The sequence below is a fragment of the Acinetobacter sp. AOR18_HL genome (assembly GCF_027855145.1).
GTDB lineage: Bacteria > Pseudomonadota > Gammaproteobacteria > Pseudomonadales > Moraxellaceae > Acinetobacter > Acinetobacter pittii.
The window spans coordinates 173,014-230,684 of sequence record NZ_JAKTIG010000005.1 but is presented as its reverse complement, the minus strand read 5'-3'; the positions used below and the strand labels follow the sequence as shown (position 1 = coordinate 230,684).

Below are 57,671 nucleotides of genomic sequence, written 5' to 3'. Positions count from 1 at the left end.
TAACCCATGCACAACCGACAAACCTGCAACCATTGGCAAGCCAACAACCAGTAAAGATTTGCCTGTTCGCTTGGCAATGTTGAATGCAATTGGAATGAGTAGAACGAAACCTACTTCGAAAAATACGGGAAGACCAACAATAAGGGCAATAAACATCATGGCCCAGTGAATATTTTTCTCACCAAACCACTTAATTAAAGTAATTGCTATTCGCTCTGCGCCACCAGACTCGGCCATCATTTTACCGAGCATTGTTCCTAGTGCGATTACAATCGCAAGGTGACCTAAGGTTTTACCTGTACCAGCTTCATAAGACTTAACAATATCACCCATTGGCATGCCAACAGCCAAGGCTAAACCGAGTGAAACAATAATAAGAACTAAAAATGGATAAATTCTAAACTTCGCGATCATGACCACTAAAGCAATAATCGCGATTACAGTGTAGATCAGTAACATGCCACCCTGAACCGTCTCCATGGGACACTTCTCCTTGGAATAATTATTTAGGCACACTGCCTAAACAAGGGTCTTCAACCACAGTAATTCCTACTGTTAAGACATTAAATTTTTATATTTAGGTGTGACCAGCACAAACTGGTCACATCAATACAGCCTTTAAAGCACATAAAATGCACTTCATTTTTTATAAATATCGACTACATCTACAGTGCTCTCAACTGACTCGCAATTTGTGCCAAGCGAGTAATTTCAGCCCAGTCTTGGGCAGCTACAGTAGCTTTAGGTGTTAACCATGAACCACCTACACAAACCACGTTAGGTTGTTTTAAGAAATCTGGCGCTGACTCTGCCGTAATTCCACCAGTCGGACAAAAGCGCAAGTTTGGAAATGGACCATAAAATGCTTTTAGCATCTCAACGCCACCTGCCTGTTGAGCTGGGAAGAACTTCACAATGTCATAACCCAATTCAATCGCTTGAATCAGGTCACTTGGTGTCATCACACCCGGCAATAGAGGTAAGCCAGCATCTTGCGCAGCCAAATGTAGGTCTTTAGTCAAACCAGGAGATACCCCAAATTGAGCACCTGCTTTTTTAGCTTGAGCACAGTGTTCTGGCTTGGTAATCGTACCTACACCCACCACAATGTCATCAGCTAATTGGCTAGCACGCTCAATAGCAGCAAGACCAGCAGCGGTACGCAATGTAATCTCAAGAACTTTCACGCCACCTGCATGTAAAGCACGTGATACATCCTCACCTTGCTCAGCAGAATCAAATGCCAATACAGGGATAACTGGGCCTAATTTGACGATATCTTCAATTTTAATCATTATTTTTCAGTTCCTTTGATTCAAATCTGCTCTGGTGAATTTTCACCAACCAATGCACCAAATACAGATGCTCCATGTTCAGCTGGCGCAGCAGCAGCACGGAAAACACCAAATAATTCACGGCCAAAGCCAACTTCGTTTTCTGCCTGATGTTCTGGCTGAGCAACAGGACGCGACTGCCAAGTCTGTTCATCTATTTCAACATCGAGTACGCCAGCCTCAGCATCAATGATTAACATATCGCCTGTTTGCACTTTAGCAATCGGCCCATTTAGTAAGGCCTCTGGAGATAAATGAATCACCGCAGGAACTTTACCTGAAGCACCAGACATACGGCCATCAGTGACTAAAGCAACGTGGAAACCTTGATCTTGTAAAACACCCAACACAGGAGTTAAACGATGCAATTCAGGCATACCGTTAGCACGCGCACCTTGGAAACGAACAACTGCAATAAAGTCTCGATGTAATTCACCACGATCAAATGCAGCTTGCACTGCTTCTTGAGAATCAAACACAATTGCTGGAGCTTTAACTTTACGGTGTTCTTGCGCAACAGCAGAAATCTTGATCACACCACGGCCAAGGCGACCTTGCATTAAACGCAAGCCACCATCTGGTTGAAACGGCGCATCAATGCTACGTAAAACTTTGTCATCAAGACTTTGAACCACACTGTCAACCCAAGTGAGCTTACCATCAATCAATTTCGGCTCTTTGGTGTAGTGCTGTAAACCTTTACCAGCCACAGTCGTTACATCGTTATGCAACAGACCAGCTTCAAGTAAGTTACGAATGAGGAAAGCGACCCCACCCGCAGCTTGGAAATGGTTTACATCAGCCTTACCATTTGGATAGATTTTTGCGAGTAATGGAACAACAGCCGATAACTCATCGAAGTCATCCCAGTCAATCAAGATACCAGCAGCGCGAGCAATCGCAATCAAATGCAAAGTATGGTTGGTTGAACCACCGGTAGCGAGTAACGCCACGATGCCATTGATAATGGCTTTTTCATCAATCACATGACCAATCGGCGTGTAGTTTCCACGCTCAACTGTTAAATCAAGTACACGAATCGCCGCTTCTGCGGTGAGTGCATCACGTAATGGTGTATGAGGATGAACAAATGCGGCACTTGGCAAATGTAAGCCCATTACTTCCATCAGCATTTGATTACTGTTGGCTGTACCATAAAAAGTACAGGTCCCTTGACCATGATAAGCAGCTGACTCAGCTTCTAGCAAAGCATCTCGGCCAACCTGACCCGTTGCAAATTGCTGACGAATTTTAGCTTTCTCATCGTTAGATAGACCACTGGTCATTGGGCCAGCTGGCACAAAAATAGTAGGTAAATAGCCAAACTGCAAAGCACCAATGAGCAAGCCCGGCACGATCTTGTCACAAACACCAAGACATAAAGCTGCGTCAAACATGTTATGAGACAATGCAATCGCTGTACTCATCGCAATGGTTTCACGAGAAAACAATGACAGTTCCATGCCAGCATTACCTTGGGTAATACCGTCACACATCGCAGGAACACCACCTGCAAACTGCGCTACTCCCCCATTTTCGCGAGCGGCATTTTTAATTAAATCTGGAAATGTTTTATATGGTGCGTGAGCCGACAGCATTTCGTTATATGAAGATACGATGCCAATATTTGGTTCACGGCCTACTTTAATAATTAATTTTTCATTATCGTCCATACTGGCAAAACCATGAGCCAGATTGGCACATGAAAGTGCTCCACGAGCAGGAAATTTGCCTTGTGCATGTTCAATACGTTGTAAATATGCAGAACGAGTTTTTTGACTACGTGCGATTACACGCTCGGTCACTTTTGCCAATATTGGATTCGGCAAGTCCATGCTGGACGCTCCTGTACAACCGGATAAGCCGGAACATAAAAATAGACCAAATGATATATTTCATCATCATTTGATAAGGGGAAGGAACAATATTATTAAGGCAAAAAGCGACATGCAAGCCCTAGTAAATTTTACGGTGATACCGGAGCATGGGTATTAAATACAAATTATGTTTAAGTTTTAAACAAGAAGCTGTTTTTATTTTTGGCTATATTTATTGGTATATTAGCCTCTAACAACTATGAGAAAATTCTCATAATATCAAAGCAATAAAATATTCTTATAAATGTATTTATACCGACTTTTTTATACTAAGTTTTATATTAAAAATGTTTATGATTTATATATTTTAACCTATATATAAACGATTAAAATTTAATTTCATTTACGTATATTATTTGTAATACTCCCCTATAGTTTGATTAAAATAACACCACTCCTTTTTTTTTAAAAAATTTATACCAAATATTTGAAAAATACATTAAATAGAAATTTACCTTTCATAAATATATACAAAAAACTCGTTTCTACACGTATAAAAAAACAAGGAATACAGTGGTTAAGCTTTATACTGGATAAATGTTAGTTACAAATAATTTGATGGTCGATAGTGCTTAAGTCTAATGGGCTAAAGTCTATCTTGGACAGAAAAACAACACATGTTAAAACATGACAACCCGTTCAATCTGTATCGAAAAATAATACATCTTGAACAGGAAGTTAGGAAAACTATTTTAAATCAGGACTTGGGTATTTCAACGTGGCTACATCAGTATTAGTTATCAATTGCGGCTCTTCATCTATTAAATACGCACTGGTTTCAGAGCGTCGTGAAGATCGTATTTACGGTTTAGCAGAAAACTTGGGGGCAGCTGATGCTCGTATTAAGGGAATTACAGTAGGTGGTGAACCACTTGAACTTTCAATCCCTTATGCTGACCATGCCAAAGCTTTAGAAACTTTACTTGCACGTCTTGCCAACTACAAACCGCAAGCAATCGGACATCGTGTTGTACACGGGGGTAGTTTAACCAAAGCAGAATTACTCACTCCTGAAATTATTGAACGTATTCGTGCTGCGACACCTTTAGCCCCACTTCATAACCCAGCACATTTAATTGGTATTGACGCAACCGTACGTCTATTTCCTGAATTACCTCAAGTTGCCGTATTCGACACTGCATTCCATCAAACCATGCCACCGCATGCATACCGTTATGCAATTCCTAAGTTTTTATATACTGACCACAACGTCCGCCGTTATGGCTTCCATGGTACAAGCCACGCCTATGTGTCTGACAAAGCGAGTGAGCTGGCAGGTAACCTGAAAAAAGGTGGATGGTTAACAGCGCATCTAGGAAATGGCAGTTCAACTTGCGCAGTGTGGAATGGACAAAGTGTTGATACCTCCATGGGTCTTACTCCACTTGAAGGTGTAGTGATGGGAACACGTAGTGGTGACGTTGATCCAAGCTTACATAGCTTCCTTGCGAAAAATCTCGGTTGGGACTTGGCTAAAATTGATAAAGTTTTAAATAACGAAAGTGGCTTACTAGGTTTATCTCAACTGTCTAACGACATGCGTACAGTGATTGAAGCTGCTGAAAATGGTAATGAAGATGCTTGCCTTGCAATTGAAGTGTTTAGCTATCGCCTTGCAAAATCACTTGCTGCATTAAGCTGTGGTTTACCGACTCTGGACGGCTTAATCTTCACAGGTGGTATTGGCGAGAACTCAGCCTATATTCGTGAAAAAACCTTAGCTTATTTACCTCATTTTGGTTTGCAGCTTGATAAAGATCAAAACAACAACCTAAAACGTGGCACTGAAGGGCGAATCGACAACGGAAATGGTCCACAAATTTGGGTCATTCCTACAGACGAAGAAGGCCGTATTGCCAAAGAAACTCGTCAAGTTGTTGAAGCGGCAGAAAATACAGCATCTGTAGCAAGCCTTGCTTAATTAGAGCTTAGCGAAAACTCGATATTCGTTTATTTATAGGTTTATATGAATACAATTTTATTGATTCCTACAGGCGAAGGGGTTGGCTTAACCTCTGCCTGCTTAGGCATGATTTACGCACTTGATTGCAACGGAATTAAAGCAGGCTTTTTAAAACCATTTTCTCAAGAAGACCAAGAGCATCTTGACCGAACCACTTCATTATTTGGTCATTTATTTCAAAGTAAAACTGTTCAATCTATTTCGCATGAAAAATTAACTCAGCTTATTGCCGCTGGGGAAGTAGATGAATTACTTGAAGAAGCGGTTAGCCTTCATCGTAGTGTTGCAGCAGACCATGATGTCATTATTGTGGAAGGCTTATTACCTAACGGACAAGATCACTTCGCCAGTGAACTTAACGCAAGTCTTGCACAAGCGCTTGATGCAGAAGTCGTGCTGGTCAGTACAGCAGATATTCAAAACCCGAAAAAAGCAGCAGAAAAGGTAGATGCTCATTTACGCCAGTTTGGTGGAGCAACATCAAATCGTACTGCTGGTGTACTCTTTATGCGTACCCGTGGATTAACCGAAGAAACAGCACAAATTCCTGTTGCGTTTGATCCATCGTTACGTCCCACTGAAGAAATCGCAAAATTTACGACTGAACTGCAAAAATATAATCGTTATTTTGGTTCTAGTGATTTACCGATTATTGGGCTGGTTCCATTTAGCAACACGTTAAGCGTACCAAGAACACTTGATATTGCAAATGTCATTGATGGGCAATGGGTACATCAAGGTGAAGCTAAAACACGTCGTATTTTGCATTCGAGTTTAATTGCTTCAAGCATTGAATATGAATTGAATAAGTTCATTGCAGGCGAATTAATTATTAGCGCATCTGAGCGTACCGACGTTTTACTTGCAAGTAGTTTGGCAACCAGCAATGGTATTCCTCTTGCAGGTTTAGTTCTTACCGAAAGAGAAGCGCCAGCACCAGAGCTTTTAGACTTTTGTCAAAGTGCAATTAAACAAGGGTTACCGATTTTACATACCCGTTTAAACACACTTGAAACTGCTCAGCGTTTATCTAATTTTGGCAATGAAATTCCAACAGACGATACCGAACGAGCTGAGCAAGTGACTCGATTTGTTTCAAGTCATATTGATGTTGAATGGCTTAAGCAGCATAGCAATAATGCCGCTACCCCTCGCCTGTCGCCATCGGCTTTCCGTCATGAACTGGTGCAAAAATCAATTGCAGCTAAAAAACGGATTGTGCTACCTGAAGGTGATGAACCACGCACCATTCAAGCTGCGGCAATTTGTCAGGCACGTGGTATTGCTGACTGTATTTTGTTAGCTAAACCAGATGCTGTGCACGATGTTGCCAAAGCACGTGGTATTGAATTACCTGCTGAATTGGCAATTGTTGACCCTGATAGTATTCGTGATCAATACGTTGCACCAATGGTTGAGCTACGTAAAGGCAAACTCAACGAGCTGCAAGCGAAAGAACAGCTTCAAGATACTGTTGTGCTTGGTACCATGATGTTAGCCTTAGATCAAGTCGATGGCTTAGTTTCAGGTGCAGTACACACCACAGCAAATACGGTCCGCCCAGCATTCCAGCTCATCAAGACAGCCCCTGATTATTCACTGGTTTCATCAATATTCTTTATGCTTTTACCAGATGAAGTTTATGTATATGGCGACTGTGCGATTAATCCAGACCCGACAGCAGAACAACTTGCTGAAATTGCAATTCAGTCTGCTGACTCTGCAAAAGCTTTTGGAATTGATCCGCGTATTGCCATGATCAGCTACTCAACTGGTACTTCTGGAACAGGTGCTGATGTTGAAAAAGTACAGCAAGCAACTCAAATTGCTCAGCAACGTCGTCCTGATTTACTGATTGATGGTCCACTTCAATACGATGCAGCTTCAGTTGAAAGTGTGGGTCGTCAAAAAGCACCAGACTCACGCGTTGCTGGCCGTGCGAATGTATTTATCTTCCCAGATTTAAATACGGGTAATACGACATATAAAGCAGTACAGCGTGCTGCAAATGTTGTGAGCGTTGGACCAATGCTGCAAGGCCTCAACAAACCAGTCAATGACTTGTCTCGTGGAGCATTGGTAGATGACATCGTCTTTACCATTGCATTAACGGCAATTCAGGCAGAACAGCAAGCCGCTGCCAAATAATTAATATAATTAACCTTTACTACCTCTCGCCATTTGATATTCGCTCAAATGGCTTTTTTATTTTAGTCATTCAAAAATAAATAATTTTCTGATTTGTCTCTTTTAAATCACATCAATATGTTCTTATGCGACTTTCGGTCAAAAGATCAACCAATCTCCCACAACACTGTCTTTTTGTCATATAATTTAGCCCGCTAGCTAACAGCCCGCTCAAGAGATTTTCTGGTATGACAACGATTATCAAACAAGATGACTTGATTACATCGATCAAGGACGCCCTACAGTTTATTTCGTACTATCACCCGCAAGACTTTATCCAAGCGATGAGCCGTGCTTATGATCGCGAAGAAAACAAAGCCGCAAAGGATGCAATTGCACAGATTCTAATTAACTCTCGCATGTGTGCGGAAGGTCATCGTCCAATTTGCCAAGATACTGGTATTGTTAACGTTTTCCTTGAAGTGGGCTTAGATGTTAAATTTGATTTAACGATGAGCTTAGACGATGCAGTAAATGAAGGTGTTCGCCAAGGTTACCTTGAAAACAGCAACGTTCTTCGTGCTTCTGTACTTGCTGACCCTGCATTTGGTCGTAAAAATACAAAAGATAATACCCCTGCTGTAATTCACTACAAACTCGTTCCGGGTAACAAAGTAGATATTACTGTTGCTGCTAAAGGTGGCGGTTCAGAAAACAAATCTAAACTTGCGATGCTTAACCCATCTGACTCAATTGTTGACTGGGTACTTAAAACTGTTCCAACTATGGGTGCAGGCTGGTGTCCTCCTGGCATGCTCGGTATTGGTATTGGTGGTACTGCTGAAAAAGCCATGATGCTTGCTAAAGAAGCGCTCATGGAAGAAATCAACATGGACGAATTACTTCGTCGTGGACCAGAGAACAAAATCGAAGAACTTCGTATCGAAATCTTTGAAAAAGTAAATGCACTTGGTATTGGTGCACAAGGTCTTGGCGGTTTAACGACTGTTCTTGATATTAAGATTAAAGATTACCCATGTCACGCTGCTGGTAAACCAGTAGGTATGATTCCTAACTGTGCTGCTACTCGTCATGCTCACTTCCAGCTTGATGGTACAGGTGTAGCTCATATTCAAGCACCAAAACTTGAAGACTACCCATCTGTAACTTGGGACTCTTCACAGTCTAAACGTGTAAACCTTGATACCATTACTCAAGAAGAAATGGATTCTTGGAAACCAGGTGACACATTACTTCTTAGCGGAACAATGTACACAGGTCGTGATGCTGCGCACAAACGTATGGTTGAAATGATCGACAATGGTGAAGAATTACCAGTTGATCTTAAAGGTAAGTTTATTTACTACGTTGGCCCTGTTGATCCAGTGGGTGATGAAGTCGTTGGTCCTGCTGGTCCTACAACTGCAACACGTATGGATAAATTCACACGTAAAGTATTAGAGCATACTGGTCTATTCGGTATGATCGGTAAAGCTGACCGTGGTCCTACAGCAATTGAAGCAATCAAAGACAACAAAGCAACTTACTTAATGGCAGTTGGTGGTGCGGCTTACCTCGTATCTAAAGCTGTTCGCGAAGCTGAAGTTGTTGCGTTTGCAGACTTAGGTATGGAAGCCATCTACAAATTCGTAGTTGAAGATATGCCTGTTTCTGTTGCAGTTGATGTAAACGGTACTTCAATTCACGCAGTAGCTCCAAAAATCTGGCAAGCGAAAATTGGAAAAATTCCAGTAGTCGATGCAGCAGCTGGCTAATCAAGAAAAGCACCGAATTCGGTGCTTTTTTTATGCATTCTTTTTTTATTTTAAAATCTGAAAAGAATTGTAACAATTACTTCGTCAATCTGTGCTATTAATGAAAGCACCCTCTCGCCAAATATTGAATATAGGTCATTTCATGACTATTCGCCCTATTCTTAAAAATCTCTCAATCAGCCTCTGCCTAAGCTGTATTACCACAAGCTTATTTGCCTCTCCTGCCAAATTAAGTTCAGTTAAAGAACTCATGCAAATGAGCCAAATTGATTACCTGCTTAAAGAATCAATTAATGAATTAACACCTTATTATGATCAACAGGCAGCACAGATCGTTAGTAATATCACGGGTATCAAAACTTTAGGTCCAAAAGAAAAAGAGGCCGCGAAGAAGTTAGGTTTACTCCTAAAAGATTCGAGCAATCAGCTCATTAGCAATCCAAAAACCGCCCAAGCCTTACAGGATATTTATCTTAAGACTTATACTGAAGAGGAAATTCAGGCTAATCTGAAATTTTTAAAAACCCCAGAAGGCCAATCAATTACACGCAAGAACGTGCAAATTATGGGGCAAATTTCAGAATATATGATGGAGTTGGGTCAACAGACCTTTAATGACCCTAAAGCAAGGGATCATATGCAAGAAGAGATGCTTAAAATTCTTGCCCCACTCATGAAAGATAAAGAAAAGTCTTAACTTTTCTTTATCTTTTGCAGCTCATTACCAAGTTAAAGGATTCCATAATTTAAATGGCTTAATCAGATGTACATCTGATTTTTCATCATATTTAGCAGGTTTTAATTCCTGTGGTTTATGTCGAATCTTTCCTGAAGTATCTTCAGCAACAAAGTTGTAGCTAGAAGATTTAAGCTCGGTAAATGCTATCTCTCTACGTCCAATATTGTCTTGCATTAACATAAATGGACCAGTATGTTCACTTCGGTCCATTTTATTTTCTTCATCATATTTCAAATAATAAGACGTTCCCGCCTCAACAGTGATATCAATATATTTTGGTTCTTGAAAATGGATACCAAGTAAAGGGCGACTTGCTGAAAGACGATACGTTCCTGCTGGTAATTCAATCCAGTAATAATGATTATGTAATAGACTCGGAATGCGCTTACCATTCACAAAGAGATTAATCGCTGCAATTTCCTGACGATTCCATTTTGTGTCCGGTCGATATAGATAAACTACAGCAGCCTGTTCATTTTGTGGTTTAATTGGAGCAAAAGTCTGACCCAATTTTTGGTTGACCCACCCTCCCACAGTAAAACCGCCTAAATGATATTGATCTAATAAACCAGGTTCTTTTTCAACATCAACTTTAGGTAGAGTCGCAGTCAATTCACTCGGATTTTTTTCTAAATGAGATGAACTTTGACAGCCCACAAATAGTCCTGCACAGCACAAAGATACGATTAAATAACGCATGGCATCCCTCAAAGCGTTTTGTTTTTGATTTATTTTTTACACCGCAAAACTATGCGTATTTTGTATTTTTAAGATTAACACTACCCATATAAATTGAAAACAAAAAAAGCATGAATCACTAACGCGATTCATGCTTTTTAGATGAATGAAATCTATGCAGACTTCGAATCAATAACCTTTAAATCTGCCTTAGCAACACTTTCATGCGTTGCAGCTTCTTTAGGTTGGCGTTCAGCCTGATAAACAGGTTCTGCTTCACCATTAATGACTGCTTCATTAATAATGACTGTTCCAACATCTGTACGACTTGGTAAATCATACATAGTTTCAAGCAGTACGTTTTCCATAATAGAACGTAGACCACGCGCACCCGTATTACGTTCAAGCGCTTTTTTAGCAACAGCACGTAATGCAGAATCTTCAAAGATCAGATCAACATTTTCCATAGTGAAAAGATATTGATACTGGCGTGTTAATGCATTTTTTGGCTCAGTCAAAATTTGCATTAAAGCTTCTTCGTCTAGCTCTTCAAGTGTCGCAATCACTGGTAAACGACCAATGAATTCTGGAATTAAACCAAATTTCACTAAGTCAGTTGGCTCAACCTGACGGAACAATTCAGCAAGCTTTTTGGTTTCATCTTTGTTTTTAACGTCAGCTGTAAAACCAATACCGCCTTTCTCTTGACGCTGTTGTACAATTTTTTCCAAGCCAGAAAATGCACCACCACAAATAAATAAGATATTTGAGGTGTCAATTTGGATAAATTCTTGCTGTGGATGCTTACGACCACCTTGAGGAGGAATCGAAGCAACTGTACCTTCAATCATTTTTAATAATGCTTGTTGTACACCTTCACCAGACACATCACGCGTAATTGATGGATTTTCAGATTTACGAGTAATCTTATCAATCTCGTCGATATAGATAATGCCCTTCTGAGCCTTTTCTACATCGTAGTCTGCCTTTTGCAAAAGCTTTTGCACAATATTTTCAACATCTTCACCCACATAACCCGCTTCGGTTAATGTTGTTGCATCTGCCATCGCAAATGGAACATCTAAAAGGCGAGCTAATGTTTGCGCAAGTAAAGTTTTACCTGAACCAGTTGGTCCAATCAGTAGAATGTTACTTTTAGCAATTTCTACTTCTTTAGACACATGGCCATTATGGCCCACTTTCAAGCGTTTATAATGGTTATAAACCGCAACAGAGAGTGTCTTTTTGGCAAGATCTTGACCAATAACATATTGATCAAGCGCAGCACGTATTTCATGTGGTTTTGGCAATGCCTTGCTCGCCCAGTCACCTGCTTCAACCTGTTGGCTGGTTTGTACAAGGTCTAAGCAGACATCCACACATTCATTACAAATATATGCGTCCTCACCTGCAATCAGTTTCCCGACTTCAGACTGCGTTTTACCGCAAAATGAACAATGTTTTTGTCCTTGAGGATGTTCGGACATATTCACTCCACAAATAGAATCTTAAATATTAGGGCAAGATGCACTGCATAAATAACTAAATGGAGATCTTTTTCAACATCTCAAGTTATTTATATAAGAAGGTCCTTATGGACGCTTACTTAACACCTGATCAACCAGACCATATTCTTTAGCAGCTTGGGCTGTCATAAAGTTATCACGATCAGTATCACGAGCAACGGTTTCATAGTCTTGACCACTGTGCTCTGCCATTAAGCGGTTCAAACGTTCTTTAATAAAGAGAATTTCACGCGCATGGATTTCAATATCCGATGCTTGACCACGGAAACCACCCAATGGTTGATGAATCATGACACGGGCATTTTCTAAACAATAGCGTTTGCCTTTAGCGCCCGCATTTAACAAGAATGCACCCATTGAAGCAGCTTGCCCCATACAATATGTCACGACATCAGGCTTAATAAACTGCATTGTGTCATAAATGGCCATGCCCGCTGTCACAGATCCACCTGGAGAGTTGATATAAAGGTGGATATCTTTATCAGGATTTTCAGCTTCTAAAAACAACATTTGGGCAACAATCAGATTTGCCATGTTATCTTCAACTTCACCTGTCAAAAAAATGACGCGCTCACGTAAAAGTCGTGAATAAATATCAAAAGAACGTTCGCCGCGAGAAGATTGTTCAACCACAACAGGAACTAAAGCATTTTCAATTGTTGGAACATACATACGTTATTTATTCCTAAATTTTTTGTGACTTAACCTATGGCAACAATATGCGGGATAATTTCTCAAATTGCAAAAGGTTCGCACTGAAATATTATATTATTTATACCTAAGTACTTAATGCCGCACTCTAATTGACCACATAAAGAAAAACAAAAAAGGCGCCTCAGGCGCCTTTTTCTGACTTCTTAAAAGATTAGCCCATACGGCGAGCTTGTTGTTCTTTCAATAAGTCATCATAAGATACAGCTTTATCAGTCACTTTAGCACCAGCTAAGATGTGATCAACAACTTGATCTTCTAATACAACTGCTTCGATTTGAGCACGTTGTTGAGCATCATTTTTGAAGTATTCAATCACTTCAGTTGGATCTTCGTAAGAAGAAGCCATGTCGTCAATGTAAGCATCAACGCGAGCTTGGTCAACTTCAAGTTTAGCATCAGCTAAAACTTTGCTTACCAATACGCCAAGCTTAACAGAACGCTCTGCTTGTTCTTTGAACAATTCGTCAGGAAGCATGCTCTTGTCAAAAGATTGCGCGCCTGCACCACCAAATTGTTGAGTGAACTGTTGAACCATTTGTTGACGTTGGCGGTCAATTTCTTGCGCAACCATTGCAGTTGGAACTTCAACTTCGTTCGCAGCAACAAGTGCATCAAAAGCAGCTTGTTTAACTTGGTTACGTAAACCATTGCGAACTTCACGTTCCATATTCTTACGAACGTCAGCTTTTAATTTCTCAACGCCTTCTTCTTCAGTTACACCGAAGATTTTCAAGAATTCAGCATCAATTTCTGGAAGTTTTGATTTTTCAACTTGCTTCACAGTGATTTTGAACTGAGCTGCTTTACCAGCCAAGTTTTCAGCTTGGTAGTCTTCTGGGAAAGTAACATCAATTACTTTCTCTTCACCAGCTTTCATACCAATGATGCCGTCTTCAAAGCCAGGAATCATACGACCTGAACCTAACACAAGTTTAAAGTCTTCAGCAGAACCGCCTTCAAACTTCTCACCATCGATAGTGCCTTCAAAGTCAAAAGTCACTTGCATGTCTTTTTTCGCCATACCCTTGGTTACAGCCCAAGTTTGACGTTGTTTTTGCAAGTTTTCGATCATAGCGTCAACGTCAGCGTCTTTAATTTCAGCTGATTTACGTTCAACTTCTAAGCCGTCAAATGCTTTTACTTCAACTTCTGGATAAACTTCTACAGTTGCTTCAAAAACTAAAGCGTCTTCTTTATGTTCAACTTTCTCAATGTTCGGCATACCTACCGCATTGATTTTTTCTTGTTGAATTGCTTCAAAAACGCTATCACGAATGATGTCATTTACAACTTCTTGATAAATGCTTGCACCGTATTCGCGACGAACAACGTTTTCAGGTACTTTACCTGGACGGAAGCCGTTGATCTTCACAGTTTTGGCAGTGCGCTTCAAACGAGCTTCAAATTGCTCGTTAATACGGCTCGTCGGTACAGACACATTTAAACGACGGGCAACGCCCGAAACCGCTTCAGTCGTTACTTGCATGGCTTCCTCGATAAAAATTAGTTAGTAGGAACAGTTTTTAAAAAAGTGCTGTATTATATGACAACTTTCAAGATATACAAAATTAACCGATCACTTCATGTAAGTGAAGGACATTATTCTAGTAAATTTCACAGTAATTTTATGATTCTTTAAATATTTTTCATAAGTACTTAAGTAAAACTAATTTTTTAGTTATTCTTTATAAATCTAAAATTACAATTAAACTTTGAATTTAATCGCTTTAATAAACAATTACTAATAATCAGTAGATTAGCCATATAAAAGTACAATTTACCATTCAATTATTCATTTTCTCTTCATAATTCAATTGGCAAATCCAATTAACACAAACTGTACATATAAATAAGAATTATTATTATTCGCATAACCTTTTAGTTTTAGAGTCTTGAAGTTATGTCTTTGATTAGAACACGTAAAAAAATTGTTTCTTCTGCAATAGCTTCATCGCTATCAATGATTGCAACAACAGCCATGGCGCAAGAAGCAGTTTCCCAATTACCAACAATTCATACTAAAGCGACTCAAGAAGAATCTTTAAAAGTAGATCAGTCTGCAAACTCTAAATTCGTAGCTCCTCTCAAAGACACACCAAAATCAGTCTCTATTCTTTCTCAAAAATTAATTAAAGATACAAACTCTAATACCCTACTCGAAGCATTACGCTATGAACCTGGTATTACATTAGGTGCTGGTGAAGGCGGCACACCGTTTACAGATATGCCTTACATTCGTGGTTATAGCGGTCAATCTTCTATCTATGTCGATGGCGTTCGTAATACGACTTCCCAAAACCGCGACATGTTTGCCATTGAACAAGTTGAAGTTATTAAAGGCTCTTCTTCTGCCCTTGGTGGTGGCGGTAGCGTAGGTGGAAGCATTAACTTAATCCCTAAAGTAGCTCATGAAGGTGACGTTTACCAAGGTAGCGTTCAAGGTGGTACTGACAACTATCGTCATATACAACTTGATGCCAACAAAGACTTTGGCAACGGAGTTGCTGGTCGTGTTGTTATTATGGGTCACGAAAATGAAAAAGCTGGTCAAAGTAACGGTGCAGAATATGCCCGTGCCGGTATTGCCTCAAGTCTTGCATTTGGTTTAGATACGGCAACTCGTGGAACACTAAGCTACTACTATTTACGTAGTAACGATGAACCTGATGCAGGTATTCCGTTTAACAATGCAAACCCAACGAAACCTCCTGTTGGAGTTATTGTAACTCCTGGTGACGGCAAGCCTGTTGATGTAAAAGCTGGAACCTACTATGGCTGGAAAGCGCGTGATTTCGACAAACGCGAAAACCACATTGGTACGTTTAAGCTAGAACATGATTTTAATGAAAATCTTACCTTGTCTAATATAGCAACCTACAACAAATCCAAATCTGATTATGTTTATACGAATGCTGATGACTCTAAGGGTAATATTTACAGAGGCACAATCGCTCGCCGTGCGTTAAGCCGTATCTTAGATAGCGATGCTTATAGCGATCAGCTTTCTTTAAGAGGTAAATTCAACACAGGTAGCCTAAAGCATTCTTTTAATGTTGGTACCGAGTGGAGCTTCCAAGAAACTGATCAGGGTGTACATACTTTTACTAATGCTGCTGGTGAAACCACATCGACCATTTTAGACAGCAATATTCAAAACTGTACTTCAGCTGCTGCTGTGGCAAATGGCTGGTGTACGAGTTTAAATAATCCTGGAAATGGTGCCTTCACAGATAAGCGTGGATCTATCACAGCACAATCGACCACTCGTAGTCATAATGTAGGCGTGTATGCTTTAGATAGTATCGAATTTAATCCACAATGGTTACTTAACTTAGGTGTTCGTTGGGATAAATTTGAAACTGAGAAAAAATATAATAAGGACGTAAGTGGACGTACTCCTCATAAAGCTGGTGATAAATTAGAAAGCGATACAGATTACTTCTCTTACCAAGCTGGTTTAGTTTTTAAACCAACAGAAGATGGTAGTATTTATTTAAGCTATGCTACGTCAGCAAACCCAGTAGGTGTGCTCGCTGAAGGTGATACAGGTTCAGATTCTATTAGCGACTCAGGTGCTGCAAGTGCGAGTGCAAATGATCTAAAACCAGAAGAAGCTCGTACTTTTGAGTTAGGAACTAAATGGGACCTGTTTAATAACCGTGCTAATTTAACAGCAGCAGTTTTCCGTACTGAAAAGCAAAATACACGTATCCAAATTGATCCGAACACGACAGCCAATGCTGGTAAAAGTAAAGTTGATGGATTCGAAATTAGTTTGAACGGGAAAATTACCGACAAATGGGATGTTTCTACAGGCTATAGCTATTTAGATAGTGAAATTACTGAAGCTGCATATAATGCGGTTGCTCAAGAAGGTAAACCATTACCATTTGTAGCGAAAAACAGTGCTACCTTATGGTCTACTTACAGAGTAATGCCTCAATTGACTTTAGGCGCTGGTGTTGAATATCGTGATCAAGTTTTTGTGAACACAACTGCACCTAAATATTTGCCAACTTATACCATTTACAATGCTATGGCTAAATACGACGTGAACAAGAATGTAAACTTACAGCTTAATATTAATAATATTTCTGATAAGCGTTATTTCACTAGTGCACATGCAGCTCACTACGCATTTGAAGGCAATGGTCGTAATGCTGTCTTAGCGATTAACTTTAAGTACTAAGGTTAAATTCCATAATTTATTTATGGAATTAATTAAAGTTCATATAAAATAGCCTCGTCATGAGGCTATTTTTACAAATGAAGTATTTATATTAAAAGGTGTTTGCTGTGATTCATCATATCCCGAATGTTTTAAGCAAAGAGCAAGTTGCCGAGTTTCGTAAGCTCATGAAAGACGCCAATTGGGTAGGTGGGAAAGTGACTGCCGGTACCTTGTCTGCTTCTGTGAAAAGAAATCAGCAACTCTCAGAACAAGACCCGCTTACTCATCATTTAAGTGATCTTGTCATCAAAGCAATTTGGCAAAATCCAGTGTTTCAGGCTGCTGCCCTACCCCACAAAATTATTCCACCGCTTTTTAATCGTTATGATGAACATGAAAGCTTCGGTTTCCATGTAGACAACTCAATTCGCCTTATCCGTGGAACTTCTGAGCAGCTCCGCACTGATTTATCTTGTACATTATTTTTAAGTGAACCCGATGAATATGAAGGTGGTGACCTAGTGATTGAAGACACTTATGGTTATCACGAAGTTAAATTACCAGCAGGTGATGTCGTGCTCTACCCGTCTACTAGCCTGCACGAAGTCAGTAGCATTACCTCAGGTACTCGTTTTGCTTCTTTTTTCTGGGTACAAAGTTTGGTCCGAGACGATAGTAAACGCCATCTCTTATTTAATCTTGATGAGAGCATTCGAGAACTACGCAAATCACACGGCGATAACTACCCAGAAGTCATGAAGCTCACCAACATTTATCATAATTTAATTCGAATGTGGTCAGAGCTGTAACTATATTTATTTTTGCCTTTTTAATTCTTAATAAACTTTTTTTCCTTAAAAAGGCAAGAATATGAAAATAATTTTCCATAAAAAATAAAACAGCGCAAAATTAGAAAATTATTTTCTAAATTATTTAACTAAAATTATGATAAGAATTTTGCACAAGGTGTAATCATTGTTTAGATGTGATATATCTAAATATCAAGATTCCCCCCGCAAACCATCAAACTTATTATTCTACGGTCTAGAGATGAAAACGAATTACTTGTTTGCCCAGCCTACTCAAGCAAGACATCATCTGCAACTCCTGATGCTGCGCCAAGCGCGCGTATAAAAATTTTGTCTGCTTTTTAAAGCAGCACTTCAAAATTACCTTTAATTTTTCTGAATTAGATACCATATATTAAGTAGAGACGTTGCCTTTTAAATATATCCAGAGCAACCGCGCTACGAGACAAGGAGTTTTCTCATGATGTTGGCTGACCCTAGCAAAAAATACCGCCGTATGTACCAACGTGTGGATTTACCAGATCGCCAATGGCCGAATAAAGAAATTACAAAAGCGCCAATCTGGATGAGTACCGATTTACGTGACGGTAACCAAGCAATTTTTGAACCGATGAACATGGAACAAAAATTCAAAATGTTCAAAATGCTTGTAAAAATTGGTTTTAAACATATTGAAATCGGTTTCCCTTCTGCGTCTCAAATTGACTTCGATTTTACTCGCATGTTGATTGAAGAAAATCATATTCCTGATGACGTATACATTGAGGTTTTGGTTCAAGCACGTGACCATTTAATTGAACGTACTTTCGAGTCTTTGGCAGGTGCTAAACGCGCAATTGTGCATATTTATAACTCGAACTCTCCAACCTTCCGTCAAAAGGTGTTGAATGTAGATGTTAATGGTGCAAAACAGTTAGCAATTAATGCTGCTCAAAAAGTTAAAGAGTATGCTGCACAGTATCCTCAAACTGACTGGATTTTTCAGTACAGCCCAGAATGCTTCTCTGCAACTGAATTAGAAGTGGCTAAAGATGTCTGTGATGCCGTCACAGAAATCTGGGATGCACGTCCTGACCATAAAGTGATTTTAAACTTACCTGCGACTGTAGAAGTTTCTACACCAAATGTTTATGCAGACCAAATTGAATGGATGCATCGTAATTTGGCACGTCGTGATGGTGTGATCATTTCTGTTCACTGCCACAATGACCGCGGCTGTGGTATTGCTGCATCAGAACTTGCCATTATGGCGGGTGCTGACCGTGTTGAAGGCTGTGTGTTCGGTAATGGTGAACGTACAGGTAACGTTGACGTTGCAGCAATTGCATTGAACATGTATACCCAAGGTGTAGCACCAGAGTTAGATTTTTCTAATATTAATGAAGTGATTGCAACAGTTGAAGAATGTACTGGTTTACCTGTACACCCTCGTCATCCATATGCAGGTGACTTGGTATTTACTGCATTCTCTGGTTCACATCAGGATGCGATCAAAAAAGGCTTCGAGTACCAGAAAAACGAAGAAATCTGGGATATGCCTTACTTACCAATCGACCCGAAAGATTTGGGCCGCGACTATGACGCAGTTATTCGTGTAAATAGTCAGTCTGGTAAAGGTGGTATCGCTTATTTATTAGAATCAAACTACAACGTTGTATTACCACGTCGTTTACAAATCGAATTCAGTCAGGTTGTTCAACAATATGCTGATGAGAACGGTACAGAAATTAATGCTAAAGAAATCTGGACCTTATTTAAAGACACTTATGTTGATGTGAAGAATCATCATTACACAGTCAAACACTACAAGTTATCTGACATTAATGGCACTCAAATTATCGAACTTGATGTAGATGTCGAAGGTGAAACACAACAGCTTCGTGGTGAAGGTAATGGACCGATTTCTGCATTCTTAAATGCTCTTCAATTACCAATTGACGTATTGAACTATGAAGAACGTAGTATTAGTTCAGGTGCAAATGCGAAAGCATTAACCTTAATTGAGCTTCAAGTAAAAGGTACAGGTAAAGGTTCATTTGGTGCTGGTGTTCATGACAATACAGTCACCTCATCCATTGAAGCAATTATTGCGTGTACCAACCGTTTGATTGATCAAGGTGTTTTAAGTACAGATCAGGTTGTTGCCGCCGCTGTTTAATTAAAAAAAAGACTTTGGAAAGGATACCTAGCTTGGTATCCTTTCTTTTTATTCCTGAAAGATTTAAAAGGCGAAATGTTCCCGTGTCTTTTCCAGCTGATTCAGTGGGGTTAGTCACTCCGCAAAAGTTCCAATTTGAAGAACCATTACACCTTGAATGTGATCGTGTTTTGCCACGTTTTGAACTAATGGTCGAAACTTACGGCACTTTAAATGCTAATAAATCAAATGCAATTTTAATCTGTCACGCTCTTTCCGGACATCATCATGCAGCGGGTTATCACCACGAAGATGATAAAAAAGCTGGATGGTGGGATAGCTGTATTGGCCCGGGTAAGGCAATTGATACGAATAAGTTTTTTGTAGTTTCGCTAAATAATATTGGTGGCTGTAATGGCTCAACTGGCCCGACCTCACCAAATCCTGAAAATGACAATCGCCCATATGGACCTGATTTTCCATTAGTAACGGTACGTGACTGGGTTAAAACACAAGCCATGCTTTCTGACCGTTTGGGTGTAGATGTCTGGTATGCAGTGGTCGGTGGATCATTAGGAGGCATGCAAGCACTACAATGGTCCGTAGACTACCCTGACCGCCTACAAAAATGTGTGATTATTGCCAGTGCACCAAAGCTTTCAGCACAGAATATTGCATTTAATGAGGTTGCTCGTCAGTCAATCTTGTCTGATCCAGATTTCCATCATGGCCGTTATTTGGAAAATGATAGTTACCCGAAACGCGGACTAATTCTGGCTCGCATGGTAGGTCATATCACCTATCTTTCAGAAGAAGCCATGAAACAAAAATTTGGACGTGATTTAAAATCTGGCAAATTTATGTACGGTTTTGATGTCGAGTTTCAGGTCGAAAGCTATCTACGTTATCAAGGTGAACAGTTCAGCCGTAACTTTGATGCCAATACCTATCTCATCATGACTAAAGCTTTAGATTACTTTGACCCATCTCGTGAGTACGGTCATTCTTTAACTCAAGCAATGGGCAAAACTAAATGCCAGTTCCTTATTGTCTCGTTCACAACTGACTGGCGTTTTGCACCAAGCCGCTCACAAGAAATTGTAGATGCGCTTATTACCAATCATAAGCCAGTAAGTTATCTCGACATTGATGCTGAACAAGGCCATGACTCGTTCTTATTCCCTATTCCACTGTATGTCAAAACCATGCGCGCTTTCTTAGGCGGTGAAGAACACTTAAAATCGACATCACTGGAGGCAAGCTAATGCGTATTGATCAACAACTGGCAGAAAAGTGGATTAAACCCGGCTCAAGCGTACTCGATTTAGGGTGTGGTGACGGTGAATTACTCGCTCATATGAGCCAAAAGCATCAAATTCGTGCTTATGGCTTAGAAATTGATCAAGAAAAGATTGCAATTGCCGTCAGTCGCGGGTTAAATATTATTCAACAAGATTTGAATCTCGGCTTAAGCCGCTTTGCAGACCAGTCCTTTGACTATGTGGTTATGGCACAAGCTTTGCAAGCCGTAGATGCACCCGATGTTTTATTAAGAGACATGGTGCGTGTGGGTAAACAGGCAATTATTACTTTTCCAAACTTTGCGCATTGGAAGACTCGCTCTTTTCTTGCATTAAAAGGAATGATGCCTGTATCGGATGCTCTACCATATATGTGGTATAACACCCCCAACATTCATTTATGTACATTTAAAGATTTCGAAGCACTATGTGCTGAAAATCAGATACAAATTATTAATCGACTCGCCGTCAATGGAAATCAGCAGGGAAGCCTGTTAAGCAAACATGTTCCGAATTTGTTTGGTGAAGTCGCTATTTATCGAGTGAGTGCACTATGAAAAAGACATTATTTAGCACACTATTTGCAGGACTGCTAAGTATGCAGGCTCATGCAGATTATATCGCCCAGCCACAATCGGTTGCGAGTCAGGCTGCACGTTTTTCAACAATGGGGATTAACGATCTTCAGAAAGCAGCAAAAGCTGGTCAAGCAGGCGCACAGTTTTATCTTGGTACACATTATCAATATGGTAAAGATGTAGCAAAAGATGACAAACAGGCTTTCGCATGGTTTAAAGCAGCAGCGGATCAAGGTTTATCGCCAGCACAATTAAACGTAGGCCGCATGTATGCCGACGGTATTGGTGTTAAAAAAGATGAGTCTATGGCTCGTAAATACTTTGAAAAAGCAGCAAGCAATGGCGATAACCGTGCAAGCTACAACCTCGCGATGATGGAAGAGCAAAAGAAAAACTACGTTGGTGCTTACCAATGGTATGAGCTTTCAACTCGTGATGGCATGCTCGACAATAAAGTGATTAGCCTATCTGAAGGTAAGAAAACTGCTCTAGCAGCGAACTTAACTCAAGAACAAATCCGTACAGCGCGTGACCGTGCGGACAAATGGATTCAAGCGCAATAATAACGGTTCATCCGTAAAAAACCTTACTCGACTAAAGCCACCTTGTATGCTCTACAAGGTGGCTTTAGTTTAGGTTGTCCCATTTTATATTCTATTTATTTCCCTCTATATCCCCTCTTAAAAAACACGTAACATAACTCACGTTCGATATTAGCTATAAAGTTTGGTTTTATTATGTCTACCCCACATTGGTTTGATCAGGGCAGTTTAGTTCTTGCCAGCAATAACAAAGGTAAAGTCGCAGAGTTTGAAAAACTTTTTGAACAGCTTAAGTTACCAGTAGAAATTATTCCTCAAGGTCGCCTTAATATTCCTGATGCAATTGAAGACGGCTTAAGCTTTATTGAAAATGCTATTATTAAAGCTCGTCATGCCTCTAAAATTTCAGGTAAACCTGCTATGGCTGACGACTCTGGTATTTGTGTACCAGTCTTAGGCGGCGCACCTGGTATTTATTCAGCACGCTATGCTGGAGAACATGGTGACGATGCAGCCAACAATGCCAAATTATTAAATGACCTTTTACCCTACCGTAAAAATGGTGAAGTAATTGAAGGTATGTTTGTATGCGTACTTGCTTTAGTGACGCATGCTAAAGATCCTTTACCACAAATTTTCCAAGGCATCTGGCACGGTGAAATTTTAGAAGCTGCACGTGGCGAAAATGGCTTTGGTTATGACCCATTGTTCTGGTTGCCTGAGCTACAAGTGTCTAGCGCTGAATTGTCTAAAGAAGACAAGAATAAGATTAGTCATCGTGGGCAAGCGATGCAGTTATTTAAAGAGAGCTTGCAGAAGTAAGTTGATCACATGGCCACAATATGCAGCGTTAGAATATATTAAACTTTGTATAGGCACCCCTTACTTTTCAAAGATGAAAAGTAAGCAAAAATCTTTTGTTAGACTGATGGCACATCCTTGTGCCACAGTCTAACTGGCGGCATCCATACCGCCTTCGCACAAGCAAGTTTAGGAAACTTAGAATTAAATAAAGATTAAACGAACAAGTGTAAAAACACAGCATAAATCGCAATACACACACAACTCACAATCGTCCCCGAAGCAATATAAGCCGCAGATCTTCCCGTCCCTTGGTAATGTGTTTCTAGTGCTACAATATTGGCAGCTGGCGGCAGACAGAACATTAAAAACATCACTCCAATTTGCTGGCTGATATTTGGAATGGGTAAAAATCTATAAGTTAAGCCACAGAGAATAAATCCGCACACTACTTTAAATGCTTGAGCTTTTGTACTGTAAATTAAGTCTTTTAAATGCACGCGAGTACGGCGTAGCCACATTCCCAGCACACACATACCAGCAAAAGTCATGACAAACTTGGCAACTTCATATACCCAATGTATAGCAGGATGCTCGATATGTTGAGCACCTAACGACCTAAGTAAAAGTGCACAAAATATTGAAATACACGGTGGAGAAGTTAAAACCTTTTTTAATATGTTGAGCTTACTTTGTGGTGCAGTGGTGACTGCCGTAACAGCCCATGCATTTCCAAAAAGAGACATACCAATATATAAAGCCACAATAGGAGCCGTAGCATCAGGGCCAAATAAAGCCATAGCAAAGGGAAAACCAAGCCACCCCATATTGGTATAACTCACGCATAGCGCTAACAATCTGTCGTTAAATAGAGCTAAATAGGCAAAGAAAATAAGAAATGCTGAACCGAAGCTAAACAGCATCAAACTCAAACTACCTGGCTGATAAAATACCATGTTGTAAATAATAACAATCGGAATTAGTAAGCGGGCAAGCCAAGCTGAAAGAATAGGTTTTATGGTTTCTGCAATGGAAGTCTGAGCAAGTAGAAGTCCTGTGATAAATGCCAATACAGGCAGTAGTAGCGCCACGCTCTCTCCTCTTGCTCATTAAAACCAGCTTGCTATGCTACACCTTTTCAAAATGAAATGTACTCTCCATTTCAAGTAATTTAAGTGACTCTTTTCAAACTATGTATAAATAAAAAAAGAAGATATTCAGTTTATAAAATGAACTTTTTAGGTTTTGACAGTCATTCATTGTCTTAAAAATGACATATAAATGTCACATTCCTGTCATGGCAACCTGTTGATATAAAGCAAACTGAAAAGAGGTATAAGATCATGGCCGGTTTATCTATTTGGCATGTCGTTATTTTTGCAATTGTCGTTATTTTATTATTCGGTACGTCGAAATTAAAAAATATCGGTAAAGACGTAGGCGGTGCAGTAAAAGACTTTAAAAAATCAGTTCGTGAAGAAGATGAGACTACTGCTCTTAATACTCCACGTACAATTGATGCCCAAGTCAAAACACCTGACAGCACATCAGTAAAAAGCTAAAGGTTTCCGACCATGCTTGATGTAGGAATGACAGAGCTACTCTGTTTTGCAATTATTGCAATTTTAGTTTTAGGTCCGGATAAACTTCCAGAAGCTGCACGCTTTGCTGGTCGTTGGTATGTTCGTCTAAAACGTTATATTACCAATTTGCAAAATGAGATTGATCAAGAGTTGCGTCTTTCTGAGTTTCGAAAAGAAATGCAAGAAGAGCTCAACCGCATTGAAGCACTAGAACGTAAAGTACAACAACAGCTTGAAGAAATTCAAAAGCAGAATATTTCTGAAAATATAGATAAGGCTGAGATAACCAAATCAGTGCCCCAACCTATTCGGATATGTCTTCCTATATCAGGCCATTATAAAGTCCCATACATTAGAAAATTTATGCCTTTAGCATCATCAACTGATATTTCAGAGACATCACCTGTTAAATTGAAGATTGCCGTATGAACCAACTGCCTTCAACCACTGTAAATAATCAGGAAAATTTAGACCAAATGCCAATCATGAGCCATTTGGTCGTTTTACGACGTCATTTATTTAGGATTGTCGGGGTAACCTTATTTTTATTTTTTTGCTTATTACCTTTTAGAAATAATACTTACCAATTACTATCTGAACCTTTGAGGCTGCAACTTCCGACCTCCTCGTCAATGATTGCAACCGATGTCACTGCAACCTTTATGGCGCCTTTTAAACTCAATTTATTTGTCGCGCTTGTACTGGCAATGCCATTTATTCTGTATGAAATCTGGTCATTTGTTCGTCCAGCACTCTATCAAAAAGAACGTCATTTAGCACTACCATTACTCATCGGTAGTATTGTCTTGTTTTATGCGGGCGTTGCTTTTGCATATTACATTACTCTTCCGGCAATTTTACATTTCTTTATTAGTGTATCGCCTGAAACTGTTGCACCGATGACGGATATTAATAGCTACCTAAGCTTCTGCTTAAAGTTATTTTTAGTATTTGGACTGACTTTTGAAATTCCAATCGCGACGCTCCTCCTTATTTTAATCGGTGTGGTAAATACAAAAAGCCTTGCTGAAAAGCGACGTTTTATTATTGTTGGATGCTTTTTTGTAGCGATGTTTATTACACCACCAGATGCAATTTCAATGGTGATGTTAGCAATTCCAATGTGGTTACTTTTTGAGCTGGGATTGCTCTTTGGTAAAATTCTTGAGAAAAGAAAAGCCCATCCTGCTGAATAAAATGATTTCTAAGGAACAGCCTGAACCTACAAGTTCAGGCTTTTTTATGTAGAACACTTTTTAATCTACAAAGCAATAAACTGTCTTCAAAGTGACTTAAAAATGTAAGAAAAGTGTCATTTTCAGTCCATAGAATCAACTCAACAAATATACCCACAAAATTTACGGATTTCTTATGACAACTGCTTCTACTCAACCAACGCGTCGCGAAATTTTAAAATGGTTTTCGGGGATTCCTTTTCTACCATTAGGAGCGATGGCTACGGCAGCAACATTAGCAGGTTGTAATGATAGTGATGACAGCTCAGTAGTCACTCCCACACCACAACCAAGCAAATTTAAAAATGCAAAATTCACAGCAATGCCAGCGCCAACAACTGCAGCTGATCGTGCAACAACTGTAGTGAATTCTAAATTAAAAATTGATTGGGAAAATTCAACCAGTACTGAATACCAACTCGCTTATAAACCTTTCTTTAAAACTGGTGATAGCGTACCAAAACTTGGTGGTGGGACGATTATCGCGGGTGGTTATTTTGATGTTAACGGCAATCCAATTATGGATAAGTCAGTTGCTGGTAAAGAACGTCAATTCTTTTCAGACTGTCCAGATGGTTCATCTCTAATTCAATTAGAAGGTGCGAAAGTTGAAGGCGTAGCAAACCCAGTGTTCCATGTTGTTCAATTTGAATACAACTCTAAAGACCAAGCAGGCGGTGATACTTACGGTCAATTACCTTCACCAATCGCAATTTTGACTTTAGATCAAGACCAAAAAACAGGTCACCTAGAACTTAAAAAATACTTCAACGTTGATACTGCACCAGTACACGGTTTATGGATTACTTGCGGTGCTAGCTTATCACCTTGGAACACTCACTTATCAAGTGAAGAATATGAGCCAGATGCATTCAATCAAGGTATTGGCGGTACAGATCCAAAATATCTTGGTAAATACTTCTTTGGTGATGAAACTAAAGCAAACCCATATAACTATGGTCATTTGCCAGAAGTAACAGTTAACCTTGATGGTACTGGTAGCATTAAAAAGCACTATTGTTTAGGTCGTATTTCTCACGAACTTATCCATGTTATGCCAGACAACCGTACAGCACTTATGGGAGATGACTACACCAACGGTGGCTTCTTCATGTTCGTTGCAGATAAAGAAAAAGATTTATCGGCAGGGACACTATACGTTGCTAAATACATCAATACGCTAACTGAAACCTCAACTGCTAGCATTCAATGGATCAAACTTGGCCATGCGACAAGTAAAGAAATTGAGGATTTAGTTGCTGGTGGGATTAAGTCAACTGACATCATGGAAAGTTTAACAACCAATCCAAATGATGCGAGCTATACTGAAATCACTTTGGCAAAGAAACAGCTTTGGGTCAAACTTAAACCAGGTATGGAAAAAGCAGCAGCTTTCTTGGAAACACATCGTTATGCAGCACTAAAAGGTGCAAGTATGGCATTCACCAAGATGGAAGGCACTAACGTAAATATTAAAGATAAAGTTGCTTACTCTGCTTTAGCTAATATTCAAGATTCAATGGTCATTGGCGGTAAAGGTTATGTCGCTGGACATAATGTCGCGTTCTCTAAAAAGATTACTGCTGGTGGCGTGCTTGCACACAAATTAGGTAATAGCTTTACAGACAATGAAGGCAGCGCAATTAATAGTGAGTGGGTTCCTCTTTACTCATATATGCTACTCATGGGTGAAGATCTTGCTGCGAAAGATAGTTTAGGTAATACAGCGAATCCAGACAAAATTGCTAGCCCAGACAATCTGAAGTTCTCTGAAACTTTACGTACATTATTCATTGGTGAAGACTCAGGTAACCACGTGAACAACTTCTTGTGGGCATACAATGTAGATACCAAAGAGTTAACACGACTGCTTTCTACACCTGCAGGTGCAGAGTCAACAGGTTTACATGCTGTAGATTCAATCAATGGCTGGACTTACATCATGAGCAACTTCCAACATCCAGGCGATAGTAGTAGTGTACCTGAGGATGTTAAGGCCTTAATTAACCAAAATTACAACAATGGTTATAGTGCTAACGTCGGCTATATTACAGCAGACCCAATTGCCCCTTCAGTCACAACTAAATAATTTTTCATAACCTCTCTAAATATTAAAGCTGGCTAAGGTCAGCTTTAATATTTTTACATTCAACTTTTACTTTTTATGAAAATTAAATGAAAAATTACAGAACTTTTCATTAACTTATCATCAAAACGTCAACGCCTCGTCACATTCACAAACTAAGCTCATGAAGAATTTTAGAACAATCTCTTTATTTACTTAGGAATTCCCCATGACAGAGCTGACGCCATATCATGAAGACCAAGAATTGGATAATAATTCTTCTGACAATATCCACTTTCGTGACATTTTAGAACAACACATCAGTCGCCGTAGTTTAATTACTAAAGCAGCAAGTGGTGCTGTAGCATTGACTTTAGCTTCTACTTTAACTGGCTGTAATGATAGCGATGATGATTCAGGTTCTAACAACGGTGGAACCACACCTGTAGACCCAAATAAAAAACCAGAAAAATTAACTTTTACCGCAGTTGCGAAAAACCATAATGATATTGTGACTGTACCTGAAGGTTATGAAGCGAATGTTATCTATGCTTTAGGTGACTCAATCAATCCAAAAGTTGGAGATTGGGACGACAATAATATTCCATCTGGTCCAAGCTTCCAGTTTCGCTCTGGCGACTGCCATGATGGTATGCATTATTTTGGCTTAAATACTTCAACAAACCGCTTTGACGAAAGTGTTTCAGCTGAAGGTTTGTTAGTCATGAATCACGAATATATCAACCAGACCTTCCTTCACCCAAAAGGTCCAACAAGAGTTGATGGACGTCGTCCTGAAGATGAAGTTATTCGTGAAACCAATGCGCATGGCGTTTCTATTGTTCACATTAAAAAAGACCCAACAACTCAACAAGTAACAATTGATAAAAGTTCTGCTTTTAACCGTCGTATTACAGCATCAACAGAGATGGATTTTGAAGGTGCAGCAGCTGGTTCTGGCTTACTCGCAACTCGCTTCTCCCCTAATGCACGTAAAACTCGCGGTACCCATAATAACTGCGGTAATGGTTATACACCTTGGGGCACATACTTAACCACGGAAGAAAACTTTATTGGTTATTTCCAACGTTCAGGTAGCGATGAATATGCACGTACAGATGCAGAAAAAATTGCATTAAAGCGTTATGGGTTAGGTGTTAAAAAAGATGAGCTCTATCGTTATGAGAAAGATGAGAAAGGTGCCCCTAAAAAAGATACCGAGGGCAAAATCATTTATGAAAAAGATAAAAATGGTGAGTTAATCCCTAACGTTGATGAACAAGGACGACAAATTTATTTAGGTGCAAGTTCACGCTACGGCTGGGAAACAGCAATTGGTCAAGTAGAGTCACAAGACTTATATGACCGCTGGAATGCCGACGTAAAAGCCGCACAAGCTACCCAAGACTACCGTAACGGTCCAAATACATTCGGCTGGATGGTCGAGATTGATCCATTTGATAGACGTCAAAACCCAGTTAAACGTACTTCACTTGGTCGTTTTGCACATGAAGACAGTGCTTGCCGTGCCGTTGTAGGTCAACCATTAGCATTTTATATGGGCGATGATTCTCGCGGTGAGTACATCTATAAATTCGTCTCTACCGCAGTGTGGGATGCTAAAGATATAAATGGCGGTTATGCAGTTGGCGACAAATACATGAACGCAGGTAAATTGTATGTTGCCAAGTTTAATAACGATGGTTCAGGTCAATGGATTGAACTTGCTTATAGCAAAAATGGCTTAAATGAAAGCAACACGACCTACCCATTTAAATCTCAAGCTGACGTTGTCACATTTGCACGTTTAGCCGCCGATGCAGTCGGTGCTACAAAAATGGACCGCCCAGAATGGTGTACGGTCAACCCAGTAAACGGCGAGGTCTATGTCACCCTAACCAATAACTCAAATCGTGGTAAAGATTACGCGACCGATGCTGCAAACCCACGTAACTACACAGACCTCTACAACGGCACTAAAGAGCAAAAGGGTAACGTTAACGGTCATATTATCCGTTTTAAAGAAACTGATGACAAAACGACTGCTGAAACCTTCAAATGGGATATTTACCTATTTGGTGCAGAAGCATCTATGGCTTCAAACATCAACCTATCTGGTTTAACAGACAACAATGATTTGTCATCTCCAGATGGTATGTGGTTCGACCCACGTGGCGTACTTTGGATTCAAACAGATGATGGCGCATATACTGATGTCACTAACTGTATGATGCTTGCTGCGCTACCAGGCCAGATTGGAGATGGTGCTCCTGCAACTACCTCAAATGGTCAGCAAACTTTAGTCGGTGCTAAAGTTACAGACTCAACTTTGCGCCGTTTCTTGGTGGGACCTAAGCAATGTGAGATTACAGGTATTGCGATGACACCTGACTACAAAGCAATTTTCATTAATGTTCAACACCCTGGCGAAGATTCTGCAAGTTACTCGACACCAGAAAGTAACTGGCCAGCAACCCAGAAAGATCCAAGCAACAAAACTGCGCGTCCACGCTCAGCAACTGTTGTGATTACCCGTAAAGATGGCGGTGTGATCGTGGGTTAATTCTTAGATGATTAAAAATGCCGGTCAATTGATCGGCATTTTTATTATCATCGATTTAAGAGAACCTGTTGCTGAACAATTTGCCCACCATGCTCGCCTTGTTGGGTCTTTTCCAACCAAAGCCATTCGTTATTGGTCATTCTTAAAAAATTTGAACAACGTGTGCCATACACAGGGCTTTGAATAAAAGTCGATGATAATAACTCTTCCATTTCTGGCTGAATGCCCGTATTGGGTAATAATGCCGTTGTGACCTTACGTTCATCTTCAAGAATATCCCATGCAGCATGTTGCAAAGTTAACTCTTCCGTCTGGTGCTGAAGCATAGGCAAAAACTCTTGCGTAAAACGTGTTCTTAAATGTCTGGTTTTTTCCCAATGTTCAGACATCAAACCATTTGAAACCACATAAACACCATTTGCTAATACTTGCGGGGCTTCACCACGGTTACTCATATAAACCGCTTGATCAGCATTTCCCATAAACAGGTTAAAGCCAGCGAAGTTCTGTTGCTGCTGTTCTAATTGTTGAGCAAATCGAATCGGCAATAAATCTGACTCTAAAAAAGCCTGAACTAAATGCCCCCGAGAGGTTTCATATGATTTCTGATCTCGTCCATCCCTAAAATTGGTCAAGACAGCCCATCGGCCTTGAGGTGTAACGCCCATCCAAGTCCCACCCGACTGTAAATCTTGCCCAGCAATAATCGGTGTATGTTGCCACTGATGTAATAAAGCTGTTGGTCGATGGTAGAACTCATCCCGATTTGACATAAGACATAAGGGCATATCATCCAGAACATGCCATGCTAAAGCCACAATACACATCTTTTCTTATTCCCTATCTTTACACATTGAATGTACAACATTTTTCACATCATTCCGCTACAATCTGTCAAAACGTAAGATCAAGGAGCAGCAATGCTGACCTATCCTAATATCGATCCGGTCGCAATACATCTAGGACCTCTTCAAGTCCATTGGTATGGACTCATGTATTTATTGGCATTTTTATGTGCTTGGGGGCTTGCTTCCTACCGTGCCAAACAGCGTGATGGCTGGACATCAGAAATGGTTTCCGATCTGGTGTTTTACGGTGCTTTAGGTGTCGTTCTGGGCGGTCGTGTCGGCTATGTCCTTTTCTATGAGTTTGATAAATTCCTTGAAAATCCGATTTGGTTATTCCAAGTCTGGACAGGTGGTATGAGTTTCCACGGCGGCTTTTTAGGCGTCATGATTGCGATGTTATTTTGGTGTAAAAAATATCAAAAAACATGGTTCCAAACCCTCGACTTTATCGCCCCATGTGTACCGACTGGCTTAATGTTTGGTCGCTTTGGTAACTTCATTGGTGGAGAGTTATATGGTCGTGCAGTAACTGACCCAAATTATCCATTCGGTATGATCTTCCCAACTGATCCATTACAACTGGTACGCCATCCATCACAAATTTATCAAGCAATTTGTGAAGGCTTAATCCTATTTATTGTCTTGTGGTGGTTTAGTTCAAAACCACGTCCACGCATGGCGGTTTCTGCCCTATTTTTAATGGGCTACGGTGTTGCACGCTTCGTAATGGAATTCTTCCGTCAACCAGATGCCGACCAAGGCTTTATTCTATTTGGCTGGATGACTAAAGGTCAGATCCTCACCGTTCCAATGCTATTAATTGGCCTTTGGATGATGTGGTATGCCTACCAAAAGAAAATCTATGACTGGGGCCCACAAAAGAACAGTTAATATGATAAATCAGAGGAGTTTCGGCTCCTCTTTTCTTTTTTATGCTACAGTTTTTACTCTCCAAAAAATGAAGATACGACATGCTGGAATTCTGGTTTAACACTCAAGTCCCGACATTTAAAAAATTAGTAATTTTAATTATTACACTTTTGATCTGTATTGGGTTATATCAGTATCAACCACTGCCTTTAGATACCATTCTAATGTTTACAGGGACTGGGGTTATTTTTTTAATCTGTCGCTATTTTAAATTGCATTTTGCTCAAAAAAATCCAACTGGCCTACTTTATCGCCTGCTGACGTGGATACCTATCGCTCTTTTATTTGCACTTATTTTTGTTAAAACAATGCCGAACTTGCTGATCTGGGGTGTTCAAGGAATCGCTTTTATGGCGCTTGCAGCTTTTATTTTTTCACCTCAATCACTTTTTAATAAATAGGCTCAATATATGTTGGCTTATTGGTACAACGCACCACGTCACATCAAACTTATCTTCATTATCGTTGTTTGTGTTGCAGTTTATGCTGCTAATCAAGTTCAGCCCTTACCTCCTATTTATACAATACTCAGCCTTATTTTCGGATTTGGTTTACATATTGAGCATTACTTGAATACCAAACTTTCAAACAACACATCAGGCAAATCAAGCTTGGGAGTTTTAATCAAAATCTATCCTATTTTGATCATTATTATTTTGATGTATTTGCTCCCTTTTCAGCATAAATGGATTCATCTCATACAAGCTTTAGGCTTTGTACTGGTTGGCTTTTTTCTTGTTTCGATTTATCAAAATCGTGCTAAAAGATTTAACTAAACACATTCAGCAAAAATATCTTAGAACTAATTTTAGATTTTCATCTTGAGCTACAACAGGTATCATCTTCAGTGGTTCATGATGAAGCAGCTCTATTGAGTAATTATTTATCTTCTGAGCTATCTCCCCCTTTCTATATTATGGAATTAATCCGAACTCGAGAGTGTTATGCGTGCATATTTAGACCTACTACAACATATCCTTGATAATGGCGGTGACAAAGGCGACCGTACAGGCACAGGAACCCGTTCTGTATTTGGTCATCAAATGCGTTTTGATCTCTCTAAAGGTTTTCCTTTACTCACTACCAAAAAAGTTCACTTCCGCTCGATTGTGATTGAGTTGCTTTGGTTTTTAAAAGGCGACACTAACGTCCAATACCTAAAAGACAATAAAGTTTCAATTTGGGACGAATGGGCAACAGCAGAACAAACTGCTCGCTTTGGCCGTCCAGAGCATGAACTTGGACCAGTCTATGGTCATCAATGGCGTAATTTCGGCGCAACTAAAAATGCAGACGGCTCTTATAACCAAGATGGTTTTGACCAGATTAAATGGTTAATTAATGAAATTAAAACCAATCCAAATTCACGCCGTTTAATTGTTTCTGGCTGGAACCCAAATGAAGCTGGACAAGTTGCCTTACCGCCTTGCCATACGCTCTTCCAGTTTTTCGTACAAGACAACAAGTTGTCATGCCAGCTTTATCAACGTAGTGCTGACGTGTTCTTAGGCGTGCCTTTTAATATTGCGAGTTATGCTCTACTCACCCATATGATTGCTCAAGTGTGCGGTTTAGGTGTAGGTGATTTTGTCTGGACTGGTGGTGATACACATCTTTATGCCAACCATTTTGAACAAGCTAAACTTCAATTGACACGTGAGCCTTTACCGTTATGCCAATTGAAACTAAATCCAGAAATAACTGACTTATTTGATTTCAAATTTGAAGATATCGAGATTGTAGGTTACGAGTCACATCCGGCAATTAAAGCACCAGTTGCAGTATAACAAAGGCTTAAATTTCATTAGATTACGGTTTAGAGAATAAGATTATGGCATGGCAAAATGTAGAAGTTGTCCACGTTGTGGCAATGGACAAAAACCACTGTATTGGTAAAGGCAATGCGTTGCCATGGCATATTTCTGCCGACTTAAAACATTTTAAAGAAATCACACAAGGCGGTGTGGTCGTGATGGGCCGTAAAACACTTGAGTCTATGGGCCGTGCTCTACCAAACCGTGTGAACTGGGTAATTACCCGTGACATTAACTGGCAATTTGACGTTGTTAAAGTTGCATATTCAATTGAAGATGCTTTAAACGCAGCTTTAGAAGATGTAAAGAATACCGAAAAACAAGCTTTATTCATCATTGGTGGGGGCGAGATATTCAAGCAAACCTTATCGATTGCAGACCGTCTTGAACTTACTCATGTTGACTTAGATGTGCAAGGTGATGCACATTATCCAACAATACCAAGTGAGTTTCATAAAACCGCAAGTGAACAGCATGTTGATGAAAAATCAGGAACTTCATTCGAGTTTGCCACTTATAAAAAATAATTTTATGGATGCCTATGCACAATATCGGAACACGTGAATTTATTACTGCTCTACTTTTTGGGCTATTACATAGTTTATTCACGCTGTTTATTGTGTTCTCTAGCATTTGGGTATGCGTAGCGCTTTGGGTTCAACAACCTTTTGGCTGGTTAGGAAGCCGCATACTCATTGGCATATGGATTGCTTTTGCACTCAGCATGGCTGGCTTATATGTTGAAGGTCATATTATTAGCCGCCGTACCGATATCCTGATTTATCTTTTAGCGTTTGCCTGCTCTCTTGTTTGGTATTTTTCGATTACTGCACGTCAAGATCGAGACTGGAACCCTGAAGTTGCCAATATACTGAGTTACGAAAAGCACGGTGATGTGATCACTTTGCACAATGTTCGTAACTTCAACTGGCATCCTGACGGAACCTATGATGTGCGATGGGAAACCCGCACTTTTGACCTCAACCAGTTAAATGGAGTAAATATCATTACTTCTTACTGGATGGGACCACAAATTGCTCACACACTGGTAAGTTTCGAATTTGCACACCAACAACCACTAGTCTTCTCAATCGAGATTCGTAAAGAAAAGACTGAGGAGTTTTCGGCAATTGGCGGTTTTTTTAGAAAATATGAACTGAGCTTAATTGCTTCTGATGAAAAAGATATTGTCTACACGCGCAGTAACATCCGCAAAGAGCAGGTTTATAATTTCCCAGTCAATATGCCGCGTAGCGAGCAAAAAGCGCTATTTTTAGAATATCTTAAGAAATCGGATGAGCTGCGCAAGAAGCCAGAGTGGTATAACACACTTACGAGTAACTGTACAACTTTAATTTTTGATATGGTTCAAGCGATTAACCCCTATGAACTTCCTAAAGATTATCGTCTAATCGCTTCGGGTTACTTACCTAATTATTTATATGACCTTAAAGCACTTAATCAAAATATCAGTTTAAAACAGTGGTATCAAATTGCGCATATCAACCCACGTACTGAAAATTTTGAACAGCTTTCAGATCAGAGTAGTCAACACTTCTCTCAAATCGTTCGACAAGGTTTACCTAAAGCTAAATGAAATAAGTAATGCACTTTTCTTTACTTTTTTATACATGCTTTACTTTGTATTTTAAATACATAAACCCTATTGTAATAGGCAGGAAATAGAGGGAAAAACAATGCAACAGGCATTATTTGGCGGCGGCTGTTTTTGGTGCGTCGAAGCTGTATTTTTACAAATACGCGGTGTAGAAAAAGTAACTAGTGGTTATGCAGGTGGACACACCACTAACCCTACCTACGAGCAAGTATGTCAAGGAGACACCCAGCACGCTGAGGTGATCTTAGTCGACTTTGATGAAGAGCAAGTAACTTACTCCCAGTTACTCGACGTGTTCTTTGCGACTCATGATCCAACGACTTTAAATCGCCAAGGTAATGATATCGGCACACAATACCGCTCTGTTATTTACTATTATAATGAAGAGCAAAAGCAGGCAGCGGAACACACGATTCAGACTCTAAAAAATGACGATCTTGATATTGTGACTGAGCTGTCCCCTGTTCCGACATTCTATCCAGCAGAAGAATATCATCAGAATTACTATGCAAAGAATCCTTCACAAGGTTATTGCAACTTTGCGATTCCACCAAAGCTGCTCAAGCTATATAGTAAATTCCAGCATCTGATGAAAGATCAATAAATCAGAGCAATAAAAAAGCAACCAGTTTGGTTGCTTTTTTACTGAGTAAACTAAATTTTAGTTTTCACTTACAAAGGCAATATCGCTCAGTCCGGCTTCACTGGCGCGAGACATTACCTGAGCAACAGTATCGTACTTCGACTCTTTATCAGCACGAAGTTGAACTGTTGGTTTAACATCGCCTTGACCTGCTTCTTGAAAACGTTTTTGAAGCTCATCTAGGCTAATTACTTGAGTATCCCAAGCCACTTCACCATTTGCATTGATACTAATCGTAATTGCTTTTGGTGGTGGATCAATAATTTCAGCAGTTGTTTTAGGAAGCGTTAATGGAATCGATGGGTTGGCAACTGTTGCTGTGACCAAAAAGATGATCATTAACACCAACATAATGTCGATTAGCGGAATGAGATTCATCTCATTCATGCCACTATCGTGGTCTTCACCCAATTGAAAAGCCATTAAGCTTGACCTCCAACGTAACTTTGCTGTGCAGTTTTAACATCAGACTTTACAGTTGAGTCTTGCTGCAACATCGTGTCAATTAACAAGCTGTGCGCTTGGTCTTGTAAGTCGTGAGCAAGACCACGGTTTGCACGTACACAAATGTTATAAGCCAATACCGCTGGAATCGCAACTGCAAGACCAAGACCAGTCATAATAAGTGCTTCACCTACTGGTGTAGCCACTTGAGCCAAACCTGCTTGTCCGCTTTTACCTACCGCAACAAGTGCATGGAAAATACCCCAAACAGTACCAAACAAACCTACGAATGGTGCAATTGAAGCAATTGTTCCTAAAACAGAAATACCTTTATCAGCATTGGCTTTTTCAGCAGAAATCTGACGAAGTAATGCCTGCTCTGCAACCGCTTTACGCTGTTCAAAACTCAACGGTTGTAACTTTGCTTTTAGCGAAGTGATAGCCTGAGAAAGTTGAGCATAAGCTTGTTGTTTTAGCTGGCGAGTCCCCATCAAACGTAAGATGAAAACTGTCCAGGTAGCAATCGACATTGCCAATAAGATGAAATACAGGGTTTTACTCACTGCATCTGCATGTTGCCAATAGATTGAAAAGTTCATATTGAACTCCTGATTAAGGTTAGCCGTTGGGACTCAAATTCATTTAAGGGGTTAAATCAAAGGGTTGCTCTGCTTTAATTGGATAAGCAACACCATTTTCCATATAAGGTTTAAATTTCGCACCGCGAACAGCACGGACTACTTTGTCATCTAGACTTGAAATACCACTACTTCTAGTCACTCGTACATTAATAATTTTGCCTTTTTCATCGGCTTCAATGAGTACCATGACAGAGCGTGCTTCGCCTTGTAAATCCTTTGAAGAAACAGTTAAACGTGGCGAGCGGCTCCACTGTACACCCGAACCACCAATTGAAACGCGTTTCGGTGATGGATCTGGGGCAGGTTGAGCTTTAGGCGCTTCTTGTACCACTGGTTTTGGTTTTTCGATAACTTTTTCAGTAACAGTTGTCGTTACCACTTTGGTTTCAACTTTAGGTTCTGTCTTTACTGTTTCTTTTGGTGTTTCAGCTTTTTTCACCTGTTGAATTTTTTCCACTTTTTTAGGTGGTGTCACAGGTTTTTCAACAACTTTAACTTCTTTTACCTCTTTCTTAGGTTCCGGCTTTTTAGGCTGTTCCTTTGGCTTAGGAGGTAGTGGTTTTGGTTGCTCTTGAATTTTTACGAAACGTACCTGTAAAGGCTTCTTCTCGATTGGCTTTAATTCAGCAGGCTTAATATGGCTGACCGCCCATAAGACCCCGATATGACCAATTGCAACCGCAATTAGTGCCGTGATGACTTTCTTTTTCATCGGATTGGGAGAGTTTAAGGCTGCGGAAGATTGACTCATAAGAATCTAATTACCTAATGGATGATGATTTCAGATTTCTATTTGTAGAAACGATTTCAAACATCGGATAGAACAATAAAGTGCCACAATAATAAATGAGAAGTGTTTTCATTTGCAACTATTTTTTGAGAAAAACATTTGCTCAATATCACTAATTTGTATCAGTTGAGTGTCTTTGCTTTTGTTTTCTCATAGTTACATGAACGCATATCTCTTGTTCACAAAATGTTTAATCTAACTTATATAGTTAGGCTAATTTCACTATGAAGAGATCGAATCCTACCATAAATTCATTCAATTTTGTTATGTTATATCATTTCAATATTTTTTTTGATATAAAAAAACACGCATGAAGCGTGCTTTTTTAAAATAAACGTTATTTAAAAAACAACCGTCTTATTACCATCAACAATAATACGGTCTTCTAAATGCCATTTTACTGCTCGAGCCAATACATTACGCTCAACATCTTCACCTAGCTCACGAAGTTGCTCAACATTATAGTCATGGCTTACACGCTCAACGTCTTGCTCAATAATTGGACCTTGGTCTAGATCAGCCGTCACATAGTGAGCTGTCGCACCGATCAACTTTACACCTTTTTCATAAGCTTGTTTATATGGGTTGGCACCCACGAAAGCTGGCAAGAAAGAATGGTGGATATTAATGATTTTCATTTCCCATTTCGCAACAAAATCTTCGCTTAAAATCTGCATGTAGCGTGCAAGAACTAATAAGTCATTGCCCTGCATCATTTCATCAATTTGTGCATAAGCTTCAGCTTTATTGTCTTTAGTTACTTTAATTACAGTAAATGGAATACCGAAGTTCTCAACAGATTCACGTAAATCTTCGTGGTTAGAAATCACGTGTGTAATTTCACAAGGTAACGACCCACGTGCATGACGCCACAATAACTCAAGTAAAGCATGGTCGACTTTAGAAACTAAAATACCAACCTTTTTAATTTCATTTACGAAAGCAAGACGCCATTGCATGCCATAACGCTCAGCAACGTTGGCAGCAAATGTTTGAATTAATGCATCTTTACGTGACTGTAAATGATCAAGTTCAAACTCAACACGCATGAAATAACGTCCACCCTGAGCTTCCGTCGCATATTGGTCAAGCGCGGTAATGTTTGCACCTTGGTGGTACAAAAAGCTCGATACAGCCTGTACGATCCCAGGCTTGTCTTCACAAGTAATCAGTAAACGGGCTGTATTGGCAGTGGTCATATTCATTTGGTTAATATCACTTAATTGAGTCAAATTTTTAATAAGCCGAGTATTCTAGCGCTCTAAATAGGCAAGTACAACTATTCATCTTTTAACGACGACAAGCTGGCGAATAGATCAGAAGGCCCCAGTGAATCAAGCAACTGCTCGTAAGTTGCTCGGCTTTCCCCCATAAGATAAGGACCTTCAAGGAAAACCATTTGACGTAATGCCTGCCAAACCCATTTTTCTTCTAAGTGGTTATTGTCACTAATGTGACCAGACATATATAAAAAGTTTGTCCAGTTTGTTAATACAATCCATAAGTTAATAATGAGCGCTTCAATTTCAGATGGCGTCATTTTCATAAGACCAGCATCGACAAAGGCTTGATAAATTTTTTGCCCTTGCTGCATGACCTGCCCCGCAAAACGCGGATAAATCTTTTTAAAGTCTTCGTTACTTTCAACTAAATGATAGACATCACGATGTATAAAACGGTAACTCCAGAGTTGACCACTTAATACTTGAAAATAGTTAATTTTATCATTGGTCGTTAGTGGTCTGTCTTCAGGTAAAGAAAGCATGTCCAAAGTCTCAACCTGATATTGGTACATTAATTCTTTAATAATTTCATGCTTATTCCGGAAATGGTAATACAAGTTTCCAGGACTAATACCTAACTCCGCAGCAATATGATTGGTTGTAACCGACCGTTCACCTCGCTCGTTAAAAAGCTGCAAACTGATTTGTAAAATCCGGTCTTTTGTCTTCAGAGCTTTAGGTAGAGACATTTTAATAACCTTTAATAATTCACATGGTTAAGACTTAAACACATAAACCGACTTGACTATTTAGAGTATTTACTCTAAAAAATAAGTATATCAGTATATTTGGTAAGTACCGATGAACAGTCAAACAAAAACAAATCCAGAGACTCAGCTTCCTTATGATGTTAAGCATTTACATGATTTGCTTGAACAACAAAAGCTCGCTTATTTACGTCATCCGGTACCCACTGCTAAAGAGCGTATTGATCGTTTAGCTCGTCTTAAAAGAGTCTTGGTAAAATATCAAGATCAGATTGCCGAAGCAATTAACCTTGATTATGGCAATCGTGCAGTTATGGAAACAAAAATTGGTGAACTACTCACGAGTTTGGAACAAATCAAGTATTACAGTAAACATCTGACTGCATGGATGAAACCATCAAAACGCCACATCAGTGTATTACATCAGCCAGCAAAAGGTTGGGTACAATATCAGCCTATGGGTGTGATTGGTATTATTACACCATGGAATTACCCATTATTACTTTCAGTTGGACCTCTGATCTGTGCACTAGCTGCAGGCAACCATGCCATGATCAAAATTTCTAGCGCCTCACCAAACTTTGGACGTGTCCTTGAAAGTGCATTGGCAGAAGCATTTCCACAAGAATTAGTTGCTGTGGTAAATGGTGGTGGCATTATTTCAGATGCGTTTAGTCATTTGCCTTTTGACAAAATGATTTTCACAGGCTCAACTTCTGTTGGTAAAACAGTGATGGCAGCCGCAGCTCAAAACCTAGTTCCAGTAATTCTCGAGTTAGGCGGAAAATCTCCTGCTCTTGTGCATGCATCTATGGACATGAAAGATGTTGCCCAGCGTATTGCTGTAGGTAAATTATGGAATGCAGGACAAACTTGTGTTGCGCCGGATCATATTTTCTTACCACGAGGCAAAACTGCCGAGTTCATCGAAAACTTTAAATTGATTGTAGCTGGAATGTACCCTCATTTCCGAAACAACCAAGACTACACTTCTATTATTAATGATAAACAGTACAACCGCATTCAGGGTTATCTTGAAAATGCCCGTGATCAAGGTGCACGTATTGTTGAAATTAATCCGCAAAATGAAATTTTAGATGATGTCCGTAAAATTGCGCCAACTTTAGTCACTGGTGTGACGACCGCAATGGATATTATGCAAAATGAAATCTTCGGGCCTATTCTACCGATTTTAGAATATGACCAAATAGAAGAAGTCATCGAATTCATTAATAGTCGTCCACGTCCTCTAGCGATGTATTATTTTGACTATGATCAAGCGCGTGCTGACTATATTGCACAACACACCCATTCAGGGCATTTCGGAATTAACATGGTGATTACCCATGTTGCACAAGATGATTTACCGTTTGGCGGAATTGGCGCATCAGGTATGGGTAAATATCACGGACCAGAGGGCTTTTTTAGCCTTTCTCATGAGCGTTCGGTGATGTCAAATCCAAAACTTTATAGCCTTAAATACATTCTTCCACCGTTCAATAAGCCGATTCATCGTTTCATTTCGAAAACCTTGTTGCGCTAACTGATCAAGGCATGATCTGTTATACTAAATCATGCCTCGTTTTTACCAATTTCGCTTGTCTTTTAATCGTATTTTTGGTATAAAACGCCCCTTGAATGAATTCATCCGTTTACATTTAGTATGACTGGCCACAGATTTGCTGTTGGCTGAATCAATGGAGTTACACCATGTCTAAGGTTTGCCAAGTTACCGGCAAGCGTCCAGTCGTTGGTAACAACGTCTCACACGCCAACAACAAAACCAAGCGCCGGTTCGAGCCGAACCTGCACCACCACCGTTTCTGGTTAGAAAGCGAAAAACGTTTTGTACGTCTTCGTTTAACCACTAAAGGTATGCGTATTATTGACAAATTGGGTATCGAAAAGGTTGTTGCAGACCTTCGTGCTCAAGGTCAAAAGATCTAAGGAGTCTGAGCAATGCGTGATAAGATTCGCCTCGTTTCTTCAGCTGGTACAGGTTACTTCTATACCACGACTAAAAACAAACGTACTATGCCGGAAAAAATGGAAATCAAAAAATTTGATCCAAAAATCCGTCAACACGTGATTTTCAAAGAAGCTAAAATCAAATAATTTTAGCCTCGAAAAAAACGACTTCTTTATGAAGTCGTTTTTTTTTGCATTTTTTTTATACCCACCTTTTTGTTAAACTTTCTCTACATTCCGCCTTGGCATTTTTTTATGCTTGTTTTTAGCCTAACTCACGTAAAAGGAGTTTTTAGTGCCGCATGACGTAGATTTAATTATTTTACTTGCTGTTGGTTTCGGCGTTGCCCTCATTTTTGGCTATATTGCAGCCCGATTACGACTCCCCCCTCTTATCGGCTATTTAATTGCCGGAATTATTATTAGCCCAAATACACCGGGTATAGAAGCAGATATCCACCTTGCCAACCAGCTTGCAGAACTCGGGGTCATGTTCCTGATGTTTGGTGTAGGGATGCACTTTTCATTAAAAGACTTATTACTAGTTCGTCGTATTGCCTTGCCTGGCGCAATTTTACAGATCGCTGTTGCAACCTTACTTGGTATTGGCGTTTCAATGCTATGGGGATGGAGTTTCGGGTCTGCACTCGTTTTTGGCTTAAGTCTATCGTGTGCGAGCACGGTTGTATTATTAAAAGCATTAGGAGACCGAGGTCTTTTAGACTCAGTTAACGGCAAAATTGCTGTGGGTTGGCTGTTAGTCGAAGACTTAGTGATGGTACTGGTTTTAGTACTTCTTCCGGCTACAGCTGTTTTACTCGGTGGAAAAGCACCAGCAGGTGCAGACGGAAATATCTGGTTAACCCTTGGAATAACTTTATTAAAAGTGATTGGCTTTATTGCCTTTATGCTTATTGTAGGCAAGCGTGTTGTACCTATTATTATGCAATTCGTTGCTCGGTTAGGGTCAAGAGAGCTATTTACGCTGACTGTCGTCGCTGCTGCTGTTTCGATTGCTTACGGCTCTTATGCCATCTTTGGGGTTTCAATGGCTTTAGGCGCATTCTTTGCGGGTATGGTCGTTAAAGAATCAGACTTTAGCCATCGTGCAGAAGAAGAAACTCTTCCTCTACGTGAAATTTTCTCGATTTTATTTTTCGTTTCTGTGGGTATGCTGTTTGATCCACATATTCTTGTGGAGAGTCCGCTCCATATTTTAGCTGTTATCGCGATTATTATGGTGGGTAAGACTCTTGCTGCAATGGCACTGGTTTTATTCTTCCGCTATCCAATCAATACAGCTTTAACAGTCGGGGCAAGCCTTGCACAGATTGGTGAGTTTTCATTTATTTTGGCGACACTCGGTGTTTCTTTAGGCCTATTAAGCTTAGAAGCTCAGAATTTAATTCTAGCTGGCGCTTTATTTTCAATTACGCTTAACTCTTTCATCTTCTCAGCCATTGAGCCTGTACAACGCTGGATTCGTGAACGCTCTCACTTAGCTCGACTGCTTGAACGTAGTGGTGACCCATTAGCAATGTTACCCGATGAAGTTGATCAAGCTTACTTACGTGATCAGGTTGTGATTGTGGGATATGGCGGTGTGGGAAGACGTATTACTGAAAATTTAATTAATGAGAATATTAAAGTCGTTATTGCAGAAGAGAATCGTGAAATCGTAGAAAAACTACGTAATGCAAATATTGCTGCTGTGAGTGGTGTTGCTACTGAACCGAGTGTTTTAATTCAAGCACATATCATGCATGCACGACTCTTAGTAATCTCACCTATGGATATTTTAGATATTCACCGTATTGTGGCGATTGCCAAGCAATTAAACCCACAAATTCAGGTATTAATTTGCGCGGAAAGCAAAGAAGAAGCAGCGGTTATCCGTGACGAAAATATTGGAGAGGTGTTCTATGCAAAAGAAGAAATGGCAAAGAATATGAGCCACCACATCTTAAATCAGATCGAGCTTGCTCATCAGTCAACGGTTCATTAACTCCATATAAAAAGCGTACTCAAGAGTACGCTTTTTTTAACTCAAGAATTTAGGCTGTTCGTCTAATACCTCAGCCTGCCACTCGTTTACCTGCTTTTCCAACAGTCCAAACAATGCAGCCTGAATCATATGCTGAGCAACAACTGGAGTCTGCTCACCCAAGATTGCTTTGACTTCATCGCTAAATTGAATTTTAACCAAGGGTTCATTCTCAGAACCTGCATTACGCAAGGCGAGTTCACCACCTTCGAGTTGAACTAATTCCAACACTGCTTCTTGATTTCCAAATAACTCTTTCAATTGCTGTATAGACATATACTTCCTCCATGTTTCAACATGGTGGCAAAGCACCCTTGCACTTTGCATCTCTTGTCTTATTTATATAGGCACACCTAGTCTAAATTTCAAGCATCTAGGCAGTTTAATTTTAGAACTCGACCATTTCGTTACGAAAACCATCAATTAAATGACTTAATTCTCGATGCCATTCACGCAAGATTTTAACATCTGGCAACCAAGACTGAGGCCCTTGTGTCACTTTAATAATGAGGTTAGAAGAAGTCTCTTCTTCCGGAGTCGGTTCTTTTGGTTCTGGGGCGTATTGGCACATACGATAAGCTCGTTTTAACTCTGCAACAAAACCATCTTTTGCCAATTGCTGCAAAACGGACACTTCAGGAGAAACCTGCCCTTTTGCCGCCATATGTTCCTCTATAGATTTTAAGGTGGGTTGCAAATCATTTAAACGGTAATAACGTACCAATTCTTGTAAGAACGCTAACATTGCGCCATGTAAATGAAATACAGCTGCTTCACGGTAAGCTTGTACCTGCTGCACATGATCGGTCTGCTCTGCCTGTTGACACGCTAGACGTGCAAAATAGAGCTTCTGATTGGTACGATCGGCATGATAACGAGCAACACGTGACATAACTAAACTTTCCTGTTCTAAAATCGCCATTGCAATAGCTATTCTTAGCTTAACGACTCCATTGATAAAATCAACGTTATTTATGGTAAATCCAGCTCAACTTGATAAATTTTACGTTTAGCTAAAATTTTCACTGGCTGTTTTATAGGACGAACATTACTTAAGACCCAAGCAAAATAGCCTTCACTCCAAGCAGATGCACAGGCTAAATTGACCTCGTCATTTCGCCAAGGGTGAATAGAGTCGACATCAACTAAAGCGACAGCAACTCCTTCCTCTTCATCAGTATCTTTAATCAGAAAGTTCTGGTTTTCGACAATTAATAGATCTTTCACTGGTAACTGCGTAGGCACCCATGAACGCACTTCAAGTGTTTTGATACCTTCAGCAATACGAATACCATTGGGCGTTACAATCGAGAGAGCTAAAAATTGTCTTTTCATCAGAAAAACTTATTCTTCGGCTGCTTTAACTCGAATTCCATAGCCTTTAACTTTAAGCGTATTTAAGCCTTTAATTGCCTTAATCGCTTCACGTGGATTCGGCATTTCAACAAAACCAAAGCCTTTCGATTTACCTGTGTCTTTATCAGTCACCAGAACACATGTATCAACTTTACCATATGCCTTAAACAACTCTAAAACTTCAGCTTCACTTACAGCACGATCTAAATTACGAACTAATATTTTCATTTTCTAACCTTAATTGGCAATAAAAGGGAGGGCCAATATACATTTAAGTAATCACAGCGTCTTATACAGTAGTTTAGTCCAGATCGATACCAAAACCTAAATTTACTGCAGGAGATCTGTTCCATTGTTTTTTAGTAAATTGCTGAGGTACTTGCCTATGAATTTTTGCTTGAACCAAGTGTGCAGGCAGATCATTTAAGAAATAACTCTCAACTTTACGACCTTGCTCATCATAAGTGTCTTGCGACCACGTATTAAGGTTTTGCTTCGTCAAAATTAATTCATTTTCAGCACGCGTTAAGGCAACATATAGCACACGGCGTTCTTCCTCAACATCATCAAAATCACCCTGAGCCCTTGCATAAGGATATTGATTTGGCGATACGTGAGGTACATAACAAACTTTCTGTTCGGCACCCTTAGCTGAATGAATCGTAATTAAAGTTACTAAATCTTGATCAGCAGCTTTTTCAATTTCAGAAACTGAAATCGGCTCAAGTACATATTCCTCAAGGAATTCACCTAACGACGCATGCTTTCGTGCAAGTTGCTTAACCAAATCAAAGTCTTTTAAACGACGCGACCAATCTTTAGTTTTATAATTTTGCTCTAGCTGTTCACCTAAAGCATCAAGAGCCAAGCCAATACTTACCTCAACATGCTGCTGTAATACATCTAGCTGTTTTAAAATTAAAATCGCTTGTAGTGGTACCTTGCCATGGCGTTCAAGTCGCTGACAGCGCTCCTCGACATCAACAATTCCCATCAGTTCTTGGGCTAACTTACTCGCTCCAACATCGCCAATCCCATCCCATAAGGTTAAAAAGCGCATCCAAGCCAAATCATCGTGAGGGTTACTCACAATACGTAAGAGACTGAGCACATCCTTTACATGGGCCGACTCAAGAAGCTTTACCCCGCCAATAAAACGATAAGGTATTTCAGCAGCAATAAAAGCCCCTTCTAGATATCGGGCACTATAGCCAGAACGGACTAACACCATGTGGTCATGCCAGTTTGCACCTTGCTGATGGCGTGTTATTAAATCTTGTGCGATCCAGTTTGCTTCTTCAAACTCATTACCAAACAAATGTAGCTGTGGCTTTTGCCCTTGGCCACGATGCGCTTGTAGCTGTTTTTGATAATCGATTGGGCTATGTGCCAACAACCAATTTGATAAATCTAGAATTTCTTGGGTCGAGCGATAATTTAAAGCCAGTGTAAGTACTTCTGCATCGGGTATTCGTTCTTTAAAAGAATGAATATTTTCAAAGTCTGCACCACGAAAGCCATAAATGGACTGCGCATCATCACCCACACAAAATAACTTCACTTTACCAATTAAGGGCTGTAACAAAGCCCATTGCAAAGGGTTTGTATCTTGCATTTCATCAACTAGCAATGCCTGACAAAAGCCCGCTACCCAATTGATCAACGCTTCTGAGTTTTGTAAATGAACAGCCACAATCGACAAGATATCGTCGTAATCTAAAAAATTACGCTCTCTTTTACGTTGCTCATAAGTTTTCATCAACTCAGCAATTTGTGCCTTGTGCTCATAGGCTTCTGGAAGTTGCTTAAGCAGTGCTTCAGAAAGCTTGGTTTGAGTATTTCTTGCATAGGAATATAAATCACACAGCTCTGCCGCTTTAGGTAAAACATTATCTTTGTCTTTACCTCTTAATAAACGGAACATCAGTAACTGATCATCGCGATCAATAATACTAAATTGATTTAAGCCAAAAGCTTGTGGATTACGGCGCAGTAAATACATACAAAAAGTATGAAAAGTCGAAGCTCTTAGGCCCTTTGCCTGTGCTCCTACATGCTGCTCTACCCTTGCAACAATCTCACTCGCAGCACGTCGAGTAAAAGTTAAAATCTGGATTTGATTCGCTGGTAAGCCTTGATCAATTAAATAGGCGGCACGTGCAACAATTGTCTTTGTCTTGCCACAACCAGCACCCGCCAAAACTAAACAGTTCTGCGCAGATGTCGTGGCTGCTTTTTTTTGCTGAGCATTTAGTTCATTAATTAATTTTGCAAGACTCATAACACATATCGCTAAAACACCAAGACATAGTTTAACAGACCCAACCATAGATGCGTCTGCTCGCCCTAAAAACAAAAAGAGCACCTAAAGTGCTCTTTGATTCAATTTTCTTATTTAAGATATTGTTTTTGAACTAGATGGTAGGTGCTTAATCGCAGAAGCCAAACCTAGAAAATTAATTCCTTGAAATAGGATATCAATAGCAAGGAACATTCCTAACACCCAAAAAGGTGAGTCTTTAGAAACCAAAATTAAAATACCTGTAGCGAGTGTTAATAATCCGGAGAATAAAGTCCAACCCCAGCCCGTAATTGGCTTAAGTAAAATTGCGTTTATTGTACGTATAGTCCCAGCGATGATAAGTGCAATCGATAGTAAGCTTGTTAAAACTACCGCTGTTTTTACAGGAGTAGAAAAAGCGTAATAACCAGCTATTAAATAAAGTACACCAAACAGTGCCCATAACCATCGGCTTGCGCCTTTAAAAACACTAATAGCCGCAACAAGATGTAAAACACCTCCGACCATCATGAGTATTCCAAATAAAAAAACGACAGAAAAGGTCGCAAATGGTAATGAACTAAACAAAATCAGACCAAAGCCAATAAGCACAAAGCCTAATATCAAATACCACTTACGATCAGCATGTAACTGATTACGTACCAAATCATTACCGACAGTTTTCATCATGGCCACTCTTATTATCAGGTATTAGAATTTCATCTACCCAATAATAGTGATGTACTTCACATTTTTTGTCTGTATAAAATCTGCATCGTTTCTTATCAATTAATGTGGATAAAGCAGTATTTATCCACAATTTTATTTCACCCAACCAATTTCTTGAGCTGTAGGTAAACCTATTATTGTTTCATGTAAACCATTCGGCATTTTACTGCTCTGCTCGGATAATGGTGTTCGACCACCCATGATTTCAGCGTCAGTCTGCGGATATAAAGGCTCTTTTTCAGGGTACGCATAACCTAGAGGATAAAGCGGTTGACCAGTTTTTAAATCATATTTGTCTTGTGCCCCAAAGCCATGTAATAGCTCATGAACAATCACGACCTGATTTTGGGAAGCTTGTGTGTTGGTCGCAAATAAATTCACACTACCAATACGACCTTTTTCCAAAGCAGTCGAATGGATCAAAACTTTTTGATAATGGGGATCGTAATAATTTAAATAGAGTTTAAGTGATGCCCCATTATCTTCAGATTGTTGATGTCGCCATGCATAAAAACGGAACTTTAAACTCCACCACATCACATGAAAGATATTGGCATTTTGAGGAACCTCAGGAGGTCGTTGCTGTAATGGCTGGCCTAAACGAATTACAAAGTTTCCTGATTGACCACGATAATGCTGCGACCATTCTCCTAAATAATTTTTTATTTTATCAAAATCAGTGTATTGCAACTGATGAATATAGCTCTCTGTTGTCTGCAAACCATCTGCATTAATAGGATGTAAAACGACAACAATAGGTTGATTCCAGTCTTGGTTTTGATCTCGCCATGCCTGAACAGCAACAATCAATAAAATAATTAACAAACATAAAACTCGAATGTTTTTCCACATTCTTTTTCCCCATGCATTTAAAATTTTCTTTTATTGTTTTAGATATAAAAAATGCTAGCTGAGCTAGCATTTTTTATTGTGGACTTAATTAGCCCTCAACCCATTTACCATTTTGATAAATTAGGCTCCATTTGGTTTGTTTGCCTTCTGGAGTTTCCGAACCTACATATTGTGATTGATTCTTACGACTGAATTTCACAACTGTCGGATTACCTTCAGGGTCCACGTCTGGTGCTTGTAAAATAAATTGATATTTAGGATCAAGCTGAGCAGCAACACTACGCAATTCCGCAACTTTTGGCGCACGTGTTTCACGAATTTTCGGGAATTTACTTGCGGCCAAAAACAGACCAGCAGCACCATCACGCAACACGAAATAGTCATCATGCTTTGTTGAGCGCAAATGTTCCATCTTGATCGGTTCTACACGTGGAGGTGCAGGCTGACCGCTTTTCAAGACCTTACGAGTATTGTCACAGCTTGTACAAGCGAAATACGGACCAAAACGGCCAGTCTTAAGCTGCATTTCACCATCACATTTATCACACGGAATGGTTGGTCCATCGTAGCCTTTAATCTTGAACTCGCCTTCTTCAAGCTCAAAACCGTCACAATCAGGGTTGTTACCACATACATGTAGTTTACGACCACCATCAATTACATAGCTGTCCATGGCTGTGCCACATTTTGCACAACGATGTTTTGACATCAAGTCTGCGGTTTCAGCACCATCATCATCAGAAAGAGCAGCTAAGGACTCAACAGGTGTTAAGTTCAAAGTACCTTTACAACGCTCTTTAGGCGGCAAGTTATATCCAGAACAACCTAAGAATACGCCTGTTGTACCTGTACGAATCTGCATTGGACGTGAACATTCAGGACAATGTACTGCTGGCACTTCAACCGGTTGGTTACGGCGCATTCCGTGCTCGCCCTGAGCATTAGTAAGACGTTTTTTGAAGTCACCGTAGAAAGTATCAAGTAACTCTTTCCAGTTACGCTCGCCTGTTGCAACTTTATCGAGCTGCCCCTCAAGGTCTGCTGTAAATGCATAGTTCATCAAGTTATTGAAACTTTCATCAAGACGATCCGTGACAATTTCACCCATTTTTTCGGCGAAAAGACGACGGTTTTCTAACTTAACGTAGCCACGTTCTTGAATCGTAGAAATAATAGCTGCATAAGTCGAAGGACGACCAATACTACGTTTTTCGAGTTCTTTAACCAAAGAAGCTTCAGTAAAACGTGCAGGTGGTTTAGTAAAGTGCTGACTTGGGTCTAACTTCTCTAATTTTAAAATTTCGCCTACTTTAATTGCAGGCAAAATAATATCGTCATCAGACTTGTTGGCACCACGCACTCGTGTAAAACCATCAAATACAAGCGTACGGCCTTTTGCCTTCAATTCAACATCAGCAGCTTCAACCGTTAAAGTTGAAGATAAATATTCTGCTGGAGTCATTTGACAAGCAACAAACTGACGCCAGATCAAATCATATAAACGCTGAGCATCACGCTCTACACCTGCAAGTTGGTCACCTGTAAGCGCAACATTAGAAGGACGAATTGCTTCATGGGCTTCTTGAGCACCAGCTTTGTTACCATAGCGGTTTGGTTTTGCAGGTAAATACTTCTCACCAAATTGGCTTTCAATATGAGCACGTACCATGCTTACTGCATCATCACTCAAGAACGTTGAGTCAGTACGCATATAGGTAATAAAACCTGCTTCATATAGACGCTGCGCTAGCATCATTGTTTTCTTTACAGAAAAACCTAGACGTGTACTTGCAGCCTGTTGCAGCGTTGAAGTGATATACGGTGCACTTGGATTGACCTTAGTCGGTTTATCTTCACGCTGTGCAACTTTATATTCAGCACCTTTTAAAACATCCAATAAAGCATCAGTTTCAGCTTTATTTTTCAGTTTAAGGGTTTTACCAGCTTGCTTAACTGCTTCAAGACGAATGTCATCTTTCTTGGCTTGAGTATCTGCAAAAACTTGCCAGTATTCTTCTGGTATAAAAGCACGAATTTCTCTTTCACGCTCTACAACCAGTTTCACTGCTACAGACTGTACACGACCTGCCGATAAACCACGGGCAATCTTTTCCCACAGCAATGGTGAAACCATAAAGCCAACAACACGGTCTAAGAAACGGCGTGCTTGCTGAGCATTAACTCGGTTTAAATCTAGGCGTGTAGGTTGTTTAAATGCTTCTTGAATGGCATTTTTAGTAATTTCGTTAAATACCACGCGATGATAACGACTGTCATCACCACCAATAACTTCTCTTAGGTGCCAAGCAATGGCTTCCCCTTCTCTATCCAAGTCCGTTGCGAGATAGATTGCATCGGCATCTTTGGCGAGTTTTTTTAGTTCAGCAACAACATTTTCCTTACCTGGCAGAACTTCGTAATGAGCTTCCCAACCATGTTCAGGATCAACCCCCATACGATTAACTAAAGCCTGACTGGCTTTTTGTTCTTTTTCTGCTTCAGTGAGTTTAGTCCGTGCAGCCGGCTTTTTCTCAGTTGATTTACTGCCACCTGTTGGCAAATCACGCACGTGACCTACAGAAGACTTTACAATGTATTGCGAACCCAGATATTTATTGATGGTTTTCGCTTTGGCAGGCGACTCCACAATCACTAAGGCACGTTTATGTGCAGCAGGTGCAGTAGATGCTGTGCTTTGAGATGCAGAGCGCGAGGTATTCGCCATATAAAATGTTATTCCTATACCAATAAATTTAAAAATCAGGCTTTAGCCAAGTTCAACAGATAAGCCTTCATCTCATCTAATTGTGTTGCTCTCAGGTCTGATTCCTCATCCCAATAAAGCCCTACACAGTTTGCCTGCATATCAATAGCATAAATCCCTTTTAATGCAATGGGAGAATCATTAAATTTCTCATCACCCTGAACCACTTTTAATTTGCCGTCTACAACGCGAGCGCGCATTAAAGATAAACGGGCATCGGGAATCAATACACTATAATAAGCAACCATGCTGGCACGCTTTTCAGTCGCCATTGGGACATGTGTCCATTCAGGTGCAACGATTACACGCGGGTGTAAACCCATTTTACGAGCTTTATCACGCATAATACCAAGTGCCTTTTCACGTGGGCTCACTCTTAAACCAAAAATGGAGCCTAGTACGAAAAGAACAATGATAACGGTAACCCAAATTCCCATATTGTCCATAGCAAAACCTATTAATCTCTTTTATTAGAGTTGCATAAGCTGACCAGAAAACGCAAGTTTCATCATAAAAATAATGCCCGATACAGGGGCAAGCTTCAAAATAGTCAGATTTCACAGTGCAAATTGCGATGAGCTGACACAAATATCATTAAGGATTCGGATGGCCATCAACAAGTGTCAACTTTCCAAACTGGTCAATATGAGCATCCCCCCACTGTTTTAAAGCAAACAGAATTTTCTCAAGACTTTGTCCCAAATCAGTCAGGCAGTATTCTACTTTAGGTGGTACCTGAGGATAGACTTCCCGATGAATAATTCCATCTTGTTCCAATTCACGTAGCTGATTTGTCAGCATTCTTTGGGTAATGCTCGGAACACGCTTTCGAATTTCGTTAAACCTCAAGGTGCCTTCATTAAATAAATGCCAAAGAATGACGCATTTCCATTTTCCATCAATCAAACTAATCGCCGCCTCCACTGAACAACCCGGAGAGCAATCAAAACTTGAATGTCGTACTTTTGCCATTTTACAGTATCCTTTTTGACACTATGAGCGTTATTTGTCTGTAGTCACTTATTTTAAGCTTACGTTATGATCAAACTCTCAACAAGAGGAAGGATAATTATGAAAGCTGTGGCATATCAAAAAGCTGGTCCCATTACATCGCCAGAAGCACTCGTTGATATTGAACTCAATGCTCCTATTGCTGAAGGACATGATTTACTTGTTCGTGTACAAGCTGTCTCAGTAAATCCGGTAGATACTAAAATTCGAAAGAATGTAAGCCCTAAAAATAATCAGTGGAAAACGCTTGGCTGGGACGCAGTAGGGGTAGTTGAAGCGATTGGAGACAAAGTTACTCAATTTAAGATTGGCGATATTGTTTGGTATGCAGGTGCTCTTAATCGTCAAGGTAGTAATAGCGAATTACAACTCGTTGATGAACGCATTGTTGGCCATAAACCAAAAACTTTAGAATTAACCGAGGCGGCAGCTCTCCCTTTAACTGCAATCACGGCTTGGGAGATGTTATTTGATCGCCTGCAAGTTCCAAAGAAAGCGCCAGAAAGCACAACAATATTAGTGATTGGTGGAGCTGGCGGTGTTGGCTCAATCACCATTCAACTTCTTAAGCAGCTGACAAACCTAACAATTATTGCAACAGCTTCACGAGCAGAAACTCAAGACTGGGTTAAGCAACTTGGAGCAGATTATGTGTTAGATCACCGTCACCCCTTAGCAGCCCAAATCAAGCAATTAGGTTTAACTGCACCTTTATATGTGTTCTCAACCACTCAAACAGATCAGCATTTAGCAGATATTGTCGAGTTGATTGCACCGCAAGGCCGTTTTGGGCTTATTGATGATCCTGAACAGTTAGATATCAAACCGTTTAAGTCAAAGTCTGTATCTGTGCATTGGGAATTTATGTTTACACGTTCAATGTTTCAGACCGAAGATATGGTAAAACAAAGTGAACTATTAAATGAAGTCAGCAAGCTGGTTGATGAAGGGAAAATCAAAACAACTGTGACAGAAGTTATAAGTCCAATTAATGCTGAAAATTTAAAACGAGTTCATCAGCAAATTGAAAGTGGCACAACAAAAGGTAAGATCGTCTTACAAGGTTTTTAAACAAAATTGAAAATATTCCCAAATAAAAAGGCAAGTATCGAACTTGCCTTTTTATTAATAGTGAGGAGGTTTATTCGTTAATGGATCAAAAGGGGCAATACCTTCTGACAAATCCGACGATTCCACACGTTGATAAAGAAATTGCATTTGTTTTTTCAAATCAGCTATTTCTTGAGTTTGAATAGCGAGTTGTTGATTTAATTGTTCAACTAAATCATCCAAAAATGTAATTCGCACTTGCAAATCTTCAATGGGTGCGGAAAATGACGCTTGATCATCATGATATGGTGGTTTAGTCATTTAAATCCTCATTTGAGATTCTGGAAAACATTATGGCCTATATTACCCTAAGGGATGTCCAACTTGCTTTTGGCGGACCTGCCCTGCTCGATGGCGCGAACTTTAATCTAGAACGTGGCGAACGAGTCTGTTTAATTGGGCGTAATGGTGAAGGTAAGTCTACTTTACTTAAACTGATCGAGGGAAGCCTATTACCAGATTCTGGTGAAGTTTCCATTCAAAATGGTTTAACAGTTTCAATGTTAGCCCAAGACGTTCCAATGGATTCAGGTAAGGTTGCTGACATTGTCGCAGATGGTGCAGGAGAAGCTGCCGAAGTACTCAGAGCTTATCATGAAGCAACTGATGCTTGTATGCTGGGAGATATGGAAGCTTGTGACCGTATGGGCAACCTACAGCATAAGCTCGACCAACTCGACGGCTGGGCACTCGAAAACAAGGTCAATGCCCTGTTAAGTAAAATGGGACTCGATCCAAATGCAGATTTGGCAGATCTTTCAGGTGGACGTAAACGCCGTGTTTTACTTGCTCGTGCTCTTTTAACGCAGCCAGACGTATTACTTCTAGACGAACCAACCAACCATTTAGATGTTGAAAGTATTGAGTGGCTAGAAAAATTCCTACTCGATCAAAATAATTTAACACTTTTATTTATCTCGCATGACCGCTCTTTTGTAGATAGCATTGCGACTCGAATTGTTGAACTTGACCGTGGCATCCTACGTGGCTACGAAGGCAACTATTCACGTTATTTAGAGCTTAAAGCTCAGCAAATGGAAGCAGAAGAGAAACAAAATGCTTTATTTGATAAAAAGTTAGCTGAAGAAGAAGCTTGGATTCGCCAAGGGATTAAAGCTCGTCGTACGCGTAACGAAGGCCGTGTGCGCGCCTTAAAAGCTTTACGTGAAGAATCGAAAGCTCGCCGTTCACAACAAGGCAAAGTGAGCATGGCGACTCAAGAAGCAAATCGCTCTGGTAAATTAGTATTTGATATTGAGCACCTAAGTGTATCTTATGATGATAAGCCACTGATTAAAGATTTCTCTACACTAGTCATGCGTGGTGACCGTATTGGCCTAGTAGGTGATAATGGTGTCGGTAAAACGACGTTAATTAAAGCCATTTTAGGTGAAATCGAGCACGGTGGTTCTGTTAAGACAGGTACACAATTAGAAGTAGCCTATTTTGATCAATTACGTAATGCCTTAGACCTTGAAAAGACAGTGATGGCAAACGTTTCAGAAGGCTCTGACTTTGTTGATGTAAACGGTAATCGTCGACATATCTATAGCTATCTACAAGACTTCTTGTTTTCACCTGAACGTGCACGTACACCAGTAAAAGCCCTTTCTGGTGGTGAGCGTAACCGTATTTTACTTGCTAAATTACTGCTTAAACCATCGAACCTGATTGTGATGGACGAACCAACCAACGACTTGGACATGGTGACTCTTGAACTACTTGAAGAGATGCTTTCTGAATATAAAGGTACTCTATTACTCATTTCGCATGACCGTGCATTTATGGACAATGTCGTAACATCAACTTGGGTCTTTGATGGTAAAGGTAATATTGCAGAGTACATTGGTGGCTACCAAGACTATTTGCAGCAGCGTCCAGATGATAAAGTCGTAGACCAAAAGTCTGACGTAAAAAAAGCTCAGGCAAAAGCCGAAGCTGAAAAAGCCGCAGCACAAAGTAATGTTAAAAAGGTCAAACTGAGTTATAAAGACCAACGTGAACTTGAGCAACTTCCTGCCGAAATCGAGAAACTGGAAGTTGAACAAGCAGAACTTTCTGACAAGCTGGCAGATGGTTCATGGTTTGTCAGTAATGCCGATGAAGCAACCAAAGCAAGTCAGCGTCTCGCAGAAATTGAAGAGGTATTACTTGAAAAATTAGAACGCTGGGATGAACTTGAACAAATGAGCAAAGGAAATTAATTCACTTTTATTTCCTTTAAAGTAAGTAAAAAAGCCTCCTTAAATTAAGGGGGCTTTTTTCAGAATATCTATAAATTTTTAAAGCAAAAAAGCTATAAAAAGTACATGATAAGTGATTAAGTTTAGTTAGACTTAATAGTTTTAAATAACACTCTGATTGAATATAAGACTTATAAAAATAATTATGTTATATCTACCAATATAATAATATTCGAGTATTTTTCATGCTAGATCTTTCTCAAATTTTAGCATTCGGATTAATCTGTTTGGCAATGGTGCTCACCCCTGGCCCAAACATGATTTATCTTATTTCTCGTTCAATTTGCCAAGGAAAAATGGCGGGATTTATTTCACTCGCTGGCGTTGGCGTTGGCTTCGTATTTTATATGCTTTGCGCTTCTTTCGGGATTACAGCGCTTATTGTTGCAGTTCCTTATGCTTACGACACCATACGTATTGCAGGAGCAATTTATTTACTCTGGCTAGCATGGAAAGCGCTACGTCCCAATGCATCCCCAATTTTTGATGTAAAACAATTATCAGTAGACTCTCCAGCTAAACTATTTTTAATGGGTTTTGCTACAAATCTACTTAATCCTAAAATTGCGATTATGTATTTATCGTTATTGCCACAATTTATTCACCCACAACAAGGCAGTATTTTATGGCAATCCATTCAACTCGGTACTATTCAAATTTTTGTTAGCGTCTCGGTAAATGCGTTAATTGTACTTTCCGCGGGTAGCATTGCCCTTTTTCTTCAACAAAAGCCTCTTTGGGCAAATATACAACGCTGGCTTATGGGAACGGTGTTAGCTGGTCTTGCTGTTCGCATTCTTTTAGAAAATCGTCGATAACCGCGTTTTATTTCCTCATCTTAACCACTCAATTCAACAGTGTATTACGACGATAAATTCAGTTCGTGATACACTTTTGCCAGTTTTAATTTTGAATTCTTTATATCGTTATGAGCCAAAAGCAGACTTATACGCCCGGTGAATTTCAATGGTCCTTTTTATTACCTAAATATTGGGGTATTTGGATTGCCATTGTTTTTTTAATGCTTTTGGCTATTTTACCATGGGCAATTCAGTGGCGTCTGGCTCATGGCTTAGC

56 protein-coding genes and 1 pseudogene (2 of these 57 only partly in view) are annotated in these 57,671 nt (G+C 39.8%); 32 read left to right on the top strand and 25 right to left on the bottom strand.

What is annotated here, in order from left to right; all coding sequences use genetic code 11:
• The 3 genes from MKL51_RS01845 to edd form a co-directional block, all read right to left on the bottom strand.
• Window positions 1–480: the start of a GntT/GntP/DsdX family permease gene (locus MKL51_RS01845; RefSeq protein ID WP_002115035.1), read on the bottom strand. Its footprint begins 879 nt before the window's first position; 480 of the gene's 1,359 nt are visible here — the first part of the coding sequence; its start codon is at window positions 478–480; its stop codon lies off the left edge, out of view.
• A 185-nt stretch (window positions 481–665) separates the two neighbouring features.
• A complete protein-coding gene (eda, locus tag MKL51_RS01840) occupies window positions 666–1,295 on the bottom strand; it encodes a bifunctional 4-hydroxy-2-oxoglutarate aldolase/2-dehydro-3-deoxy-phosphogluconate aldolase (protein ID WP_009390833.1) in 630 nt (209 codons plus the stop codon).
• Window positions 1,296–1,315: 20 nt separating this feature from the next.
• Window positions 1,316–3,169, bottom strand: coding sequence for a phosphogluconate dehydratase (edd, locus tag MKL51_RS01835; RefSeq protein ID WP_017482031.1), 1,854 nt, complete (start codon window positions 3,167–3,169; stop codon window positions 1,316–1,318).
• Window positions 3,170–3,828: 659 nt separating this feature from the next.
• On the opposite strand from edd, the gene MKL51_RS01830 reads away from it, so the two are divergent.
• The 5 genes from MKL51_RS01830 to MKL51_RS01810 all read left to right on the top strand — a co-directional run bounded on the left by MKL51_RS01830 (window position 3,829) and on the right by MKL51_RS01810 (window position 9,773).
• On the top strand, window positions 3,829–3,948 hold the full coding sequence (locus MKL51_RS01830; RefSeq protein WP_014208326.1) for a hypothetical protein: 120 nt from the start codon (window positions 3,829–3,831) through the stop codon (window positions 3,946–3,948).
• Window positions 3,930–5,132 (top strand): acetate/propionate family kinase, encoded by a 1,203-nt coding sequence (locus tag MKL51_RS01825; protein ID WP_032005610.1) that lies wholly within the window; start codon window positions 3,930–3,932, stop codon window positions 5,130–5,132. The genes MKL51_RS01830 and MKL51_RS01825 overlap by 19 nt, the downstream gene beginning before the upstream one ends.
• Before the next feature lie 45 nt (window positions 5,133–5,177).
• Entirely contained in the window at window positions 5,178–7,322 is a 2,145-nt protein-coding gene (pta, locus tag MKL51_RS01820) for a phosphate acetyltransferase (protein ID WP_032005611.1), read from the top strand.
• 227 nt (window positions 7,323–7,549) lie between these two features.
• Window positions 7,550–9,076: a fumarate hydratase gene (locus tag MKL51_RS01815; protein WP_002115045.1), complete on the top strand. Its 1,527-nt coding sequence runs from the start codon at window positions 7,550–7,552 to the stop codon at window positions 9,074–9,076.
• 142 nt (window positions 9,077–9,218) lie between these two features.
• Window positions 9,219–9,773, top strand: coding sequence for a DUF2059 domain-containing protein (locus MKL51_RS01810; RefSeq protein ID WP_032005613.1), 555 nt, complete (start codon window positions 9,219–9,221; stop codon window positions 9,771–9,773).
• 24 nt (window positions 9,774–9,797) lie between these two features.
• On the opposite strand, the gene MKL51_RS01805 is transcribed toward MKL51_RS01810, so the two are convergent.
• The 4 genes from MKL51_RS01805 to tig all read right to left on the bottom strand — a co-directional run bounded on the left by MKL51_RS01805 (window position 9,798) and on the right by tig (window position 14,219).
• Window positions 9,798–10,514 (bottom strand): DUF2846 domain-containing protein, encoded by a 717-nt coding sequence (locus MKL51_RS01805; protein ID WP_014208323.1) that lies wholly within the window; start codon window positions 10,512–10,514, stop codon window positions 9,798–9,800.
• Window positions 10,515–10,666: 152 nt separating this feature from the next.
• A complete protein-coding gene (gene clpX, locus MKL51_RS01800) occupies window positions 10,667–11,980 on the bottom strand; it encodes an ATP-dependent Clp protease ATP-binding subunit ClpX (protein WP_002114726.1) in 1,314 nt (437 codons plus the stop codon).
• Between the two features lie 105 nt (window positions 11,981–12,085).
• Window positions 12,086–12,691 carry an ATP-dependent Clp endopeptidase proteolytic subunit ClpP gene (clpP, locus tag MKL51_RS01795; RefSeq protein ID WP_002114870.1) on the bottom strand — a complete coding sequence of 202 codons (606 nt, stop codon included), beginning with the start codon at window positions 12,689–12,691 and terminating at the stop codon, window positions 12,086–12,088.
• Between the two features lie 193 nt (window positions 12,692–12,884).
• Window positions 12,885–14,219 carry a trigger factor gene (tig, locus tag MKL51_RS01790; RefSeq protein WP_002114878.1) on the bottom strand — a complete coding sequence of 445 codons (1,335 nt, stop codon included), beginning with the start codon at window positions 14,217–14,219 and terminating at the stop codon, window positions 12,885–12,887.
• A 414-nt stretch (window positions 14,220–14,633) separates the two neighbouring features.
• Here tig and MKL51_RS01785 point away from each other — a divergent pair, with 414 nt between their 5' ends.
• From MKL51_RS01785 to rdgB, 7 genes are all read left to right on the top strand, one after another.
• Window positions 14,634–16,922, top strand: coding sequence for a TonB-dependent receptor (locus tag MKL51_RS01785; protein ID WP_032005620.1), 2,289 nt, complete (start codon window positions 14,634–14,636; stop codon window positions 16,920–16,922).
• Between the two features lie 107 nt (window positions 16,923–17,029).
• Window positions 17,030–17,713 (top strand): Fe2+-dependent dioxygenase, encoded by a 684-nt coding sequence (locus MKL51_RS01780; protein ID WP_017398803.1) that lies wholly within the window; start codon window positions 17,030–17,032, stop codon window positions 17,711–17,713.
• A gap of 460 nt (window positions 17,714–18,173) precedes the next feature.
• Entirely contained in the window at window positions 18,174–19,871 is a 1,698-nt protein-coding gene (leuA, locus tag MKL51_RS01775) for a 2-isopropylmalate synthase (protein WP_032005622.1), read from the top strand.
• A gap of 83 nt (window positions 19,872–19,954) precedes the next feature.
• A complete protein-coding gene (gene metX / locus MKL51_RS01770; protein ID WP_032005624.1) occupies window positions 19,955–21,115 on the top strand; it encodes a homoserine O-succinyltransferase MetX in 1,161 nt (386 codons plus the stop codon).
• Complete coding sequence (metW, locus tag MKL51_RS01765) at window positions 21,115–21,708, top strand: methionine biosynthesis protein MetW (protein WP_001217230.1); 594 nt, start codon at window positions 21,115–21,117, stop codon at window positions 21,706–21,708. The genes metX and metW overlap by 1 nt, the downstream gene beginning before the upstream one ends.
• The gene (locus MKL51_RS01760; protein WP_005804213.1) at window positions 21,705–22,292 is read left to right on the top strand and encodes a tetratricopeptide repeat protein; all 588 of its coding nucleotides are present in this window, start codon (window positions 21,705–21,707) and stop codon (window positions 22,290–22,292) included. Before metW ends, MKL51_RS01760 begins: the two co-directional genes overlap by 4 nt.
• 174 nt (window positions 22,293–22,466) lie before the next feature.
• Window positions 22,467–23,093, top strand: a complete 627-nt coding sequence (rdgB, locus tag MKL51_RS01755; protein ID WP_032005626.1) for an RdgB/HAM1 family non-canonical purine NTP pyrophosphatase — start codon at window positions 22,467–22,469, stop codon at window positions 23,091–23,093.
• Between the two features lie 194 nt (window positions 23,094–23,287).
• Here the strand turns inward: rdgB and MKL51_RS01750 are convergent, their stop codons facing one another.
• Entirely contained in the window at window positions 23,288–24,163 is an 876-nt protein-coding gene (locus tag MKL51_RS01750) for an AEC family transporter (RefSeq protein WP_032005627.1), read from the bottom strand.
• Between the two features lie 252 nt (window positions 24,164–24,415).
• Here MKL51_RS01750 and MKL51_RS01745 point away from each other — a divergent pair, with 252 nt between their 5' ends.
• The 5 genes from MKL51_RS01745 to MKL51_RS01725 all read left to right on the top strand — a co-directional run bounded on the left by MKL51_RS01745 (window position 24,416) and on the right by MKL51_RS01725 (window position 30,518).
• Entirely contained in the window at window positions 24,416–24,634 is a 219-nt protein-coding gene (locus tag MKL51_RS01745; RefSeq protein WP_002114991.1) for a Sec-independent protein translocase subunit TatA, read from the top strand.
• Window positions 24,635–24,646: 12 nt separating this feature from the next.
• The gene (gene tatB / locus MKL51_RS01740; RefSeq protein ID WP_032005629.1) at window positions 24,647–25,084 is read left to right on the top strand and encodes a Sec-independent protein translocase protein TatB; all 438 of its coding nucleotides are present in this window, start codon (window positions 24,647–24,649) and stop codon (window positions 25,082–25,084) included.
• Complete coding sequence (gene tatC / locus MKL51_RS01735) at window positions 25,081–25,851, top strand: twin-arginine translocase subunit TatC (protein ID WP_032005632.1); 771 nt, start codon at window positions 25,081–25,083, stop codon at window positions 25,849–25,851. The genes tatB and tatC overlap by 4 nt, the downstream gene beginning before the upstream one ends.
• 175 nt (window positions 25,852–26,026) lie before the next feature.
• Window positions 26,027–27,979, top strand: coding sequence for a PhoX family protein (locus tag MKL51_RS01730; RefSeq protein WP_017398797.1), 1,953 nt, complete (start codon window positions 26,027–26,029; stop codon window positions 27,977–27,979).
• A gap of 205 nt (window positions 27,980–28,184) precedes the next feature.
• Window positions 28,185–30,518: a PhoX family protein gene (locus tag MKL51_RS01725; protein WP_032005634.1), complete on the top strand. Its 2,334-nt coding sequence runs from the start codon at window positions 28,185–28,187 to the stop codon at window positions 30,516–30,518.
• Between the two features lie 47 nt (window positions 30,519–30,565).
• Here MKL51_RS01725 and MKL51_RS01720 read toward each other — a convergent pair whose 3' ends face one another.
• A complete protein-coding gene (locus tag MKL51_RS01720; protein WP_005066100.1) occupies window positions 30,566–31,345 on the bottom strand; it encodes an NRDE family protein in 780 nt (259 codons plus the stop codon).
• 93 nt (window positions 31,346–31,438) lie between these two features.
• Here MKL51_RS01720 and lgt point away from each other — a divergent pair, with 93 nt between their 5' ends.
• The 7 genes and pseudogenes from lgt to msrA all read left to right on the top strand — a co-directional run bounded on the left by lgt (window position 31,439) and on the right by msrA (window position 36,332).
• Complete coding sequence (gene lgt / locus MKL51_RS01715) at window positions 31,439–32,257, top strand: prolipoprotein diacylglyceryl transferase (RefSeq protein WP_005066098.1); 819 nt, start codon at window positions 31,439–31,441, stop codon at window positions 32,255–32,257.
• An 80-nt stretch (window positions 32,258–32,337) separates the two neighbouring features.
• Entirely contained in the window at window positions 32,338–32,697 is a 360-nt protein-coding gene (locus MKL51_RS01710) for a hypothetical protein (protein ID WP_002115133.1), read from the top strand.
• 9 nt (window positions 32,698–32,706) lie between these two features.
• Window positions 32,707–33,094 (top strand): annotated as a pseudogene (locus tag MKL51_RS01705) (hypothetical protein); the annotation flags it as partial.
• Window positions 33,095–33,240: 146 nt separating this feature from the next.
• A complete protein-coding gene (gene thyA / locus MKL51_RS01700; protein WP_017482022.1) occupies window positions 33,241–34,083 on the top strand; it encodes a thymidylate synthase in 843 nt (280 codons plus the stop codon).
• Window positions 34,084–34,127: 44 nt separating this feature from the next.
• Entirely contained in the window at window positions 34,128–34,637 is a 510-nt protein-coding gene (locus tag MKL51_RS01695) for a dihydrofolate reductase (protein ID WP_270904161.1), read from the top strand.
• A gap of 14 nt (window positions 34,638–34,651) precedes the next feature.
• Window positions 34,652–35,707, top strand: coding sequence for a DUF4105 domain-containing protein (locus MKL51_RS01690; RefSeq protein WP_005079166.1), 1,056 nt, complete (start codon window positions 34,652–34,654; stop codon window positions 35,705–35,707).
• A 100-nt stretch (window positions 35,708–35,807) separates the two neighbouring features.
• On the top strand, window positions 35,808–36,332 hold the full coding sequence (gene msrA, locus MKL51_RS01685; RefSeq protein WP_004794799.1) for a peptide-methionine (S)-S-oxide reductase MsrA: 525 nt from the start codon (window positions 35,808–35,810) through the stop codon (window positions 36,330–36,332).
• Between the two features lie 57 nt (window positions 36,333–36,389).
• Here msrA and MKL51_RS01680 read toward each other — a convergent pair whose 3' ends face one another.
• From MKL51_RS01680 to MKL51_RS01660, 5 genes are all read right to left on the bottom strand, one after another.
• Window positions 36,390–36,794 carry an ExbD/TolR family protein gene (locus MKL51_RS01680; protein ID WP_000885432.1) on the bottom strand — a complete coding sequence of 135 codons (405 nt, stop codon included), beginning with the start codon at window positions 36,792–36,794 and terminating at the stop codon, window positions 36,390–36,392.
• Window positions 36,794–37,414, bottom strand: a complete 621-nt coding sequence (locus MKL51_RS01675) for a MotA/TolQ/ExbB proton channel family protein (protein WP_001011664.1) — start codon at window positions 37,412–37,414, stop codon at window positions 36,794–36,796. The genes MKL51_RS01680 and MKL51_RS01675 overlap by 1 nt, the downstream gene beginning before the upstream one ends.
• A gap of 43 nt (window positions 37,415–37,457) precedes the next feature.
• Window positions 37,458–38,207, bottom strand: coding sequence for an energy transducer TonB (locus MKL51_RS01670; protein ID WP_005079167.1), 750 nt, complete (start codon window positions 38,205–38,207; stop codon window positions 37,458–37,460).
• A gap of 380 nt (window positions 38,208–38,587) precedes the next feature.
• On the bottom strand, window positions 38,588–39,451 hold the full coding sequence (gene purU, locus MKL51_RS01665; RefSeq protein ID WP_005066088.1) for a formyltetrahydrofolate deformylase: 864 nt from the start codon (window positions 39,449–39,451) through the stop codon (window positions 38,588–38,590).
• Between the two features lie 74 nt (window positions 39,452–39,525).
• On the bottom strand, window positions 39,526–40,218 hold the full coding sequence (locus tag MKL51_RS01660; protein ID WP_005066087.1) for a TetR/AcrR family transcriptional regulator: 693 nt from the start codon (window positions 40,216–40,218) through the stop codon (window positions 39,526–39,528).
• Window positions 40,219–40,330: 112 nt separating this feature from the next.
• On the opposite strand from MKL51_RS01660, the gene MKL51_RS01655 reads away from it, so the two are divergent.
• The 4 genes from MKL51_RS01655 to MKL51_RS01640 all read left to right on the top strand — a co-directional run bounded on the left by MKL51_RS01655 (window position 40,331) and on the right by MKL51_RS01640 (window position 44,209).
• The gene (locus MKL51_RS01655; protein WP_005079169.1) at window positions 40,331–41,779 is read left to right on the top strand and encodes a coniferyl aldehyde dehydrogenase; all 1,449 of its coding nucleotides are present in this window, start codon (window positions 40,331–40,333) and stop codon (window positions 41,777–41,779) included.
• Window positions 41,780–41,946: 167 nt separating this feature from the next.
• Window positions 41,947–42,183 carry a 50S ribosomal protein L28 gene (gene rpmB, locus MKL51_RS01650; protein WP_000048256.1) on the top strand — a complete coding sequence of 79 codons (237 nt, stop codon included), beginning with the start codon at window positions 41,947–41,949 and terminating at the stop codon, window positions 42,181–42,183.
• A gap of 12 nt (window positions 42,184–42,195) precedes the next feature.
• Window positions 42,196–42,351, top strand: coding sequence for a 50S ribosomal protein L33 (rpmG, locus tag MKL51_RS01645; protein ID WP_001205031.1), 156 nt, complete (start codon window positions 42,196–42,198; stop codon window positions 42,349–42,351).
• A 148-nt stretch (window positions 42,352–42,499) separates the two neighbouring features.
• Window positions 42,500–44,209 carry a cation:proton antiporter gene (locus tag MKL51_RS01640; RefSeq protein WP_005079171.1) on the top strand — a complete coding sequence of 570 codons (1,710 nt, stop codon included), beginning with the start codon at window positions 42,500–42,502 and terminating at the stop codon, window positions 44,207–44,209.
• A 36-nt stretch (window positions 44,210–44,245) separates the two neighbouring features.
• Here MKL51_RS01640 and MKL51_RS01635 read toward each other — a convergent pair whose 3' ends face one another.
• The 10 genes from MKL51_RS01635 to MKL51_RS01590 form a co-directional block, all read right to left on the bottom strand.
• On the bottom strand, window positions 44,246–44,524 hold the full coding sequence (locus tag MKL51_RS01635; RefSeq protein ID WP_002114792.1) for a hypothetical protein: 279 nt from the start codon (window positions 44,522–44,524) through the stop codon (window positions 44,246–44,248).
• A gap of 112 nt (window positions 44,525–44,636) precedes the next feature.
• On the bottom strand, window positions 44,637–45,140 hold the full coding sequence (locus MKL51_RS01630; RefSeq protein WP_005066079.1) for a DUF6586 family protein: 504 nt from the start codon (window positions 45,138–45,140) through the stop codon (window positions 44,637–44,639).
• 80 nt (window positions 45,141–45,220) lie between these two features.
• Complete coding sequence (locus MKL51_RS01625) at window positions 45,221–45,583, bottom strand: ASCH domain-containing protein (protein WP_005079172.1); 363 nt, start codon at window positions 45,581–45,583, stop codon at window positions 45,221–45,223.
• A gap of 9 nt (window positions 45,584–45,592) precedes the next feature.
• Window positions 45,593–45,832 (bottom strand): RNA recognition motif domain-containing protein, encoded by a 240-nt coding sequence (locus tag MKL51_RS01620; protein ID WP_002115113.1) that lies wholly within the window; start codon window positions 45,830–45,832, stop codon window positions 45,593–45,595.
• A gap of 73 nt (window positions 45,833–45,905) precedes the next feature.
• Window positions 45,906–47,885 carry an ATP-dependent helicase gene (locus MKL51_RS01615; protein ID WP_025465505.1) on the bottom strand — a complete coding sequence of 660 codons (1,980 nt, stop codon included), beginning with the start codon at window positions 47,883–47,885 and terminating at the stop codon, window positions 45,906–45,908.
• A gap of 114 nt (window positions 47,886–47,999) precedes the next feature.
• On the bottom strand, window positions 48,000–48,581 hold the full coding sequence (locus MKL51_RS01610; RefSeq protein ID WP_080632757.1) for an HdeD family acid-resistance protein: 582 nt from the start codon (window positions 48,579–48,581) through the stop codon (window positions 48,000–48,002).
• 126 nt (window positions 48,582–48,707) lie between these two features.
• Window positions 48,708–49,466, bottom strand: coding sequence for a hypothetical protein (locus tag MKL51_RS01605; protein WP_005079175.1), 759 nt, complete (start codon window positions 49,464–49,466; stop codon window positions 48,708–48,710).
• Between the two features lie 88 nt (window positions 49,467–49,554).
• Window positions 49,555–52,191: a type I DNA topoisomerase gene (gene topA / locus MKL51_RS01600; protein ID WP_005079182.1), complete on the bottom strand. Its 2,637-nt coding sequence runs from the start codon at window positions 52,189–52,191 to the stop codon at window positions 49,555–49,557.
• A gap of 35 nt (window positions 52,192–52,226) precedes the next feature.
• Window positions 52,227–52,676 carry a hypothetical protein gene (locus MKL51_RS01595; protein ID WP_002114763.1) on the bottom strand — a complete coding sequence of 150 codons (450 nt, stop codon included), beginning with the start codon at window positions 52,674–52,676 and terminating at the stop codon, window positions 52,227–52,229.
• A gap of 148 nt (window positions 52,677–52,824) precedes the next feature.
• The gene (locus tag MKL51_RS01590; protein ID WP_005079187.1) at window positions 52,825–53,202 is read right to left on the bottom strand and encodes a winged helix-turn-helix transcriptional regulator; all 378 of its coding nucleotides are present in this window, start codon (window positions 53,200–53,202) and stop codon (window positions 52,825–52,827) included.
• A 99-nt stretch (window positions 53,203–53,301) separates the two neighbouring features.
• Here MKL51_RS01590 and MKL51_RS01585 point away from each other — a divergent pair, with 99 nt between their 5' ends.
• Window positions 53,302–54,312, top strand: a complete 1,011-nt coding sequence (locus MKL51_RS01585) for a zinc-binding alcohol dehydrogenase family protein (protein WP_005079189.1) — start codon at window positions 53,302–53,304, stop codon at window positions 54,310–54,312.
• A 54-nt stretch (window positions 54,313–54,366) separates the two neighbouring features.
• Here the strand turns inward: MKL51_RS01585 and MKL51_RS01580 are convergent, their stop codons facing one another.
• The gene (locus MKL51_RS01580) at window positions 54,367–54,612 is read right to left on the bottom strand and encodes a SlyX family protein (RefSeq protein ID WP_002115104.1); all 246 of its coding nucleotides are present in this window, start codon (window positions 54,610–54,612) and stop codon (window positions 54,367–54,369) included.
• A 32-nt stretch (window positions 54,613–54,644) separates the two neighbouring features.
• Here MKL51_RS01580 and MKL51_RS01575 point away from each other — a divergent pair, with 32 nt between their 5' ends.
• The 3 genes from MKL51_RS01575 to lpxL form a co-directional block, all read left to right on the top strand.
• Window positions 54,645–56,555, top strand: a complete 1,911-nt coding sequence (locus MKL51_RS01575) for an ATP-binding cassette domain-containing protein (RefSeq protein ID WP_002114959.1) — start codon at window positions 54,645–54,647, stop codon at window positions 56,553–56,555.
• Between the two features lie 224 nt (window positions 56,556–56,779).
• Window positions 56,780–57,412: a LysE family translocator gene (locus tag MKL51_RS01570; protein ID WP_005079191.1), complete on the top strand. Its 633-nt coding sequence runs from the start codon at window positions 56,780–56,782 to the stop codon at window positions 57,410–57,412.
• A 110-nt stretch (window positions 57,413–57,522) separates the two neighbouring features.
• Window positions 57,523–57,671: the beginning of an LpxL/LpxP family Kdo(2)-lipid IV(A) lauroyl/palmitoleoyl acyltransferase gene (gene lpxL / locus MKL51_RS01565; RefSeq protein ID WP_005066053.1), read on the top strand. 787 nt of this gene lie beyond the right edge of the window; the window shows 149 of its 936 coding nt (coding positions 1–149); its start codon is at window positions 57,523–57,525; its stop codon lies off the right edge, out of view.

Excerpts from the sequence above, each read along its gene's own strand:
- leuA (WP_032005622.1), top strand. The coding sequence starts at position 18,174 with ATGATGTTGGCTGACCCTAGCAAAAAATACCGCCGTATGTACCAACGT.
- pta (WP_032005611.1), top strand. The coding sequence starts at position 5,178 with ATGAATACAATTTTATTGATTCCTACAGGCGAAGGGGTTGGCTTAACC.
- rdgB (WP_032005626.1), top strand. The coding sequence starts at position 22,467 with ATGTCTACCCCACATTGGTTTGATCAGGGCAGTTTAGTTCTTGCCAGC.
- MKL51_RS01805 (WP_014208323.1), bottom strand. The coding sequence starts at position 10,514 with ATGCGTTATTTAATCGTATCTTTGTGCTGTGCAGGACTATTTGTGGGC.
- MKL51_RS01695 (WP_270904161.1), top strand. The coding sequence starts at position 34,128 with ATGGCATGGCAAAATGTAGAAGTTGTCCACGTTGTGGCAATGGACAAA.
- MKL51_RS01570 (WP_005079191.1), top strand. The coding sequence starts at position 56,780 with ATGCTAGATCTTTCTCAAATTTTAGCATTCGGATTAATCTGTTTGGCA.
- MKL51_RS01680 (WP_000885432.1), bottom strand. The coding sequence starts at position 36,794 with ATGGCTTTTCAATTGGGTGAAGACCACGATAGTGGCATGAATGAGATG.
- lgt (WP_005066098.1), top strand. The coding sequence starts at position 31,439 with ATGCTGACCTATCCTAATATCGATCCGGTCGCAATACATCTAGGACCT.
- MKL51_RS01785 (WP_032005620.1), top strand. The coding sequence starts at position 14,634 with ATGTCTTTGATTAGAACACGTAAAAAAATTGTTTCTTCTGCAATAGCT.
- thyA (WP_017482022.1), top strand. The coding sequence starts at position 33,241 with ATGCGTGCATATTTAGACCTACTACAACATATCCTTGATAATGGCGGT.
- MKL51_RS01760 (WP_005804213.1), top strand. The coding sequence starts at position 21,705 with ATGAAAAAGACATTATTTAGCACACTATTTGCAGGACTGCTAAGTATG.
- MKL51_RS01730 (WP_017398797.1), top strand. The coding sequence starts at position 26,027 with ATGACAACTGCTTCTACTCAACCAACGCGTCGCGAAATTTTAAAATGG.
- MKL51_RS01710 (WP_002115133.1), top strand. The coding sequence starts at position 32,338 with ATGCTGGAATTCTGGTTTAACACTCAAGTCCCGACATTTAAAAAATTA.
- MKL51_RS01745 (WP_002114991.1), top strand. The coding sequence starts at position 24,416 with ATGGCCGGTTTATCTATTTGGCATGTCGTTATTTTTGCAATTGTCGTT.
- MKL51_RS01810 (WP_032005613.1), top strand. The coding sequence starts at position 9,219 with ATGACTATTCGCCCTATTCTTAAAAATCTCTCAATCAGCCTCTGCCTA.
- MKL51_RS01595 (WP_002114763.1), bottom strand. The coding sequence starts at position 52,676 with ATGGACAATATGGGAATTTGGGTTACCGTTATCATTGTTCTTTTCGTA.
- MKL51_RS01830 (WP_014208326.1), top strand. The coding sequence starts at position 3,829 with ATGTTAAAACATGACAACCCGTTCAATCTGTATCGAAAAATAATACAT.
- rpmB (WP_000048256.1), top strand. The coding sequence starts at position 41,947 with ATGTCTAAGGTTTGCCAAGTTACCGGCAAGCGTCCAGTCGTTGGTAAC.
- MKL51_RS01630 (WP_005066079.1), bottom strand. The coding sequence starts at position 45,140 with ATGTCACGTGTTGCTCGTTATCATGCCGATCGTACCAATCAGAAGCTC.
- MKL51_RS01615 (WP_025465505.1), bottom strand. The coding sequence starts at position 47,885 with ATGAGTCTTGCAAAATTAATTAATGAACTAAATGCTCAGCAAAAAAAA.
- MKL51_RS01815 (WP_002115045.1), top strand. The coding sequence starts at position 7,550 with ATGACAACGATTATCAAACAAGATGACTTGATTACATCGATCAAGGAC.
- MKL51_RS01605 (WP_005079175.1), bottom strand. The coding sequence starts at position 49,466 with ATGTGGAAAAACATTCGAGTTTTATGTTTGTTAATTATTTTATTGATT.
- MKL51_RS01655 (WP_005079169.1), top strand. The coding sequence starts at position 40,331 with ATGAACAGTCAAACAAAAACAAATCCAGAGACTCAGCTTCCTTATGAT.
- rpmG (WP_001205031.1), top strand. The coding sequence starts at position 42,196 with ATGCGTGATAAGATTCGCCTCGTTTCTTCAGCTGGTACAGGTTACTTC.
- eda (WP_009390833.1), bottom strand. The coding sequence starts at position 1,295 with ATGATTAAAATTGAAGATATCGTCAAATTAGGCCCAGTTATCCCTGTA.
- MKL51_RS01720 (WP_005066100.1), bottom strand. The coding sequence starts at position 31,345 with ATGTGTATTGTGGCTTTAGCATGGCATGTTCTGGATGATATGCCCTTA.
- clpP (WP_002114870.1), bottom strand. The coding sequence starts at position 12,691 with ATGTATGTTCCAACAATTGAAAATGCTTTAGTTCCTGTTGTGGTTGAA.
- clpX (WP_002114726.1), bottom strand. The coding sequence starts at position 11,980 with ATGTCCGAACATCCTCAAGGACAAAAACATTGTTCATTTTGCGGTAAA.
- tatC (WP_032005632.1), top strand. The coding sequence starts at position 25,081 with ATGAACCAACTGCCTTCAACCACTGTAAATAATCAGGAAAATTTAGAC.
- MKL51_RS01575 (WP_002114959.1), top strand. The coding sequence starts at position 54,645 with ATGGCCTATATTACCCTAAGGGATGTCCAACTTGCTTTTGGCGGACCT.
- MKL51_RS01675 (WP_001011664.1), bottom strand. The coding sequence starts at position 37,414 with ATGAACTTTTCAATCTATTGGCAACATGCAGATGCAGTGAGTAAAACC.
- MKL51_RS01635 (WP_002114792.1), bottom strand. The coding sequence starts at position 44,524 with ATGTCTATACAGCAATTGAAAGAGTTATTTGGAAATCAAGAAGCAGTG.
- MKL51_RS01585 (WP_005079189.1), top strand. The coding sequence starts at position 53,302 with ATGAAAGCTGTGGCATATCAAAAAGCTGGTCCCATTACATCGCCAGAA.
- MKL51_RS01620 (WP_002115113.1), bottom strand. The coding sequence starts at position 45,832 with ATGAAAATATTAGTTCGTAATTTAGATCGTGCTGTAAGTGAAGCTGAA.
- tatB (WP_032005629.1), top strand. The coding sequence starts at position 24,647 with ATGCTTGATGTAGGAATGACAGAGCTACTCTGTTTTGCAATTATTGCA.
- MKL51_RS01690 (WP_005079166.1), top strand. The coding sequence starts at position 34,652 with ATGCACAATATCGGAACACGTGAATTTATTACTGCTCTACTTTTTGGG.
- msrA (WP_004794799.1), top strand. The coding sequence starts at position 35,808 with ATGCAACAGGCATTATTTGGCGGCGGCTGTTTTTGGTGCGTCGAAGCT.
- edd (WP_017482031.1), bottom strand. The coding sequence starts at position 3,169 with ATGGACTTGCCGAATCCAATATTGGCAAAAGTGACCGAGCGTGTAATC.
- MKL51_RS01580 (WP_002115104.1), bottom strand. The coding sequence starts at position 54,612 with ATGACTAAACCACCATATCATGATGATCAAGCGTCATTTTCCGCACCC.
- topA (WP_005079182.1), bottom strand. The coding sequence starts at position 52,191 with ATGGCGAATACCTCGCGCTCTGCATCTCAAAGCACAGCATCTACTGCA.
- tig (WP_002114878.1), bottom strand. The coding sequence starts at position 14,219 with ATGCAAGTAACGACTGAAGCGGTTTCGGGCGTTGCCCGTCGTTTAAAT.
- MKL51_RS01625 (WP_005079172.1), bottom strand. The coding sequence starts at position 45,583 with ATGAAAAGACAATTTTTAGCTCTCTCGATTGTAACGCCCAATGGTATT.
- MKL51_RS01670 (WP_005079167.1), bottom strand. The coding sequence starts at position 38,207 with ATGAGTCAATCTTCCGCAGCCTTAAACTCTCCCAATCCGATGAAAAAG.
- metW (WP_001217230.1), top strand. The coding sequence starts at position 21,115 with ATGCGTATTGATCAACAACTGGCAGAAAAGTGGATTAAACCCGGCTCA.
- MKL51_RS01660 (WP_005066087.1), bottom strand. The coding sequence starts at position 40,218 with ATGTCTCTACCTAAAGCTCTGAAGACAAAAGACCGGATTTTACAAATC.
- purU (WP_005066088.1), bottom strand. The coding sequence starts at position 39,451 with ATGAATATGACCACTGCCAATACAGCCCGTTTACTGATTACTTGTGAA.
- MKL51_RS01590 (WP_005079187.1), bottom strand. The coding sequence starts at position 53,202 with ATGGCAAAAGTACGACATTCAAGTTTTGATTGCTCTCCGGGTTGTTCA.
- MKL51_RS01725 (WP_032005634.1), top strand. The coding sequence starts at position 28,185 with ATGACAGAGCTGACGCCATATCATGAAGACCAAGAATTGGATAATAAT.